The 54,067-nt window shown below is 38.1% G+C and carries 56 protein-coding genes and 2 rRNA genes; 2 read left to right on the top strand and 56 right to left on the bottom strand.

Features of this window, described 5'->3' with window-relative positions; translation table 11 throughout:
• The 46 genes from ACRX5O_RS22745 to metG all read right to left on the bottom strand — a co-directional run.
• A 16S ribosomal RNA gene (locus ACRX5O_RS22745) occupies positions 1-171 on the bottom strand; the annotation flags it as partial.
• Between the two features lie 308 nt (positions 172-479).
• The gene (gene lysS, locus ACRX5O_RS22740) at positions 480-1,973 is read right to left on the bottom strand and encodes a lysine--tRNA ligase (RefSeq protein ID WP_433908035.1); all 1,494 of its coding nucleotides are present in this window, start codon (positions 1,971-1,973) and stop codon (positions 480-482) included.
• A 202-nt stretch (positions 1,974-2,175) separates the two neighbouring features.
• Entirely contained in the window at positions 2,176-3,177 is a 1,002-nt protein-coding gene (gene dusB, locus ACRX5O_RS22735; protein ID WP_433908034.1) for a tRNA dihydrouridine synthase DusB, read from the bottom strand.
• Between the two features lie 27 nt (positions 3,178-3,204).
• Positions 3,205-3,420, bottom strand: coding sequence for a helix-turn-helix domain-containing protein (locus tag ACRX5O_RS22730; protein WP_119706238.1), 216 nt, complete (start codon positions 3,418-3,420; stop codon positions 3,205-3,207).
• Positions 3,372-3,899 carry a 2-amino-4-hydroxy-6-hydroxymethyldihydropteridine diphosphokinase gene (gene folK / locus ACRX5O_RS22725; RefSeq protein ID WP_433908033.1) on the bottom strand — a complete coding sequence of 176 codons (528 nt, stop codon included), beginning with the start codon at positions 3,897-3,899 and terminating at the stop codon, positions 3,372-3,374. The genes ACRX5O_RS22730 and folK overlap by 49 nt, the downstream gene beginning before the upstream one ends.
• The gene (folB, locus tag ACRX5O_RS22720) at positions 3,896-4,261 is read right to left on the bottom strand and encodes a dihydroneopterin aldolase (RefSeq protein ID WP_433908032.1); all 366 of its coding nucleotides are present in this window, start codon (positions 4,259-4,261) and stop codon (positions 3,896-3,898) included. The genes folK and folB overlap by 4 nt, the downstream gene beginning before the upstream one ends.
• Positions 4,254-5,027: a dihydropteroate synthase gene (folP, locus tag ACRX5O_RS22715; protein WP_433908037.1), complete on the bottom strand. Its 774-nt coding sequence runs from the start codon at positions 5,025-5,027 to the stop codon at positions 4,254-4,256. The genes folB and folP overlap by 8 nt, the downstream gene beginning before the upstream one ends.
• A 47-nt stretch (positions 5,028-5,074) precedes the next feature.
• Positions 5,075-5,956, bottom strand: coding sequence for an aminodeoxychorismate lyase (pabC, locus tag ACRX5O_RS22710; RefSeq protein ID WP_433908031.1), 882 nt, complete (start codon positions 5,954-5,956; stop codon positions 5,075-5,077).
• Positions 5,956-6,555 (bottom strand): aminodeoxychorismate/anthranilate synthase component II, encoded by a 600-nt coding sequence (gene pabA, locus ACRX5O_RS22705; protein WP_433908030.1) that lies wholly within the window; start codon positions 6,553-6,555, stop codon positions 5,956-5,958. Before pabA ends, pabC begins: the two co-directional genes overlap by 1 nt.
• Positions 6,552-7,952, bottom strand: a complete 1,401-nt coding sequence (locus tag ACRX5O_RS22700; RefSeq protein ID WP_433908029.1) for an anthranilate synthase component I family protein — start codon at positions 7,950-7,952, stop codon at positions 6,552-6,554. Before ACRX5O_RS22700 ends, pabA begins: the two co-directional genes overlap by 4 nt.
• A gap of 103 nt (positions 7,953-8,055) precedes the next feature.
• Entirely contained in the window at positions 8,056-8,982 is a 927-nt protein-coding gene (gene cysK / locus ACRX5O_RS22695) for a cysteine synthase A (RefSeq protein ID WP_119706232.1), read from the bottom strand.
• Between the two features lie 131 nt (positions 8,983-9,113).
• Positions 9,114-9,986, bottom strand: coding sequence for a peptidyl-prolyl cis-trans isomerase (locus ACRX5O_RS22690; RefSeq protein WP_433908028.1), 873 nt, complete (start codon positions 9,984-9,986; stop codon positions 9,114-9,116).
• A gap of 18 nt (positions 9,987-10,004) precedes the next feature.
• Positions 10,005-10,886 carry an Hsp33 family molecular chaperone HslO gene (gene hslO, locus ACRX5O_RS22685; protein WP_433908027.1) on the bottom strand — a complete coding sequence of 294 codons (882 nt, stop codon included), beginning with the start codon at positions 10,884-10,886 and terminating at the stop codon, positions 10,005-10,007.
• Positions 10,887-10,921: 35 nt separating this feature from the next.
• A complete protein-coding gene (locus ACRX5O_RS22680; RefSeq protein ID WP_433908026.1) occupies positions 10,922-11,698 on the bottom strand; it encodes a type III pantothenate kinase in 777 nt (258 codons plus the stop codon).
• A gap of 122 nt (positions 11,699-11,820) precedes the next feature.
• Positions 11,821-13,800 carry an ATP-dependent zinc metalloprotease FtsH gene (ftsH, locus tag ACRX5O_RS22675; RefSeq protein WP_433908025.1) on the bottom strand — a complete coding sequence of 660 codons (1,980 nt, stop codon included), beginning with the start codon at positions 13,798-13,800 and terminating at the stop codon, positions 11,821-11,823.
• A 116-nt stretch (positions 13,801-13,916) separates the two neighbouring features.
• Positions 13,917-14,468, bottom strand: a complete 552-nt coding sequence (gene hpt, locus ACRX5O_RS22670; protein WP_066059203.1) for a hypoxanthine phosphoribosyltransferase — start codon at positions 14,466-14,468, stop codon at positions 13,917-13,919.
• Positions 14,469-14,492: 24 nt separating this feature from the next.
• The gene (tilS, locus tag ACRX5O_RS22665) at positions 14,493-15,887 is read right to left on the bottom strand and encodes a tRNA lysidine(34) synthetase TilS (protein ID WP_433908024.1); all 1,395 of its coding nucleotides are present in this window, start codon (positions 15,885-15,887) and stop codon (positions 14,493-14,495) included.
• 88 nt (positions 15,888-15,975) lie between these two features.
• Complete coding sequence (prkT, locus tag ACRX5O_RS22660; RefSeq protein ID WP_433908023.1) at positions 15,976-16,995, bottom strand: serine/threonine protein kinase PrkT; 1,020 nt, start codon at positions 16,993-16,995, stop codon at positions 15,976-15,978.
• On the bottom strand, positions 16,964-17,764 hold the full coding sequence (locus tag ACRX5O_RS22655; RefSeq protein ID WP_391560488.1) for a vWA domain-containing protein: 801 nt from the start codon (positions 17,762-17,764) through the stop codon (positions 16,964-16,966). Before ACRX5O_RS22655 ends, prkT begins: the two co-directional genes overlap by 32 nt.
• Before the next feature lie 27 nt (positions 17,765-17,791).
• Entirely contained in the window at positions 17,792-20,266 is a 2,475-nt protein-coding gene (gene spoIIE, locus ACRX5O_RS22650) for a stage II sporulation protein E (RefSeq protein ID WP_433908022.1), read from the bottom strand.
• A 336-nt stretch (positions 20,267-20,602) separates the two neighbouring features.
• Positions 20,603-21,091, bottom strand: coding sequence for a S1 domain-containing RNA-binding protein (locus ACRX5O_RS22645; protein ID WP_119706222.1), 489 nt, complete (start codon positions 21,089-21,091; stop codon positions 20,603-20,605).
• A 95-nt stretch (positions 21,092-21,186) separates the two neighbouring features.
• The gene (locus tag ACRX5O_RS22640; protein ID WP_433908021.1) at positions 21,187-21,576 is read right to left on the bottom strand and encodes an FtsB family cell division protein; all 390 of its coding nucleotides are present in this window, start codon (positions 21,574-21,576) and stop codon (positions 21,187-21,189) included.
• Positions 21,577-21,591: 15 nt separating this feature from the next.
• Positions 21,592-22,224, bottom strand: coding sequence for a spore cortex biosynthesis protein YabQ (yabQ, locus tag ACRX5O_RS22635; protein WP_433908020.1), 633 nt, complete (start codon positions 22,222-22,224; stop codon positions 21,592-21,594).
• The gene (yabP, locus tag ACRX5O_RS22630; RefSeq protein WP_433908019.1) at positions 22,221-22,526 is read right to left on the bottom strand and encodes a sporulation protein YabP; all 306 of its coding nucleotides are present in this window, start codon (positions 22,524-22,526) and stop codon (positions 22,221-22,223) included. Before yabP ends, yabQ begins: the two co-directional genes overlap by 4 nt.
• 105 nt (positions 22,527-22,631) lie before the next feature.
• Positions 22,632-22,901 carry an RNA-binding S4 domain-containing protein gene (locus ACRX5O_RS22625; RefSeq protein ID WP_119706218.1) on the bottom strand — a complete coding sequence of 90 codons (270 nt, stop codon included), beginning with the start codon at positions 22,899-22,901 and terminating at the stop codon, positions 22,632-22,634.
• 13 nt (positions 22,902-22,914) lie between these two features.
• Entirely contained in the window at positions 22,915-24,384 is a 1,470-nt protein-coding gene (gene yabN, locus ACRX5O_RS22620) for a bifunctional methyltransferase/pyrophosphohydrolase YabN (protein ID WP_433908018.1), read from the bottom strand.
• Positions 24,384-25,994, bottom strand: a complete 1,611-nt coding sequence (locus ACRX5O_RS22615) for a putative polysaccharide biosynthesis protein (RefSeq protein ID WP_433908017.1) — start codon at positions 25,992-25,994, stop codon at positions 24,384-24,386. The genes yabN and ACRX5O_RS22615 overlap by 1 nt, the downstream gene beginning before the upstream one ends.
• 248 nt (positions 25,995-26,242) lie before the next feature.
• A complete protein-coding gene (gene spoVT / locus ACRX5O_RS22610; protein ID WP_160548451.1) occupies positions 26,243-26,779 on the bottom strand; it encodes a stage V sporulation protein T in 537 nt (178 codons plus the stop codon).
• Between the two features lie 233 nt (positions 26,780-27,012).
• A complete protein-coding gene (mfd, locus tag ACRX5O_RS22605; protein WP_433908016.1) occupies positions 27,013-30,552 on the bottom strand; it encodes a transcription-repair coupling factor in 3,540 nt (1,179 codons plus the stop codon).
• A 78-nt stretch (positions 30,553-30,630) separates the two neighbouring features.
• Positions 30,631-30,861, bottom strand: coding sequence for an anti-sigma-F factor Fin (gene fin, locus ACRX5O_RS22600; RefSeq protein WP_433908015.1), 231 nt, complete (start codon positions 30,859-30,861; stop codon positions 30,631-30,633).
• Positions 30,862-30,993: 132 nt separating this feature from the next.
• Positions 30,994-31,554 (bottom strand): aminoacyl-tRNA hydrolase, encoded by a 561-nt coding sequence (pth, locus tag ACRX5O_RS22595; protein WP_433908014.1) that lies wholly within the window; start codon positions 31,552-31,554, stop codon positions 30,994-30,996.
• Between the two features lie 81 nt (positions 31,555-31,635).
• Complete coding sequence (locus tag ACRX5O_RS22590) at positions 31,636-32,268, bottom strand: 50S ribosomal protein L25/general stress protein Ctc (RefSeq protein WP_433908013.1); 633 nt, start codon at positions 32,266-32,268, stop codon at positions 31,636-31,638.
• Between the two features lie 131 nt (positions 32,269-32,399).
• Positions 32,400-33,359 carry a ribose-phosphate diphosphokinase gene (locus ACRX5O_RS22585; protein WP_433908012.1) on the bottom strand — a complete coding sequence of 320 codons (960 nt, stop codon included), beginning with the start codon at positions 33,357-33,359 and terminating at the stop codon, positions 32,400-32,402.
• Positions 33,360-33,376: 17 nt separating this feature from the next.
• Positions 33,377-34,753, bottom strand: coding sequence for a bifunctional UDP-N-acetylglucosamine diphosphorylase/glucosamine-1-phosphate N-acetyltransferase GlmU (glmU, locus tag ACRX5O_RS22580; protein ID WP_433908011.1), 1,377 nt, complete (start codon positions 34,751-34,753; stop codon positions 33,377-33,379).
• Between the two features lie 213 nt (positions 34,754-34,966).
• The gene (gene spoVG, locus ACRX5O_RS22575; protein ID WP_003347151.1) at positions 34,967-35,257 is read right to left on the bottom strand and encodes a septation regulator SpoVG; all 291 of its coding nucleotides are present in this window, start codon (positions 35,255-35,257) and stop codon (positions 34,967-34,969) included.
• Between the two features lie 149 nt (positions 35,258-35,406).
• A complete protein-coding gene (gene ridA / locus ACRX5O_RS22570; protein WP_433908010.1) occupies positions 35,407-35,781 on the bottom strand; it encodes a 2-iminobutanoate/2-iminopropanoate deaminase in 375 nt (124 codons plus the stop codon).
• Positions 35,778-36,614 carry a pur operon repressor gene (gene purR / locus ACRX5O_RS22565; RefSeq protein ID WP_433908009.1) on the bottom strand — a complete coding sequence of 279 codons (837 nt, stop codon included), beginning with the start codon at positions 36,612-36,614 and terminating at the stop codon, positions 35,778-35,780. The genes ridA and purR overlap by 4 nt, the downstream gene beginning before the upstream one ends.
• A gap of 55 nt (positions 36,615-36,669) precedes the next feature.
• Positions 36,670-37,539: a 4-(cytidine 5'-diphospho)-2-C-methyl-D-erythritol kinase gene (ispE, locus tag ACRX5O_RS22560; RefSeq protein WP_433908008.1), complete on the bottom strand. Its 870-nt coding sequence runs from the start codon at positions 37,537-37,539 to the stop codon at positions 36,670-36,672.
• A gap of 176 nt (positions 37,540-37,715) precedes the next feature.
• Positions 37,716-37,892: a small, acid-soluble spore protein, alpha/beta type gene (locus ACRX5O_RS22555; protein WP_119706206.1), complete on the bottom strand. Its 177-nt coding sequence runs from the start codon at positions 37,890-37,892 to the stop codon at positions 37,716-37,718.
• Between the two features lie 179 nt (positions 37,893-38,071).
• Positions 38,072-38,335 (bottom strand): biofilm formation stimulator Veg, encoded by a 264-nt coding sequence (gene veg / locus ACRX5O_RS22550; RefSeq protein WP_433908007.1) that lies wholly within the window; start codon positions 38,333-38,335, stop codon positions 38,072-38,074.
• Positions 38,336-38,545: 210 nt separating this feature from the next.
• Positions 38,546-39,424, bottom strand: a complete 879-nt coding sequence (gene yabG / locus ACRX5O_RS22545) for a sporulation peptidase YabG (protein WP_433908006.1) — start codon at positions 39,422-39,424, stop codon at positions 38,546-38,548.
• A 265-nt stretch (positions 39,425-39,689) separates the two neighbouring features.
• On the bottom strand, positions 39,690-40,568 hold the full coding sequence (gene rsmA, locus ACRX5O_RS22540) for a 16S rRNA (adenine(1518)-N(6)/adenine(1519)-N(6))-dimethyltransferase RsmA (protein ID WP_433908005.1): 879 nt from the start codon (positions 40,566-40,568) through the stop codon (positions 39,690-39,692).
• A complete protein-coding gene (rnmV, locus tag ACRX5O_RS22535; protein ID WP_119706202.1) occupies positions 40,561-41,121 on the bottom strand; it encodes a ribonuclease M5 in 561 nt (186 codons plus the stop codon). Before rnmV ends, rsmA begins: the two co-directional genes overlap by 8 nt.
• Positions 41,122-41,299: 178 nt before the next feature.
• A complete protein-coding gene (locus tag ACRX5O_RS22530; RefSeq protein WP_433908036.1) occupies positions 41,300-42,484 on the bottom strand; it encodes a resuscitation-promoting factor in 1,185 nt (394 codons plus the stop codon).
• A 240-nt stretch (positions 42,485-42,724) separates the two neighbouring features.
• Positions 42,725-43,492 carry a TatD family hydrolase gene (locus tag ACRX5O_RS22525; RefSeq protein ID WP_433908004.1) on the bottom strand — a complete coding sequence of 256 codons (768 nt, stop codon included), beginning with the start codon at positions 43,490-43,492 and terminating at the stop codon, positions 42,725-42,727.
• Between the two features lie 183 nt (positions 43,493-43,675).
• Positions 43,676-45,634 (bottom strand): methionine--tRNA ligase, encoded by a 1,959-nt coding sequence (metG, locus tag ACRX5O_RS22520; RefSeq protein ID WP_433908003.1) that lies wholly within the window; start codon positions 45,632-45,634, stop codon positions 43,676-43,678.
• A gap of 461 nt (positions 45,635-46,095) precedes the next feature.
• On the opposite strand from metG, the gene abrB reads away from it, so the two are divergent.
• A complete protein-coding gene (gene abrB, locus ACRX5O_RS22515; RefSeq protein WP_066059282.1) occupies positions 46,096-46,380 on the top strand; it encodes a transition state genes transcriptional regulator AbrB in 285 nt (94 codons plus the stop codon).
• Between the two features lie 38 nt (positions 46,381-46,418).
• Here the strand turns inward: abrB and rsmI are convergent, their stop codons facing one another.
• From rsmI to ACRX5O_RS22470, 9 genes are all read right to left on the bottom strand, one after another.
• The gene (rsmI, locus tag ACRX5O_RS22510) at positions 46,419-47,294 is read right to left on the bottom strand and encodes a 16S rRNA (cytidine(1402)-2'-O)-methyltransferase (protein ID WP_433908002.1); all 876 of its coding nucleotides are present in this window, start codon (positions 47,292-47,294) and stop codon (positions 46,419-46,421) included.
• Positions 47,272-48,057, bottom strand: a complete 786-nt coding sequence (locus ACRX5O_RS22505; protein WP_433908001.1) for a tRNA1(Val) (adenine(37)-N6)-methyltransferase — start codon at positions 48,055-48,057, stop codon at positions 47,272-47,274. The genes rsmI and ACRX5O_RS22505 overlap by 23 nt, the downstream gene beginning before the upstream one ends.
• Before the next feature lie 70 nt (positions 48,058-48,127).
• The gene (gene yabA, locus ACRX5O_RS22500; RefSeq protein ID WP_433908000.1) at positions 48,128-48,505 is read right to left on the bottom strand and encodes a DNA replication initiation control protein YabA; all 378 of its coding nucleotides are present in this window, start codon (positions 48,503-48,505) and stop codon (positions 48,128-48,130) included.
• A 31-nt stretch (positions 48,506-48,536) separates the two neighbouring features.
• Positions 48,537-49,346: a PSP1 domain-containing protein gene (locus ACRX5O_RS22495; protein WP_119706196.1), complete on the bottom strand. Its 810-nt coding sequence runs from the start codon at positions 49,344-49,346 to the stop codon at positions 48,537-48,539.
• A complete protein-coding gene (gene holB / locus ACRX5O_RS22490; protein ID WP_433907999.1) occupies positions 49,339-50,346 on the bottom strand; it encodes a DNA polymerase III subunit delta' in 1,008 nt (335 codons plus the stop codon). Before holB ends, ACRX5O_RS22495 begins: the two co-directional genes overlap by 8 nt.
• 12 nt (positions 50,347-50,358) lie before the next feature.
• Positions 50,359-50,799, bottom strand: coding sequence for a YaaR family protein (locus ACRX5O_RS22485; protein ID WP_433907998.1), 441 nt, complete (start codon positions 50,797-50,799; stop codon positions 50,359-50,361).
• Positions 50,800-50,813: 14 nt separating this feature from the next.
• Positions 50,814-51,143: a cyclic di-AMP receptor DarA gene (darA, locus tag ACRX5O_RS22480; protein ID WP_119706193.1), complete on the bottom strand. Its 330-nt coding sequence runs from the start codon at positions 51,141-51,143 to the stop codon at positions 50,814-50,816.
• A 231-nt stretch (positions 51,144-51,374) separates the two neighbouring features.
• The gene (gene tmk / locus ACRX5O_RS22475) at positions 51,375-52,010 is read right to left on the bottom strand and encodes a dTMP kinase (RefSeq protein ID WP_433907997.1); all 636 of its coding nucleotides are present in this window, start codon (positions 52,008-52,010) and stop codon (positions 51,375-51,377) included.
• 27 nt (positions 52,011-52,037) lie between these two features.
• A complete protein-coding gene (locus ACRX5O_RS22470) occupies positions 52,038-53,468 on the bottom strand; it encodes an aminotransferase class I/II-fold pyridoxal phosphate-dependent enzyme (RefSeq protein WP_433907996.1) in 1,431 nt (476 codons plus the stop codon).
• 198 nt (positions 53,469-53,666) lie between these two features.
• On the opposite strand from ACRX5O_RS22470, the gene ACRX5O_RS22465 reads away from it, so the two are divergent.
• Positions 53,667-53,891, top strand: coding sequence for a sigma factor G inhibitor Gin (locus tag ACRX5O_RS22465; RefSeq protein ID WP_433907995.1), 225 nt, complete (start codon positions 53,667-53,669; stop codon positions 53,889-53,891).
• Positions 53,892-53,990: 99 nt separating this feature from the next.
• On the opposite strand, the gene rrf is transcribed toward ACRX5O_RS22465, so the two are convergent.
• Positions 53,991-54,067, bottom strand: a 5S ribosomal RNA gene (gene rrf, locus ACRX5O_RS22460); the annotation flags it as partial.

Genomic DNA, 54,067 nt, shown 5'->3' with positions numbered 1-54,067 from the left:
TATTAGCCCCGGTTTCCCGGAGTTATCCCAGTCTCATAGGCAGGTTGCCCACGTGTTACTCACCCGTCCGCCGCTAACCTTTGGGAGCAAGCTCCCAAAGGTCCGCTCGACTTGCATGTATTAGGCACGCCGCCAGCGTTCGTCCTGAGCCAGGATCAAACTCTCCAATAAAGAGTAAGATTAGCTCTTAAAGTTAAAACGTTGGCTAGTGTATATTTCAACACTATCATTTTTGTTGACGTATGATTTGTTTAGTTTTCAAAGAACAATTTATTAGCTTGTCGCTCTTGGGCGACTTTTTAATATTACCAGAAGCAACTACGAGAGTCAACAACTTTTTTAAATTATTTTCTCAGAAGGTTAACTTCTTTTGCGGCAACAGATAATAATATATCACCATATCGAATCGAATGCAACATGTTTTTTATAAAAAAATAGCGTACAAGAATAATTCATAATCTTGTACGCTACATAGGTAGTTAACGATGTCTCATTGCTGGGAATAACAATACATCTCTAATAGAAGGTGCATTTGTTAGAAGCATAACAAGTCTGTCAATTCCGATTCCTAAACCACCTGTAGGAGGCATACCATACTCAAGAGCTTCAATAAAGTCATCATCCATCATATGAGCTTCATCATTTCCTTCTTCTCTTTCTTTTAATTGTGCTTCAAAACGTTCACGCTGATCAATCGGATCGTTCAGTTCAGTGAAAGCATTCGCGTGCTCACGAGCCACAATGAATAATTCAAAACGATCTGTGAAGCGAGGGTCTTGATCATTTTTCTTAGCAAGAGGAGAAATTTCAACCGGATGACCAAATATAAATGTCGGTTGAATTAACTTTTCTTCTACTTTTTGCTCGAAGAACTCGTTAACAATATGGCCATAAAGCATGGTATCTTTAATTTCTACTCCATGTTCCTTCGCTAAGGATCTTGCTTCTTCTACACTCATTTCCTTCCAGAAATCAGCACCTGTATATTCCTTAATCGCGTCTACCATATGAAGTCTCTTCCACTCTGGCTTAAGGTTTACTTCATATTCACCGTATTGAATAGTAGTTGTCCCTAATACTTCTTGAGCAATATGAGCAATTAGGTTTTCTGTAAGGCTCATAATATCTTGATAATCAGCATAAGCCTCATACAGTTCAATCATTGTAAATTCAGGATTGTGACGAGTAGATACACCTTCATTACGGAACACACGTCCAATTTCATAAACTTTTTCTAAGCCACCGACAATCAGGCGCTTTAAATGAAGTTCGATTGCTATACGCATATATAATTCCATATCTAATGCATTATGGTGTGTAATGAACGGACGAGCAGATGCCCCACCTGCGATAGCATGCATCATAGGCGTTTCTACTTCAAGGTACCCCTTAGAATCAAGGTATCTTCTCATTGATTGAATGATCAAACTACGAGTAATGAATGTGTGTCTGCTTTCTTGACTCATAATAAGGTCAACATATCGTTGGCGATAGCGCTGTTCAACGTCCTTCAGACCGTGGAATTTATCAGGAAGTGGTCGTAATGACTTTGTTAAAAGCTGAAAGTCTTCTACCTTTACAGAAAGCTCTCCTACTTGTGTCTTAAACAATGTACCAGTTACACCAACAATATCTCCTAAATCAGCAATATTAAAGATTTCATATTGCTCTTCACCCACAGCATCTTGACGAACATATATTTGCAGTTGTCCCTTTAGATCTTGGATATGTGCAAAGCCAGCTTTACCTTTTCCACGCTTTGTCATGATACGTCCAGCAATCGTTATTGCAATATTTTTATTTGCCAGCTCTTCTTTTTCCATTTCTCCGTACTGACTAATAAACTCTTGGGAGAAGCCAGAACGTTCAAATCTCTTTCCGAATGGATCGAGACCTTTTTCTTGAAGAGATGCTAGCTTTTCTCTTCTGACTTGCAATTGGTCATTAAGTTCCTCATGACTCATTTTTATCAACTCCATTTTCCTTCTTGTATCTATCAAACATCAATTGCTTGAATTTATGTAATAACACCATCTTATAAGCATACTATATTATTTTACACAAAGTGAGAAAAACAGACATTAAAAAAGTAAAATAAAATAAAAACTGCCAGCATCAACTGGCAGTTTGCATAATCAAACGTATTATATTGAATGTTCACTTAGAAGTCAAACCTTAACCTACTTGAGATTCCATCGCTTCTTTTTCTTCTGCTTCTACAACTAAAGCCGTTAATAAAGTAACGAGGTCCGCACGTGTATTACACTCATTTATCCCATTACGCACCTTCGCATTTCCTTTAATGCCTTTTAAATACCAAGCTGCATGCTTACGCATTTCACGGACAGCTACATTTTCCCCTTTAAGAGCGATCAGACGATCTAGGTGAAGAATGCACACATCAATTTTTTCACGAACGGTTGGCTCACCCATGAGCTCCCCTGATTCAAGGTATTTAACCGTACGGTAGATCATCCAAGGGTTCCCTAGAGCTGCACGACCGATCATTACTCCATCACAGCCGGTTTCTTCTAGCATACGCTTTGCATCTTGAGGCGTCGTTACATCCCCATTACCGATTAAAGGAATGCCGATTGATTGCTTAACTTCACGAATAATATCCCAGTTTGCTTTTCCTTCGTACATTTGGACACGAGTACGACCATGTAAAGAAACTGCCTTACCACCAGCTCGTTCAACGGCCTGGGCATTCTTAACAGCATAAATATGATCTTCATCCCAGCCCATACGCATTTTTACTGTAACCGGCTTTTTCACAACATCCGTAACCGCAGAAACCATCTCATAAATTTTATTAGGATCTAAAAGCCACTTTGCTCCTGCATCACATTTTGTGATTTTTGGAACCGGACATCCCATATTAATATCAATAATATCTGCATTAGTGTTTTCATCAACGAATTTAGCAGCTTGGACTAATGTCTCTTTCTCACCGCCAAAGATTTGCAAGCTCAATGGCTTCTCTCTCTCATCGATGTAAAGCATATTCATTGTTTTTTCGTTTTTCAAAATAATTCCTTTATCACTAACCATCTCCGCACAAACTAGACCTGCACCAAACTCTTTAACCGTTAAACGGAAAGCAGCGTTACATATTCCGGCCATTGGAGCTAACACTACTTGATTTTTCATTTCAATATCACCAATTTTAAGCATGTTACCCCTCCAACTTAAATAATATATTTATTCATCCACCTCTTGTGGCATTAAATCCTTTATAGAAACTTTCAGTGCTTGAGCCGCTGTTTCCACTAAATGATCTGAAGGCATTCGATTTCCTCGTTCTATTTCGCCCAACACTGAAACAGAAACACCGATTTCCTTAGCAAACCCTTCTTGTGTATAACCCTTTAGTTTTCGAAAAGCGCGAATACGTCTTCCCCATTTTTCTGCTTCCATATTCGTACCCCTTCTTTTTCAGCGTTCATATTAAAATAGTCCTCTATCGACTTCTCCTGATTAGGTATCATGATCGAAGAATCTATCTCAAGTAATGGCGCAAGAACAAAGGCGCGTTCCTGCATTCTTGGATGTGGAACAATAAGGTTCTCTGCTTCAATATTTTCTTGATTGTAGAGCAAAATGTCAAGGTCTATTATTCTTGGACCCCATTTAAATTCCCTTTTTCTCCCTAAATCCTTTTCAATACGAAGGCATATTTCTAATAATTCATACGGTGTAAGTGTTGTTCTAATCAAGATTACCATATTTAAAAAGTCATCTTGTTCCGTATATCCAACCGGAACCGTATCATAAATAGAGGAGCATTTTACCAAATGAATTTCGTTCTCCTCTTTTAAATAATGGATTGCATCTACTAGGTTTTTATATCGGTCTCCCATATTTGTACCTAAGGCAATATAGGCCAAGTTATTCAATTTGATCTACTCCTCATTATTTCAACTGCGACTGATTCGTAATGTCCTTGAATCGGTGGATCAGGCTTGATTACCTTTACCGTTACAGCATGGGCTTTAGAATATTCTCTTAAAACGCGTGAAGCAATTTCCTCAGCAACTGATTCTACTAGCTTAAATGGTTCACCTTCCACAATGTCTTTACACAGTTGGTAGAGCTCACCATAGTTAATAGATTCATTCAAGTTATCGCTTTGGCCCGCCTTCTTCAAATCCACTTCAACAACAAGATCAACCATAAATCTCTGTCCTAATCGATTCTCTTCTGGGAATACACCATGAAAACCATAAAATTGCATACGGTTAACGTAAATTTTATCCATCATATTCTCCTTTTCCTATCATCGCATCCATCATTTTTGCCATTCGACTAATTTCCTTCACATCGTGAACTCTAACGATTTGGCATCCCTGTTGAATACCGTAACATACAGTTGCTCCGGTTCCTTCCATTCGTTCATGTACAGGTAAGTCTAATACAGCACCTATCATTGATTTACGAGAGGTTCCGAGAAGAACGGGGTAACCGATAGCCACAAGCTTATGTAGATGTCTCATCATTTCCAAGTTTAACTTTACATTCTTTGCAAAACCAATGCCGGGATCTAATATAATTTGTTCATCACTCACACCAGCTTCCTTCACTAGTGTTATGCTTTCATATAAATCATTCATAACATCCCTGAAGAAAGACTGATAGTTCCGATCCTCCCGGTTATGCATTAGAATAATTGGTGCCTTTGTTTCAGCCGCTACCTGTTTCATATTCACGTCAGCCTTAGCACCCCATACATCATTAATAATATGAGCTCCAGCAGCCAGTGCCTCTCGAGCAACATCTGCTTTGTATGTATCGATGGATATAGGAACATCAACCGCTTTTGATATAGCTTTTATAACAGGAACCACACGTTCAATTTCTTCTTCTGCAGGTATAAATCTCGCCCCAGGCCTTGTGGACTCCCCACCGATATCAATAATATCTGCTCCTTCTTCCACCATCTCAATCGCTCGTTTGACCGCTTCATCAGTTCTATTAAAGCTTCCACCATCTGAAAATGAATCAGGGGTAGCATTTAAGATTCCCATGATGATTGTTTTCTTCTCAAAGTCTAATGTATATGGTCCGGCAGTAATCAATTGATTCGCCTCCTTTGTTGATTTATTTCCCTTCTACTCCAAAGACTATTTGAATACAAACGATACTCTTTATGCAACTTTTGAAAAAACTCACCGTTTACACCTGGAAAAACAAGTGAATCTACTTTCGAAATTGCGACAATCTCTTGAATCGAGTTTGTAACAAATATCTCAGTAGCAGTATTAAGTACATCTGGTTTATAGAAACCTTCCTTAACCCGGAATCCCCTTTTACCAGCAAGTTCTATTACAAATGATCGGGTGATTCCATTTAATATTCCTGTACCAACGTCAGGGGTATACAATTGGTTATCTATTACCCAGAAAATATTTGAGACGATTCCTTCTGCGATAGATCCATCCTTTGTTAGAAAGATCCCTTCCACATCTGTCCGACTTCCTATTTCTTTTTTTGCCAATAGATTATTCATATAGTGATGAGACTTCAAACGCAAGGGACCTTCCGGAGTATTTCGACTGACCTTCAGAAACTGAGCTTCCTTCTCTGTTGGTCCACCGGCTTCAGGAAGAGGCTTTACAAACATCATTACATTGGCATGTTCATACGGCTCTACTGGTAAACCAACCGCTCCGACACCTGCTGATACGTTTAGTCGTATATAAGCATTGGCCAACTTGTTTTTTTCCAATAGAAGCTTGAGGGTTTGAATCACTTCGTCTTTATTTAGGCTCTTTTGAATTCCAATCATCGCTAAACTGCTATTTAGCCGCTCAAGATGATCTACTAATAAAAAGGGATGACCTTCATAGACACGAAATGTTTCAAATAATCCCATTCCATAAAGGAAACCATGGTCAAAGGGGGAGATTCTCGCCTCCTCCTCCTTGATCATTTCTCCGTTCATATACAAATACATCATAATCCCTCATTCTTTGGAGACAGTTCCATTTTGTAAAACGAAACAAAATTCTGAAGCAATTGTTTCCCTGCGGTAGTCATAATGGACTCTGGATGGAATTGAACCCCTTCTATCGGAAGCTCCTTATGCCTAATCGCCATGATTTCTCCTTCTTTTGTCCAAGCAGATATTTCAAAGCATTCTGGTAGCGTTTCTCTCTTTACAATTAAGGAATGGTATCTTGTTGCAGGAAATGGGTTTGGTAACCCTTCAAAGATTGTTTTTCCGTCATGATACATTAGAGAGGTCTTGCCATGCATTAACCGCTCTGCTTGCACGACATCTCCCCCGAATACTTGAGCGATCGACTGATGACCAAGGCATACACCAAAAATAGGAATCTTCCCTGCAAATTCCTCAATCGCCCTTAATGATATCCCTGCTTCATTTGGGCTACACGGGCCAGGTGAAACCATAAGAAAGTTTGGACCTAACTCTTGAATGTCTTGAATACTTATGGCGTCATTTCGCTTAACTTCCAAAGTCTCACCAAGTTCACCTAAGTACTGAACAAGATTAAAAGTAAATGAGTCATAATTATCTATCATTAAAATCAATGGAATTCACCTTTTTCCGCCAGTTCTTTTGCTCTCCATAGAGCCATTGCCTTTTTCAAAGATTCTTTATATTCATGCTTAGGATTGGAATCAATAACAATTCCTGCTCCCGCTTGAACAAAAGCTTGTCCGTCTTTTACTAACATTGTTCGAATGACAATATTAATTTCCATGTCATCATTAAAACCAATCCAACCCATGGAACCTGTGTAAATTCCGCGCTGAACCGGCTCGAGCTCTTCAATAATTTCCATTGTCCGAACCTTAGGAGCTCCTGTAATTGTACCACCCGGAAAGGCAGCATCAATCAAATCAAAGGATGTTTGATCTGGTCGTATGACTCCTCTAACATTCGAGACAATATGCATAACATGCGAATATCTTTCAATTACCATAAATTCGTTTACTTCAACCGTTCCGTACTCACAAACTCTTCCTAAATCATTTCGTTCTAAATCAACGAGCATCACATGCTCTGCTCTCTCTTTTTCATTTTCAATGAGTTCCTTAGCAAGTCTGAGATCTTCTTCTTCATTCTCTCCTCGAGAACGGGTCCCAGCAATTGGCCTTGTACTAACCTCTTTTCCATGCTTTTTAACAAGGAGCTCGGGAGACCCACCTACAATCTGAAACTCAGGGGTATGTAAATAACTCATATACGGTGACGGATTCAATTGTCTGAGCTGATCGTATACATTCACCGCTGGAATAGATATCGCTTTTGCTTGGCGGACAGATAAATTCACTTGAAAGATGTCACCTTGTGAAATGTATTCCTGAATTCTTTCTACCGCTTTCATAAACTGTTCATCGCTCATGGATACTTGAAGTTCATCATTATCAGGGATGATTCTTTCTTGTTCGAACTTCATTAGTGGGTCTGTCCACTTTGACTCCCACTCATTGAGAGCATCCGTATTTTCATATCCCTTTTCTTGAATCTGCAAGAGCCAGAGTGTTTCATCTTCATGATCAAATACAAACCATTCATTAAAGAGGAAAAAATAAACCTCCGGCATTTCCAAATCATCCGATGAAAATTTAGGGAGTTTCTCTATATAGCGCGCATAATCATAGCTAATATAACCAATAAGGCCTCCTTGAAAATCCGGAAGTCCTTCCTGACGCTCAAACTTATATTGAGCAAGATATTCTTTCATTAAATGAAGAGGATTCCCTTGTTGTTCCTGCTTGTTTCCTTTTTCAACAATTGTTAGTTTGTTATTTTTCCCTATAAAGATTATTTCTGGCCCAAAAGCAGCAATATTGTATCGTCCACCCCGGCCACTTTCTAACAACACATGGTGTTTATATGGATGTGAAAGTTCTCTGTATTTCTGGTAAAACCTTTCTTTATCAAAAGGTATCTGTTTGCTATTTACTGTTAATATTTTCAAAAAGGTTCTCCCCTTTAAAAAGTGAAAATAAAAGTTCCATTTTCTTATTTTACTATGTGCATAAATAAAAACAACAGCCCTAGGGACTGTTGCTTAGATTTGATTAATCTTCGAATTGATATAATGGAGTACTTAGGTAACGTTCTCCATTACTTGGAATAATTGCCAGTACTTTCTTACCTGCTCCAAGCTCTTTTGCTACCTTCAATGCAGCACATATAGCTGCCCCAGAAGAGATTCCTCCAAGAATTCCTTCTTCCTTCGCTGCACGACGTGCATATTCGAAAGCTTGGTCATTAGAGATTTGAATAACTTCGTCGTAGACCTTTGTATCTAGAATATCAGGAACAAAACCTGCACCGATTCCTTGAATTTTGTGTGGACCTGGCTTACCACCAGACAATACAGGTGAATCAACCGGTTCAACCGCATAAATTTTAACATTGTCAAAATTTTGCTTAAGAACTTGACCAGCACCTGTAATCGTTCCACCTGTTCCGATCCCTGCAACGAATGCATCAAGACCTTCACTCATTTGCTCAACAATTTCCTTACCTGTCGTTCTTCTGTGAACTTCAGGGTTAGATACGTTTTTAAATTGTTGGGGCATAAAGTAGCCATTTTCTTTTGCAAGTTCTTCCGCTTTACGAATAGCTCCGCCCATTCCTTCTGGACCAGGTGTTAAAACAAGCTCTGCTCCGTATGCACGAAGTAGGTTACGTCTTTCCATACTCATCGTTTCAGGCATAACTAGAATAGCTCTGTACCCTTTTGCCGCAGCAACCATAGCAAGACCAATTCCCGTGTTACCACTTGTTGGCTCAACAATCGTATCTCCAGCTTTAAGTTCTCCACTCTCTTCAGCTGACTCAATCATTGCAAGAGCAATACGGTCTTTTACTGAGCTCCCTGGATTCATATATTCAAGCTTTAAATATACATCTGCGCTACCTTCTTCTACAAGGCGATTAAGCTTTACAATCGGCGTTTGTCCGACTAGTTCTGAAATAGAGTTTGCTACACGTACCATCAACAACCACTCCTTATTCCGACTAATTTTATTGGTTTAATTTAATTTATATCATAAATTTGCCAAGTGTCAATCTTTTTACACAAAACTCTACTGATATTTCAAGTAAAAAATCGTTCTAATGAACTATCCTAGTTCTGTTCGTAAAACCAATCAACCTTGGCCTCCTCCCAAAAGTCACGCGCCGTTGCGGTTACATCCATTTGTTCTAAGGCTATTTGTCTTCGAATGCTGTCTTTCACATCCTTATACTCGAACGTTCTTCCTTTTATTTGATCGTGGAGCATAACAATGGAAAAACCATTATCCGTTTGTATCGGACCTGTCCACTCGTTTTCCTTCAACTTCTTGACAGCTGCTAAGTAGTCGCGGGCATACTGATCCATTTCTTCACTAACATAACCAATATCGCCCCCTTGATTTGCACTAAATTCATCAATGGAGCGTTCCATTGCTAAAGCCTCAAAACTTGTACCCTGTTCAAGTTCCTCTATTGCCTTTTTTGCTTCTTCTTCCGTCTCTACAATGATATGAGAAAGGTGGTAAGCGGTCGGAATTTCGTACAGGCTAGAATTTTCCTCATAAAACTTTTTTAGATCCTCTTCTTCCACTACCACATCTTTTGTCAGAAGCTCATCAAGCATGATACTATATTGAATTTGCTGTCTCCACTTTTCTTCATCTATGTTCTCATTAGATCCTGAACCGTACATGGTTTTCACTAGGAGAAGCTCTCTATCTACTGCTTTTTTTGAAATTGAGATATCATATTTATTAGCTAATTGAGCGATTGCTTTTTGATCAATCATCTCACTTAATACATCGCGGCCATAACGCTCTTCCATTTCCCCAAGCCATTCCTGTCTAGTTATTGTCTCATTCCCTATCGTTGCCACTACCTCTTTACTACCGCCGTTATCCCGTGATAAGAAAAAAATAATGGTTGCACAATTAAGCAAGAGAAGGCCGACAACTAAAGACTTTAAATACCTTTTATCCACCATTTCTCCCCCAGGTTTTTATTAAGATTTCGCCTGTTCCTTTAAGCTCTCTAATTCTTCTTTCGTAAATTGATATTTTTCATTACAGAAGTGGCATTGTGCTTCAGCTTGACCATCTGTGACAATCATATCTTCTATTTCCTCTTTACCTAAAGAGATGATTCCATTAGAGAATTTCTCCTTTGAACATGTACATGAGAAAGTAACAGGTAATGTTTCGAGGATTTTTACGTTTTCTTTACCTAGTAGCTCATTTAATATTTGTTCAGGAGTGAGGCCCTTTTCAATCATCTTAGAGATGGGTTCAATGGTTTTTAAGCGATTTTCTATATCCGTAATGGTTTTATCTTCGGCTCCTGGCATCAACTGAATAATAAATCCACCTGCAGCGAGAATACTATTATCTGGATTTACTAAGACACCCACTCCCACAGATGAAGGAACTTGTTCTGAAGTGACAAAGTAATAAGTAAAGTCCTCACCCAGTTCTCCTGAGATAAGAGGCACTTGACCTGTAAAGTTCTCACGTAGCCCAATATCTTTAACAACCGATAAAAAACCATCTGTTCCAACTGCTCTTCGAACATCCAGCTTTCCATGTTCATTCAAATCAAAATGAGTTTGAGGATTGGTTACATATCCGCGGACTTCCCCTTTTGCATTTGTATCAATTAAAATTGGACCAAGTGGACCCCCACCATTTATCCTGATAGTGATTTTTTCTTCACCTTTTAACATAGCCCCCATCATAACACCAGCAGTCATAGATCTTCCTAAGGCAGCTGATGCAGTCGGCCATGTATAATGACGTCTTTGTGCCTCTCCTACTGTTTCTGTACTCCTAGTCGCGTAGGCACGAACTTGCCCATCATAGGCAAGAGCTTTTATTAAATAGTCACTCATTTGTTTACCCCTTTCAGTCATACAAAGCTGTTATCTTACTTTATCGTTTCCAAATTTCTTTTATAAATTATCTGAAGGCCCTTTAATGTTAAAAATGGATCAACAATGTCAATAATATTAGATTCTTGTGCAATAAGGTTTGATAATCCCCCTGTAGCAATAACAGTAGGCTTTTCTTTACTTTGATCCTTCATGCGTTTGACAATTCCTTCAACCTGGCCTACATAGCCATAAAGAATCCCCGCTTGCATGGCAGCAACCGTATTCTTCCCCACAACCCCTTCTGGACGAGCAATTTCTATCCTCGGCAGCTTAGCAGCCCTAGTGTATAGAGCTTCTGTTGAAATATTAATACCAGGAGCAATGGCTCCTCCCATGTATTGCTTATGTTCATCTATGTAACAATAAGTTGTTGCCGTACCAAAATCAACGATGATCAACGGACTTCCATACTCATGGATAGCAGCTACAGCATTAACAATTCGGTCTGCTCCGACTTCTCTTGGGTTTTCATACTTTATATTTAACCCGGTTTTGATTCCTGGCCCTACAACTAAGGGCTTTATATGGAAATACTTCTGGCACATACGCTCTAAAGAGAACATGATGGGCGGTACAACGGAAGAGATAATGATTCCGTCTATATCGGAAAAAGAAAGATTGGCATGAGTAAACAGATTCTTAATAATCATTCCAAATTCATCTTCTGTTTTTGAACGGTTTGTTTCTATTCTCCAATGATGTTTTAATTCCTCACGATCATATACACCTAACACAATATTGGTATTACCCACGTCAAATACAAATATCAAACGTCTCACCACTTTATTAAAATTTCTTAACCTTTAGTTTCATTCTGCCAACATCATACCATAACTATCCAACGCAAGCATAGAAAAGAGGCACTCAGTAAAAGAGTACCTCTTAAGATTTATTATTCTTTTTTACTTCTTAAATCAGGTAGTGTACTTTCATTTGAAGATGGCTCATCTAATGACGATTCTTCTTCCTTCTTACCACCGATGTTCACTTTCACATCATCTACCACTGATGTTGTAGGATTTGTAGTTACACCTTCATCACTAGATGGTCGATCAGGAAGTGTTCCTTTTTCAACTAGGTGCTTAATTTGCTCAGCATCTAGAGTTTCTACTTCAAGAAGTGTATTTGCTATCAAATCAAGTTTATCTCGATTTTCAGTAAGAACCTTTTTCGCTTTAGCGTAACACTCTTTAATAATGGTTTGGATCTCTAAATCGATTTCATACGCAATCTTATCTGAATAGTTTTGTTCATTATGAATGTCTCGCCCTAAGAACACTTGACCACCAGAAGTTTGACCAAATTGTAATGGACCTAACTTATCACTCATTCCGAATTCCGTAACCATTCGGCGAGCAATGCCTGTTGCACGTTGGAAGTCATTATGTGCTCCTGTACTCACTTCACCGAAGACGATTTCCTCAGCAACACGTCCTCCAAGTAAGCCAACAATTTTATCAAGCAACTCAGGTTTTGTCATGAAGTAACGATCTTCTTTTGGAAGCATTACCGCATAACCACCTGCTTGCCCACGAGGGACAATCGTTACCTTATGCACCATTTCTGCTTCCTCTAACACCACACCAATAACTGTATGGCCTGCTTCATGGAAAGCAACAATATTGCGTTCTTTCTTAGATATGACGCGGCTCTTTTTCGCAGGTCCCGCAATGACACGGTCTGTCGCTTCATCAATATCTGTCATATCAACTTTTTTCTTACTTCGTCGAGCTGCAACTAATGCTGCTTCATTCAATAAGTTTTCAAGATCTGCTCCAGAAAACCCTGGAGTACGAGCTGCAATAGCTTTTAAGTTTACTGATTCATCAAGCGGTTTGTTTCGTGCATGTACTTTTAATACCGCTTCACGGCCTTTAACATCCGGACGATCAACAGTAATTTGACGGTCAAAACGTCCAGGACGAAGCAAGGCAGGGTCTAGAATATCCGGACGGTTTGTTGCAGCAACAATAATGATTCCTTCGTTCGCACCGAACCCATCCATCTCTACAAGCAATTGATTTAGCGTTTGTTCACGCTCATCGTGTCCACCGCCAAGACCGGCACCACGCTGACGTCCAACTGCATCAATTTCGTCAATAAAGATAATACAAGGTGCATTCTTCTTTGCATTTTCGAATAAGTCACGTACACGCGATGCCCCTACCCCAACAAACATCTCAACAAAGTCAGATCCACTGATTGAGAAGAACGGTACACCAGCTTCACCAGCGGCCGCACGGGCTAATAGTGTTTTACCGGTACCTGGAGGTCCTACCAAAAGTACCCCTTTTGGTATACGCGCACCTAATTCTGCAAATTTACGAGGATCCTTTAAAAATTCAACGACTTCAACGAGCTCTTGCTTCTCTTCATCAGCACCAGCTACATCTTTGAAACGAACCTTCTTCTTGTCGTCATTGTAAAGCTTCGCCTTGCTCTTTCCAAAATTCATGACACGGCTTCCACCGCCTTGTGCCTGATTCAAAAGGAAGAAGAACAAAATAAAGATAATGACAAACGGAATAATAGAAGTAAAGAAAGTTACCCAACCACTTGTTTCCTTCGCAGGAAGCACATCCACAGTAGGGTCTGCCTGCTCAATCTTTTGTAATAGACTTTCACTGTTCCATACGTAAGTAATAAATGATTTTCCTTCTTCAGCACCTTCAAGTGTCCCACGAACTTCATAAACTCCTCTTTCTGGCTGTACTGAGATGGATTCCACCTGCTTAGCCTCAAGATGATCTACGAATTTACTATAAGATATATTTTCGGTTGGTTCATTATTACCATTAAAAAAGCTAACCACACCAATAATCACTAGAAAAATTAATAAATAAAAGATGGTATTACGAAAAATCCGATTCATCCCTTACCTCCTCCCACGGGTAAACAAACTATAGTAAATAGTAACATAGAAAATTGTTCCAGTATATGAATATGCCTATGTAATATGCATACTATACTAATTCTTTTGTCGTACGCTTACTCGTTATTTGTTGTGTAAACTTCCGGCTTCAATACCCCAATATAAGGTAAATTACGGTATTTCTCTGCATAATCGAGACCATAACCTACAACAAACTCATCAGGAACGATAAATCCAACATAATCTGCCGCTATATCAGCCTTACGACCAGTTGGTTTATCTAATAAAGTGACAATATTAATTGACTTTGCTTTGCGGTAACGGAAAAGCTCAACAAGATAGCTAAGTGTTAACCCACTATCAATGATGTCTTCGATTATTAATATATCTCTACCCTCTACTGAAGTATCTAAATCCTTCAAAATTTTCACTTCACCAGAAGAGACTGTTGAATTTCCGTAACTTGACACATCCATAAAATCCATTTCAAGGTATGTATCCATTCGTTTTAAAAGATCTGCCATAAAAGGCATCGCACCCTTAAGTACGCCTATTGCTAAAGGAAACTTATCACTATAATCTTGTGATAGTTTTGCCCCCAACTCCTTGATTTTCTCCTGAATTTCTTCTTCAGAAAATAAAACTTTTTCAATGTCATTTTTCATCATGATTTGCTTGTGCCCCCTAGAAGATCATTGCTTGTTATATTGTAAAAGTATGTATTTCTTTTCATCAGCTTGAACGAAAAAAGATGTATCTGATTTCTTTATTCCGGGAATCCAAATGATATGATCATTTGAGTCTGTAACAATAGGCCACCTATTTCTCTCAATAATGGGTAGCTTCAGATCAATAAAAATATCTTTAATCTTTTTTGTTCCTTTCATCCCTTTCACTCTCATTCGGTCTCCCTCTCTCCTTGTTCTGACCTTCAGCGGAAGATTACTGTAGGTTAAAGGAAGTAGAAGCTGATTAATGTTAGTATATTCTATTTCTTTATCAACATATTCCCAAGTAATGAAATCCCCTGTTGGTAATAATGTTTTTCCAACCGTTAATTCAATCTCAAAGGATACATCCTTTGGTAGGGAATGTTGAAATTGCAATTGCAACTCTCCATACGAACGATTTACCTTTAATTTTTCAGGTAAATCAATCACACCGGAGGGCTGAGGATTGTTGATAAGAGAAAAGATCTGTTCAATATGAACAGCAGAAAGGGAAGCTGGTTGATGCTTATAAAGATAGTTTAATATTAGTTTAATCACTCTTCTTTGTAAAGGCATTGGCATTGAGCATAGTGTTTGAATGTCAACAACAATTTTTTCGTCACTTTGAAATTTCATGACCTTTGTTAATTGCTGGTTTGCCAGGTCCTCCAAAAATCGTTCTGTTTCTTCCATTTCCTCACTAAACCTTTGAAAATGCTCATGTACCCTAGGGTTCTCAGCTTTCAAAAAAGGCAGGATGGTGTGGCGAAATCGATTTCTACTATATTTGTCACTGTCATTACTAGGGTCTCTTCTTGGATCTAGCATATTCCTTTGGCAGTATTCTTCTATTTCTTGTTTAGAGACGCAAAGAAAAGGTCTTAGAAGTGTCCCTCTATCAAATGGTCTTGAAAAAGGGATACCGACTCTAGCTTTTCCTGAACTTCCTCTTGTTAACCTCATAATAACCGTTTCCATTTGGTCATCCCCGTGATGTCCGAGCATCAAATAGCGAAGGTTTTCCCTTCTCATCGTTTCTTGAAAAAAAGAGTATCTGCATTCTCTAGCAGCTACCTGGGAGCTTAACCCTGTTTCTTCTATGTACAATGGTACATTTATAGAACGAACAGTTATAGGAATGTTCCTTTCTTCACAAAAGGACTGAACAAACCTTGCTTCACGCTCGGACTCACCTCCTCTAAACATATGATCGACATGTGCAACAAAAAGTTTTAGTTGGTACCGCTCCTTACGTCTCCATAGGAAATGTAGAAGTGCGAGGGAATCTGGGCCTCCCGATACACCTACTAAAATGCTAGCTCCCTTTAAGTTTATTTGTTTTCGAGTTAGAAAAGCTTCTACTTTTTGTTCAAGCATGAGATTCTTCCTTACTTCATTGTCTTATCATTAGCTTACCATGTTCTATACATTCCTTCAAAAACTAAGGGATTTATTTATCATTTTTTTATAACTGTCCATATATATAAAGGAAATAAAGAAAGGACAATGTCGTTACAATAAGCATTGTTTCTAGCGCATGCCTTTTCTTTTTCCTTTTTACAACAGTTTGACGACTTTGACCAGTTCGATTTTGCACCTGACTTCTTTGCTGCTGCACAGCTGGTTTGGAGCGTTGCTTTTGTGATTGTACATTTGAAGCCTTCGATGTATTGGGCTGAGCAGGAGCATGATTGCCTTCAATCAATGCTTTTCTCATGTCCATAGCTGTTTGGTATTTCCCTTTTAGTGCATGAATAATCACTTGCTCAAATTTTAGTAATTCAGACTTTTGTCTAATCATCATCTGTAGCTGATTAAGACCACCTGAAGTTTTCTGGAACCGTTTGGGGTAAGCTGTATTAATCATAATCATGGCAACTGCAAACAAATCGTAAGCTGGATCTGCTTTCCTTGAACCAAGTCCCCAATAGCCCCTATCATAAAACTCAGTGAATTCCTTGATTGCTCTACCTTGAATGGTTGTACCTCCAACATCAATACAACGAATTTTCGATGGTGGTCCTGTAACGATTAAATTTTCTGGCTTTAAGTCACCAAAAGTCCACCCACTGATATGCAATAAATGGAGATCGGAGAGTAACTGTAGCACGAGAACTTCAATCCATACTGACCCCTTTTGTTGTATAAACGTTAAAAAATCTGGTCCTTTAATATATTCCATTGCATAAAAGGATACCTTTCCTGATGGCCTTATCCAATCATCCACATCAACCAAAGAAGGCCCTAGGGTTGACCCTTGGACCTTCGCAAAGGATTTGAGGACATTGACCTCAGAAGTAATCGACATGCCATTATGACTCAACTTTAATGCTACATACTGATTTAAGTACTGAGCAAGATAAACAATTCCATTTGCTCCGTACCCAAGTTCCTTGACAATTACATATCTATTCTTATGCCATTTCCCTTCAACAATTGTTCCTGCTGCTATATTAGACAGATTCTTCAAAGTATTGTTCATCATCACGAGAAAGTAGGCTCCTTAACGAACGTTTTTTCTTAAAGGATGACAGTGCTTCACGAAGCGCTGGACCAGTAGGGGTAATTCCTCCTGTTGTAAGTTTTGAGAAAATACTAGTTAATGATTCTAACCTCGGGGTCCAGTCTAGCAATTTTTCGACATCATTCTTTTTCCCGGGAAATACAAAAACGGAAAAATGATTGTCACCTGACCTAGCATTAAGGCTTAACGATAGGTCTAATAAAGCCTCTTTAACAGTTGGAAGCTTATGTTTCATACTTGCGCTTGTGTCGACAAGAATCAACACTTCTAGCTCCACCTTTTCTCCAAGCTCATCGACAACCTCCATTACTTCGCCTCGTTTTTCAGGAGGTAAGTCCTCTACAGTCTGTGAACCACCTAGGATTTGCTGTAGTTCCTTGTTCACCACTCCTTGAAGTGTTTGTGTCATTGCCTTTCTTGTAACCATTTGTACGGTTTGAGAAAGCTGCTGTGCATAGACTACTTGGCTTACTCCCCCACCAGATAATGCGATATTCTCAATTTCTCTTAATCCTTGATCATCAATAACATCCTGTTCCATCACTCCTATAACATTCACAGTGATCCCTTGTTCTTTTGCTAGAGCTGAAACAGCAATTGGGTCCTCTCCTTGGTTTGAGCATCCATCTGTTATCAAAAGAATTTGTTTTAATGTGCCAGCTTTCATTCGATTCCCCTCCACGTCTAAATGTTGATAACATTTTCGACTAGTTGGAGAGGAAATATACATATATTTTCTCTTTACTGTATAAAATAACTAGTTTGCTTTTTGTCGATATTTATTAATCGGTATAGAAGACCACTTCGGAGTATTATGTTTAATCTTTGAAACAACGACTGTCATATCATCCTCAATATACCCTGAACGAGAACGAATCACCTCTTCCATAATTAAATCCGCCACCTCTTGTGGATCATCTGTTACTAACTCTCCGATTTTTCGTTTCATCCATAGTTCGTAGTTCTCTACATGCTTAGGCCCTTCAAACACTCCATCACTCATCATGATAAGGAGATCACCAGCCTTTAACTGTTCACTTACCACATCCACATCAAACTCCTGAATAATCCCCATCGGAAGATTACTGGCTTGGACTTTAATAACCGCATTACCTCTCTTAATAAAACTTGGTGTTGAACCAATTTTCAAGAATCTTACTGCGGCATTTTGAAGATCAATCATTGCTAAATCTAAGGTAGAGAAAATTTCATCCGTTGTACGCAGAGATAAGACGGAATTGACTGACTTAATGGCCACCTTCTCCTCTATCCCTGATTGTAGAATTTTCTGTAGAAGTTGAAGAGTTTCCTGGCTTTCGATATGGGCTCTTTGCCCATTTCCCATTCCATCGCTAATGGCAACAGCATGCTTACCACCACCAAGCTCAATAGTTGAATAACTATCACCTGATACAAAGCCCCCATCTTTTGCCGCATGGGCAACCCCTGTGTCAATTGTAAAAGCCTTCGCCGAACGGAACGTTACATGACAATAGCCATTTGGATAGGAAGCACACTCTTCTGCATTTACAACGATGTTTTCCCCTAATATGTCTGAAAGCATAGGTGCTATGAGCTTTTCACACTCTCCATGTCCATTGCAATATGGAATGGTTATATCTATATCCACATTTCCTTGTTCAAGGCTGTAGATCTCCACATGTTCAATATGAACACCATACTCTCGTAATGCTTCAAGAATAAGCTCTTCTTGCTTATAATGATTATCTCTTTCCCTTTGAATTTCCTTTGCAAAGTTCCCCATTACTGTTGAAACACCCAGAAGTTGGTCAGCTACAAGCCTTCTACTTTCCTGCACTTGTTTCTTCAGCTTTTGATTCGCTTGATAGAAGGTTAGCTCCTGTTGAATCGCATCAACTACCTTTTTGGACTTTGTGCAATGTTTCTCCCAGTCTCGTGAAAGCTTCAATGGCACAACACCAGAGTTTTGATCCATTTCATCCATAATATCCTTCATATATTCATAAGTTGTATTAAAGTTTCTGGACCAGCAATTTTCCTTTTTAAAGCAAGTTTGACAGGTCTTTTCTGTTACGTTTCCAAGGAAAAAGTCAAGTTCTCTATCTTTGTCTATTTCTCCACTTTCATCTAATGATGAAAAACTGTCTGACAGAGCTTGAAAGACAGAAGAGAATTGTTCCACTCTTTGTGCAGTTACATCCCTCATTTTTCTCATATACTGCTGTTGCTCAGCAGAATACTCAGGTGTTCCAGGGATATGCTTGGCTAGTTTAGATGTTAGTGCTTGAGGCGTCAGGAAAAACAATAGAATCGCAGCAGATGTTTCTAAGACGGTTTTGTAAAGAGAGCCACCACCCTCTCCGTACATACCAATCAATAAAGTTGCTATTAATAGCCCAACGGCTACCCCTACTTTTTTCCCTTCTTTTAAAAGCCCTCCTAACAGCCCCGAAAAGGCTAGTAAACTCATATGATAGAAACTAGTAATGTTTGCCAGACTGAATATTAATCCCGTCACAACTCCGACAGTAGAACCTACGGTTGCCCCTGCAACAAAGGAGAATACCAATACTAAATACCTTGACATAATATGTTCAATAGATAAATCATACAATGACCAACCAATGGTTCCTGTCATAATAGATGCCAGCATAATAATAAGACAAACGATTTCTTCGGTTTTTAAAGTTTGTCTTCTTTTACTTATTGAAAGAAGAGGGATACTCTGAAGGAAAATTAGGGTGAGTATGAAGCCAAGGCTGGCCTCAACCCCTGCCATCATTCCATCGTAAAGTGATACATTGCCTGTTGTTAGATAGCTTTTTCCAATCTCACCAATACCCAAAGTGAAGAATACATAAAAGGGGATTGCACGAACTTCTGTTTTTAGCCATCTTTTTGTTAGTCGAAAGGCAAATAAAAAGAGAAAAGCTGTGCAAAATGCAAATGCGGAATTCACAATTGAAAGGGTTGCTGCACCAGCTACTAGTCCGATTAAAGCAAGAGGAGCTTTGTCCTTTTTCACGAAATAGACAGCCGCAAAAAAAGGAAGGGCAAAAGGCGTTAGTTTAGACAATATAAGGGCTCGTCCAAGCAAAAATCCGATGAGTAGTAGAAGAATTCCTTTCTTTACGAAAAACGTCTCTAATTTTGCTTGTAGCTTGTCCAACATATTTCCGAACTCGATCTTATGTTTATTAAAATTAACTTCACCGACAGGATCAATAATATTCCTTTCTACCTTTTCCATAATTTTTACACCCCATTTTTGTTTCGTTGCAAGCATTATAAAAAACATAAGTTCAAAATTTTGTCATAATTACTCAACATATTCCAATTTTTCTTCGACGTAATTCTTGGATTAATTCAAAACTTATTCAATAACGTGACAAGATTCTATAAATTTCATCGCATTCGGAACTATATTCATAACTTCGGAAGCAAAAACCCCTTCCAAAAAGAAAGGGGTTTTTGTAGAAATTAAAGGAATAAAAATAGTCATTTTTATAGAAAATGATGAAATCCATACAAAAAGGCAAGCCATTTTTCGGCTTGCCTTCATATTTATTAATGTATAAGCAGCAAGTTACCCTCTTCTAGCTCCTCTTCCACCGCGCTTAGATTCTGTATTACGCTTAAGAGAAGACAGTCGATCTTCACTATCTTTTAAGAAACGAGCCATTTTAGACTCAAAGTTCTCTTTAGCAGGCATTCTATCATTTGCTTTCCCTTGACGCGGACGTCCTGCTCCTCTTGAATCATTTCCGCCACCACGATATGGTGGTCTTTCCGATCTTTCTGGACGAGAGCTACGTTCAGGTCTCTCAGGTCTCTCAGGTCGATCTACAGCTTTTTTAATTGATAAACCGATCTTTCCATCTTTCTCAACATTGATAACTTTTACTTCAACTTGGTCACCAACTTTTAGATGGTCGTTAATGTCTTTAACATAATTATCTGCAACTTCACTAATGTGAACAAGACCTGTTGATCCTTCCGGTAGCTCTACAAAAGCTCCAAAATTAGTAATGCCTGTTACCTTTCCTTGTAACTTGCTGCCTACTTCGATTGACATAAAAAGAATGTTCCTCCTTAAGAATATAAAAAATCATACTTTATATATATTATACAGAAAGGAAAAAAAGCGTGTCAATAAGCCGAGTTACCGGTTCATTTTTCCTTGTCATTTTTTTCCTCTGGGAGGTTGAAAATTATCTCGTTACTATTGGAAAGAAAGAAATCCTTTCTTGCTAATTTAGCGATATATTCTTCATCATTTAGCTTAATGATTTCCTCTTTAAGGATGGTTTCATCCTTTTTTAAGGCGACTAGTTCCTGGTCCGCCTTTTGCTTTTCTTCCTTCATTGCCTCTAGAGTCGCGGATTGCCTTAGGAGTGTAGATACAATAAAGTATGCTGCTAATCCTACGATTACAATAAAAGCGGTTAGCCTTCTCATAAGCAGAGTTCTTTTTCTTGCATTTTGAATCACTGCCATTTCCTGATGCTCCACGTATTGTGACGGTATTTTTGTTACATTGCGTTTTCTGACAACACTCACCTCGGCGTTCCCTCCTTACTCTTTGTCCTTTCTCCATCTAGAAAGAACGTTATTAATGGTATTCTTTATTCCCTGATAATATCCTGCTAACTTATTATATAACTTCTCGACGGTTTTTTTAATATGTTTCGGCAATAAATTCCAAAATAATATCAAGAGCCATTTGACAGGGGTAAATATAATCTTAATTATCGTCCAAATGACCTGGATTGTCCACTTTACAAGCACGAAAAGTCCCTTTCCTATAATCGTAACTAGACTTACACAACCTAGCAAGAGAGAGACAATTGGCCTATAAATAAGCATAAGAAATATTTTAACAGCGTACCGATAAATAGAGATTATCATGGTTATGATAATCTCTAAAACTCTTGCGTACCCACGCTTTAAGAGACTTTGGTAAGCAGCAAACCCACAGAGAATGGCCAAGAAAATATAAAACCTTAATTCACCTTGGTTAATAACAAATAAAACGTAGAAAAAAATCAATCCCTGTAGAATCCAAAAAAATATGTCGTTTAAAAATACAAGCCAAGACTTTCTTTTTGATCGAAATAAGAAACGATTATACGTATCAATTGCAGCACCTAGATAGCTTCCCATGGCGGCCATGGAAATCATTGTTAAAAATTGAGTGGTAAGCGTCATCGGAATAGCTTGCTAAAGAAACCTTTAGCCTTCTCCCCATGCTGATCATCTAAATACACAAGATCAAAAACTTTTCCTTTAATTGATACAATCCCTTTATCAACATCTAGGTTTTTCATCTGCAGATTCTGACCCTTAATAGCAAGAAAGCCCATTACGGTTTCAAGCAGAAACTCTTCATTATCAAAACTTTCAACTTGTTTCACACCTGTGATGTCTAAAAGTCTACGCCCCCTCATGATGACATCATGATCTGGTAACGTAGATCCCTTTGAAGTATTTGTGTCATAGTATTGGCTCATTCTCTCATCCCTCACAATCACTTTGTACAACCTTTTGTACATATGTATGAAGGGGATGATTCAATTAGAACAGAAACATAAGTATACGATTCCTCTTCTGGCTAGCTATTCAACGGCTTCTTCAACCTTCTCTTCCTTAACAAGACTATACATATCTGCCGCTTCCTCTTTTCGAGAAGTTTCTTGAAGCTTTTCAATTTTTACCGTTACGATTTTTTGTCCAAATCGGACAGCCAGCTCATCTCCCACTTTTACGGTTGAGCTCGCTTTTGCCTGTTGGCCATTTATCGTAATTCTCCCTTGGTCACTAACCTCTTTCGCAAGTGTTCTTCTCTTAATTAGACGTGAGACTTTTAAAAATTTATCTAATCTCATATAAAACTCCTCCTCATCGTTCTTCTTTTTTTGCCTCATTCCAGAACTGATCAAGCTCTTCTAACGTAAATGCATCAAAGCTTTTCCCACTAGCAAGTACCTTAGCCTCTATAAAGGCAAAGCGCCGCAAGAATTTTTGATTTGTTTGAAATAAAGCCTCTTCAGGCTGAATTTGTAAGAACCGAGCAATATTGACCAGAGCGAACAAGATATCTCCCAATTCCTTCTGTAAGTCCTCTGTATGCGTCTCCTTGGCGAGTTCTTCCTCAAACTCTATTAGTTCCTCTTTTACCTTTTCCCATGCTTGTAATACATTTTCCCAATCAAAGCCAACTTTTGCCGCCTTTTTTTGCAGTTCATAAGCACGTATTAAGTTAGGTAAATGTGTACCTACACCATCAAGAATAGAAACTTTTTGTTCCCCTTTTTCTTCCACTTTAATCTCTTGCCAATTTTTCAACACATCTTCAGCCGTTTCAGCGGTAACATTACCAAATACATGCGGATGCCTCCTAACCATCTTAGCCGATATCCCCTCAATTACTTCATCAATAGAGAAATATCCTTCATCCTCTCCAATTTGAGCATGTAGCAACACTTGAAGTAGTACGTCTCCTAGTTCTTCAATCATGTGGTCAATATCTTCTTCATCTATTGCTTCAATTAACTCATACGACTCTTCAATAAGATACTTTTTTAAGGATTGGTGTGTTTGCTTTTTGTCCCAAGGACAGCCATTTGGTCCACGAAGTTCAGCAATAATATTTCGAAGCTTAGAAAACTCTTTATAAGATAACTCTTCTTTTTGAACAGGTGGTACATATACTGAGGTTAAATTATTTAATGTCACTTCACGGTCAAGTTCATGCAACGGAACCTTTTTGACCAATTCTTTGGATGTACCTGCTGCTGTTACAATGACCACATCATAGTCAAAAGGGTATTTTTCCATTAGTGTTAGTTTCACTTCTGAGGCAATAAAAGTGTCATATACCTGCCCAATAATCAGATGCTGACTCATATGAATATCATCACGTTTCAGATTTGTCCCATCTAATAGTTGGAATCCCTCAATTGGGTCGATTTTTACTGCCTGAAACAAGGGATCTAAAAAACTTTGACCTCCTATAACCTCAATCTCTACCTGTAGCTCATTTGATCTTTCTAACAGGATTTGAACCGTACGTTCGGCAACCAATGGGTGTCCAGGAACAGCATACACTAGTGACCCCACATTGGCTTTTGAGATAAGATCATCACATATAGATTCATATACCTCATTAAATGTATCTTTTGCTTCGTATATATGATCATATGAAGTAAACTGAAAATCTTCCTCTCTAACTAACTCGTCCACTACAGGATGTTCTTTCGTTCGAAGATACACTCTCTCACTTTGTTTTAAAATTTTATATATGCCAAGTGGCAGCTGATCCATATCACCTGCACCAAGACCAACGATTTGGATTTTATTCAAATTCATCAACTCCTATTTTTTTTCGGGAGTAATTGTATTAGTTTGCTTCCAAGAGGCAATAAACTCAATTCACTCTCTTTAAATGTATATAATCTTAATATAACAATTAAGTAGCTTAGTCCACCTAATATGACACCAACCATCGCTTCTAAACCAGCCTCAAATCGACTCGGTTCATTCAGGAAATGATCAATAAGCCAGTGGTACCCTTTTAATACCAAAAACATGATTAAAGCAGCCGCTGCAACCTTTATCAACTCTTTCCCTTTTATAATCTCTCCCTTTACCCTTGTTAGTAGAACAATAAACAAAAGGATGCTGATGATAACAAGTGATAAGACGGAAGCAAAGACCGCACCATAAGCTCCAAATAGGGGCACGAAATACATATTAAATAAGTATTTTAACAAACATCCAAGAACAATCGTTATCGCAGGAAATACGATTTGCCCGAGTCCTTGAAGTACAGCACATAAGGTGATAATAAGTGAACTTAAAAGAATGATGATGCTTTGCATAGCAAGAATGGATGACCCTTCGCTATTTTGAAATAAAAAGATATTGGTTGGCTCAATAATGGAAAGAAGCCCAATACTTGCTCCTAATCCAACCATTATACTAATAAGCAAAGACAAACGAATTCTATCATGTAGCACCGAAATATTCTTTTTCACTTTTTCACTAGAGATGATTGGTACAAGCGATAAGGACATCGATGTAGCCACTACCGTTCCAAGTTGAATAAGAGGAACTCCTCGATCATATATTCCCTTAACTTCCTTTGCAGCATGTTCGTTTGTCATCATTTTTAATAATAATGAATACAGGTTTAGAGAATCTGCCAGTTGAATAAATAAGAGAAGCATACTACTTACACTAATAGCAAATCCTTGAATGCAAAGTAATTTTATTATTCCCTTTGCTTCAGACCATGATGGAATGGATGTCTTTTGGAAAAACACTGGGAGATACTTTTGCCTTTTTTTAAAATAGAAAAGTAATACGGAAACGGCGACTAGTCCTCCGACAATGGAACCGAACATTGCTCCTGCTCCTACTGTATAAAGGTCTTCGTTCCTCAAGTAGAAGGCAACCATTAAAATGGTGCTGACTCGTATAAATTGTTCACTTACTTGTGATATTGCCGTTGGCTTCATATCACCACTTCCCTGGAAAACCCCTCTCAAAATGGATAGAACTGGGAATAAAAGAAAGATAAAAGAAATTGCCTTTAAAAGAAGTGCAATATGTGGGTCCTGCATAAAAGAGGCTATATAAGGAGCACCGTAAAATAAAGCTACAAATAGGATGACTCCAATCAAAGATAAAAGAAAAGAGGAGGTTACAATTAGCTTCTTTGCTCCTTGAACGTCTTTTACGCTCATTTTTTCGATATAAAGTTTAGATATAATAACAGGAAAACCGTATGTACATAACACCAATGCCATTCCGTAGAAGGGATAGGCTTGTTGATAGATATAAAATCCAACATCCCCAACTAGGTTTTGGAAGGGAATTCGATAAAACGCACTTAGCACTTTAATAATAAGTGCAGAAACAGTAAGAAGTAAGGTTCCCTTTAGTATGGTATGTGACTCTCTATGGGGTTTAATCACCCTCACCCCCAATTTATGTAATTCGGAGTTATTATAGCACATCGGAGACATGCATACATGATAAGACGGAAAAAGAGGTAGCTGATTGCTACCTCTTCTTGTTTGAAGCAAAAAGTTCTTCCGCTTTTCTTTGTCCAGCTACAGCGCCTAGCCCCTCGAGGTCATAAGCCAAATCCCTCCAGAAGGCTGGCCTTCCTGCGTGATTCGTCTTATGCTTGTCGGGGCTGAGCAAGGCACTTCCGCTTTTCTTAAGACTCCATTTGTCTTGCAAGGAATCCAGCGGCTGTTTCTACAGCTTTACGCTCTACTTCACCGATAGTGGATTCTTTCGAGAAGATGATGACAGCACCGATAGGGTCTCCGTTTGCAATAATTGGACCCACGGTGTATGAAGAAATGGTTTCTTCAATTCCATCGATTAATGCGACTTCACCCTGTTGTGTAATAATGACCGACGTTCTGTCTTCCATTGTTTTTTCAACAAGATCACTAATATTCTTATTTAAATAGTCCTTCTTTGAGCTACCCGCAACAGCTATGTAAGCATCTCTGTCACAAATTAAGATTGGATTTCCTAGGCTATCGTATAGAGCCTCTGCATATTCCTTTGCAAAGTCACTTAACTCGCTGATTGGAGAATACTTCTTTAAGATCACCTCTCCATCGCGGTCAACGAAAATCTCTAACGGGTCTCCCTCACGAATTCGAAGAGTTCTGCGGATTTCCTTAGGAATGACGACACGACCCAAATCATCGATTCGACGAACAATACCAGTTGCTTTCATCCAACGTTGCCTCACTTTCATCTGATGATTTAAACGTTTGGCATCCATCTCTCTACGTTGTGAAATGATTGCCATTGTTTGAACTTAGTATCTTTCATATGGAAAGTTCTATACACTTACATAGTTTTTTCTCTAAAATGTTAAAATTGACAACAATGGATAAATAAACCAATTTACTTTTACATACCCCTTACCATTCCAATTAAACATTTTACTATGCTAGTATCTATCTCTTAAGAGACAATACTTCCTAGATCCTTCCTTGCATTATGAAGACCTTTCATCATCTTGAAAGCAGCGTCTAGCCACTGATTTAACCCAACTCCCTTAATATGAAGAACCATCTTTAATTTACTACCGTCCATTCCAAGTCCAACCATACGGCCAAACTGACTGCTCACCTCAAATATTTTTTGACCATCTATTTGAGAACTATCCTCTTCAGAGACAATGATGTTAATTTCATTTTTACTTTGCTTAATTATCTCTACACCAGCCATTCTTGCATATACCTTTAATTCGGATAATTGGAACAAGTAAGCAACTTCATCAGGGAATTCACCGAACCGATCAATCATCTCCTCTTGAAGCTCTTGTACATCTTCAAGAGTTAATAGTCCACGGAACCGTTTATACATTTCAATTTTTTGATTTCCATCACGAATGTAGGTGTCTGGTATATATGCATCTACTTCCACATCGATTTCAACAGGCTTAATAACAACCTCTTTATCAATACCTACTTTTCTTTCCTCTAATGCTTCCTTAAGCATTTGAGAGTATAGATCAAATCCGACAGAATCAATAAATCCATGCTGCTCTGCACCTAATAGATTTCCAGCTCCACGAATAGATAAGTCACGCATTGCAATTTTGAAACCAGACCCAAGCTCCGTAAATTCTTTAATGGCCTGAAGTCTTTTTTCTGCAACTTCTGTTAATACCTTATCTTTTCTATAGGTAAAGTACGCGTATGCCACTCGATTCGATCGTCCAACACGTCCTCTTAACTGATACAACTGAGAAAGTCCCATACGATCAGCATCGAATACAATCAATGTATTTACATTAGGAATATCTACACCCGTTTCAATGATGGTCGTACTAACAAGTACATCCGATTCTCCTTCTAAAAACCCAAGCATAACAGACTCAAGCTCATTCTCCGTCATTTTCCCATGTGCGTACGTCACACGTGCATCCGGAACAAGCGCGCTGATTTCTTCTGCTTTTCTTTCAATATCCTCCACACGATTGTAAAGGAAATAGACTTGCCCACCGCGTGCTAACTCCCTTTCAATCGCTTCTTTTACCAATCCACCGTTATACTCCATCACATAGGTCTGAACCGGGAAACGGTTCTCTGGGGGAGTCTCAATTACCGATAGATCCCTTACTCCGAGCATCGACATATGAAGAGTTCTCGGTATTGGAGTAGCCGTTAACGTGAGCACATCGACATTTGTTTTTAACTGCTTAATCTTTTCCTTATGTGTTACTCCAAAACGCTGTTCTTCATCAATAATCAACAGTCCTAAATCGCGATACGTAATGTCTTTAGAAAGAATTCGATGAGTTCCTACCACCACATCTACCGTACCTGTCTTTAGACCATTAATGGTCTCATTCTGCTGCTTTCTGCTTCTAAAACGACTTAATAGACCAATATTGATTGGATAATCTTGAAAACGCTCCCTCATGGTCTCATAGTGCTGCTGAGCTAAGATCGTAGTTGGGACGAGCAAAGCAACCTGCTTACCATCTGCAATTGCTTTAAATGCAGCACGAATGGCAACCTCTGTTTTTCCGTAACCCACATCCCCACACAGCAGTCGATCCATCGGACGTTCTCTTTCCATATCTTTTTTAATTTCCTGGATAGAACGCAATTGATCCTCTGTCTCTTGATATGGAAATGCTGATTCAAACTCTCTCTGCATATCTCCATCAGGACTGAAGGCATAGCCGACAGAAGCTTCTCTTTCTGCATAAAGCTTAATAAGATCATCAGCAATATCTTGAACAGATGACTGAACCTTCGTTTTAACACGTTTCCAGTCATTCCCACCAAGCTTATATATTTTCGGCTCCTTGCCTTCAGATCCCACATATTTTTGAACCAAATCAATTTGCTCTACAGGAACATATAACTTATCGGTTCCTTGATAGCGAATGTGTAAATAATCCTTATGCACTCCGTTTATGACGAGCGTTTCTATACCAAGATACTTCCCTATCCCATGATTCACGTGAACGACATAGTCGCCCACTTTTAATTCTGAGTAACTCTTTATTCTCTCAGCATTTGATAACTTTTGTCTTCTTGTTGTTTTCTTCGAACGTTTATTAAAAAGTTCTTCCTCTGTTATAACAACAATTTTCTGTATAGGTAACTCGAAGCCTGTTTGTAACCCACCTTGCATGATTTGGACTTTTCCTTTTAAAATATCCTGCTTTCGGCCCGCAACAACTGCTTCAATTTCATAGTCTTCTAATACTCTTTCTAGTTTCTTACTTTTCTCACTATCTTCTCCTAAAAAAATGACGGAGTACTTCCCTTTTTTCCAACGCTCAATTTCCCCTTTTAACACATTCATCTGTCCATGGAAATTCTGCATTTGCTTACAAGTGACATTAATAATGTTTTGAGGATTCGTATTGGGAACATGCCTTAGGAAAAGTGACATATATACAATTGATTTTTTAGATTTTTGTAGCATTCCATTCAGATGGTGAGACACAGGAATATCATGAACAATCTTTCCTTCCCCTAGAAGGCTTGTATACCATTCTGCTTCCTCTTTATCCAAAGAATCGCTCATTTCCTGAACTCTACTAATTTCATCTACAAAAATAAGACCGTTTTTCGGCAAATAGTCTAATAGACTGTTAGACTTTTCATAGGCGAATGATAAATACTTAAATAACTGCTCTGGTCTTTGACCATTCTTTAGTTGTTCAATTTCGTAGCTTATATTCTGAGACAGTAAGGTTTTTACTTTCTCATCCTTCAACTTTTTCAAACTCTTTGCTAGATGCTCTTCAAGCCGTTGAGCAATTATTGGAAAATGGGAATCATCTAGTGGAGATTCCGTTGCTGGTCCAATAAAAACAGTAGACAACTTATCCTTTGAGCGTTGATCTTCCAACGAAAACGTGCGAATAGAATCCACTTCTGTATCAAAAAACTCTACCCGTATCGGGTCCGCTTCCGTAAGCGGATAAATATCTAAAATTCCCCCACGTACACTAAACTCACCAGGTGCTGCAACCATTTCAGACCTTGCATATCCCATTTTCACAAGCTGAAGACTGAGCTCACCTAGCTCAATATCCTGCCCTAGGGAAATCGTATATTGTTTGGATTTCCAAAGCTCTAGTGGCGGAAGATATTTTCTAACTCCAGCAATAGGAGCAATAATAATTCCACCTGCATTGCTGCTTAAATAATTCAAAGCCTCTATTCTCTGGGCCTTTAATTCTGGACTAGCAATACTCATCTCGGCTGCTATTAGTTCATTAGCTGGATATAGGAAGACCTCATCTACCTCAACCAATTGGATTAAATCATCGTATAGCTTTTGAGCTTGTAACAGATTATGAGTAACGATAAGCATTGGCTTTCTCATACGCTCATATATAGAAGCCAAAAATACTGTTCTTGCAGAACCAGATAGCCCCGCAATCAGCTGTTCAGTAATTCCTTCTTCAATTCCAGAAAGGACGGATTTTGTATCATCTAGTTCACTGAAAAGTTGCTTAATTGCTAACATATATACCCTCCTCCCAATACCTACACATGTATGTAATATAAAAACAGAAAAATGCTTTGGATGTTTCTCCAAAGCTTTTTACTGAATTAGATAGTCTTGTCCATGAAAGTCTGGATTTCTTTCTAGCAACTCCTGACAATCCTCACAAATCGATTTAATATGCATATTTCCCTCTGTATCATAACTTACCATATCAAGTCGCTCTTCACCATTCAGCTTGTGAAGCCCTAATCTTTCAGACTCTAAAGTAGTTTGTTCAATGGTGCCCATTGTATGTCCGCAGTGTCGGCAATGGTAATGAATGGCCATGCCTGTCCCTCCTAGTAAACAATTCATTAAGCTTAGTATTGACCTTTTAGGACAGACTTTATTCATTCATTACTTATATACGATATGTAATCCACACAACAATGATAACCGAAGATTCATTTTTTCCTATGATTATTGATTATAACGGTTCATTACCTGCAAGAAAGGGTCCTTTAGCCAATCTATGCATGCTTCCCCGCATTTTTTCACTATAAGGTTAATTGTTTCTTGCTCTTCCTTCGTAAATCTACTAAGGACATAGTCACTAATACTCATCCCATTTGTTGGCCTTCCAACTCCCACACGTATGCGTTTAAACTCTTGTGTTCCTAGATGAGCGATGGAGGACTTTATACCATTATGGCCACCAGCACTGCCTTTCTCTCTTAAACGTAGCTTCCCTACTGGCAAGTCCAGATCATCATATATAACAACGATATCTTCAATAGAAATATTAAAGTAATCCATTAATGGACGGATAGACTCTCCAGATAAATTCATATAAGTTAATGGCTTTAATAGAAATACTTTTTCCCCATTTACATAACCAACACCATAGTTCCCTTTAAATTTCGATTGATCAAGCTTAATATTCCATTCATTGGATAAATGATCAATCACTTCAAACCCTACATTATGCCTTGTTTGATCATACTGTTTTCCAGGGTTGCCTAAACCGATAAATAGTTTCATGTTTCACCTCTTACAACATCAAAAGGGGCTGGCCAAAACAAATATGGTCAGTCCCTGTAATGATTGCTTTGTTATGTTTAATTATTCGACAGCCTCTGTCTCTCTTCCTTCTAAATTTTCAGGAATTCCTGGTTCTTGTTCTTCACCAGTACTAATTTCCTCTTCTTGTCTAGGAGGGAGAATAGACACGATGGTCTCTTCATCTTCATTGTTAATATGGTAAGACGTACGTCCTTGAATATCCGCGATAGACATTGTTTCACCAACTTGTAGATTGCTAACATCTACCTCAATAACTTGAGGAATATCCGCTGGTGTGGCTGTAATGTTTACTTCATGCAAAGGCTGTTGGAGAACTCCACCATCTTTCACACCTGCAGCCTCACCTACAAGTGTAACACGAACATTTACTTGTATTTCTTTTGACATATCCACAGCTAGAAAATCAGCGTGTAGTATTTCCTTCTTTATCGGATCCATTTGATAATCCGATAAAATGACATCATATGTTTCTCCATCTAGATCAAGAGAAATCACACCATTTCTCCCCACTTCTCGAATCGTTTTCAGGAAATCGCTAGCATTTATATATAGTGCTTTGCTATCTACATTAGTGCCATAAACAACTGCTGGCACTTGTCCTTCGTGACGCATAATTGACAAAGTGGATTGACGGAAATCCTCACGTTCCTGTGCATGTAATTGGGTAGTCAAAATCGTTTTCTCCTTCCAATATTAAGGTCTCTTTATAAAAAATGCCCTTAAACAGGAAAGTCTAAACGTAGAAATTTTTAATTTAACCTAAACAGATGAGGCTTGCACAGATAGCAAGCCTCAGAATGTTATTAATCAAACAGAATACTTACAGATTGTTCTTCGTGAACACGGATAATAGCCTCTCCTAAAAGCTCAGCAACGGAAAGTTCCTTGATCTTCTTAGACGCCTTTTTCTCTTCAGATAACGCAATCGAGTTTGTTACAACAAGCTCTTTAATTTTTGAGTTTTCAATTCTTTCAATAGCAGGACCAGATAGTACTGCATGTGTACAGCATGCGTACACTTCAGCCGCACCATTTTCAACAAGTGCATTAGCAGCAAGAGTAATCGTTCCAGCTGTATCAATAATATCGTCAATTAAAATAGCTGTCTTTCCTTCGATATTACCAACAATATTCATTACCTCAGCAACATTTGGTCTAGGTCGACGCTTATCAATAATTGCAATTGGTGCCTTAAGTCTTTCTGCCATTTTACGAGCTCTCGTTACTCCACCATGATCTGGTGAAACAACAACGATGTCACCACTTAGATCTTTCTTGCTAAAGTACTGAGATAGAATTGGTACACCCATAAGGTGATCAATCGGAATATCAAAGAAACCTTGGATTTGTGGTGCATGTAGATCCAATGTAATAACGCGAGTAGCTCCTGCTGTTTCAAGCAAATTAGCTGCAAGTTTAGCTGTAATTGGCTCACGAGCTCTAGCTTTACGGTCTTGACGTGCATACCCGTAATAAGGCATTACGATACCAATTGATTTGGCAGATGCTCTTTTAAGTGCATCAATCATAATCAATAACTCCATCAAATGCTCATTAACCGGTGAGCTAGTGGATTGGATAATAAACACATCACAGCCACGGATACTTTCCTCAATATTAATTTGAATTTCTCCATCGCTAAAACGAGTAACCGAACATTTTCCTAACTCTACACCAATGACCTTTGCAATTTCTTCTGCTAGCGCAGGATTGGAATTAAGAGTAAACACCTTTAAATTTGGATCTAAATACTGATTTGACATGATGGACCTCCGATTGCTTATTTCTTTTTGCTATTTAATTTTGAAACATAATCTTCTTTGTTTACTTGTTTTGCTCTAGCTATAGCAAGTGCTTCTCCTGGGACATCTTTTGTGATGGTTGACCCAGCTGCCACATACGCTCCTTCTCCTACTCTAACTGGAGCTACAAGGTTTGAATTACATCCTATAAATACATTGTCTTCGATTGTTGTTAAGTATTTATTTTTCCCATCATAGTTCACCGTAATCGATCCACAACCAATGTTTACATTGCTACCAACTTCAGCATCTCCAATATAGCTTAGATGGGAAGCCTTACTTCCTTTGCCGAATACAGCTTTCTTGATTTCAACAAAATTACCAATTTTCACATCATCATGAATATTCGATTGAGGTCTTATGTGCGCAAAAGGACCAATGGCAACCTCATTACCAATTTCACTATCGTAAGCTGCTGACTGACGGATAGCCGTTCCTTTACCAATTTTACAATTGTGGATTTCAGTTTGTGGACCAATAATACAATCCTCTCCAATAACTGTTCTTCCTGCTAATATCGTTCCTGGGTAAAGAATGGTATCTTGACCAATTTCTACATCTGGACCAATATATGTACTTGAAGGATCAATTATTGTAACACCGTTACGCATATGCCACTCATTTGTACGCTCTTTAAAGATGCGCTCCGCTTCAGCTAATGCTACTCGGTCATTAACGCCCAATGTTTCTTCAAAATCTTCTGTTTGATAAGCTGTTACTATTTCGCCAGCATTTTTTAGAATTTCAATTACATCTGGTAAATAGTACTCCCCTTGGACATTATCATTTGAAACCTTTGATAAAGCATCAAAGAGGGCTTTATTATCAAAGCAATACGTTCCCGTATTAATCTCTTTTACTAAGCGTTCTTCATTCGTTGCATCTTTATGCTCAACAATTTTTTCAACCGATCCATCTTCATTTCTAATAATACGTCCATAGCCTGTCGGATCATTTGTCCATGCTGTTAAAATCGTTGCTTTAGCAGAAGTCTCTTCATGATGCTTAAACAATGCTTCCATCGTCGTTGCCTTAATTAAAGGAGTGTCGCCACATACGACAATGGTAATGCCTTCTTTATCCTTTAGTATATCCGTTGCTTGCATAACAGCATGTGCTGTTCCAAGCTGTTGCTCTTGAAGCACGTAGCTGCTTTCTTCGCCCAGCTGTGCTTTCACAAGTTCCGCTCCGTGTCCAATAACTGTTACAATGCTGTTTATATTAAGCTTTTTCACATGATCGATTACATGCTGCACCATAGGCTTACCACCAACAGGATGGAGAACTTTGTACAGTTTTGACTTCATCCTAGTTCCTTGACCTGCGGCTAATACTACCGCATACCGATTCGACATTTACAGGCCTCCAATATACCTTTTTATCCATTAAGAATATATCTTAAATACACGTATATTTCAAGAACAGATAAAAAACTGCATGATTTTAACATTAAGAAAGGTTTAACCATATATTTTTATGGGTAATTGTATGTGAGAGAGAAAAAATGGGTTCAGAAGCCATAAAAAAGAGCCTTACCCTTAGGAAGTAGGCCCTTGTTGTTTATTTTTTTAGGAAGCACCGGCTTCTTCAAATTCAACTTCTAATTCACCTAAACGGTGGTATTCAGCTAAAACTGCTTCTTGAATCTTCCCACGTGTACCTGAATTGATCGGATGAGCGATATCGCGGAACTCTCCATCTGGTGTGCGTTTACTAGGCATAGCAACGAATAATCCGTTATTTCCGTCTATCACGCGGATATCGTGAACAACAAACTCATTATCAAGCGTAATGGATGCGATTGCTCTCATACGTCCGTCTGTATTAACGCGGCGTAATCTTACGTCTGTTACTTCCATCCTGTTCACCACCTTTGCACAATTAGATATAATCTACGTTTAAATATTCAACAAATTTTTCATATCTCCTTCCTCTAATTCAATTTTTTTTGAAAAATTAGTCAAAATCGTGAACTTTTTGTAATTTATAAAGAAAAAAAACACTCGTCTTATTTGACGAGTGCAATTACTTCGATTTCTACTAATACATCCTTCGGTAATCTTGCTACTTCCACACAAGAACGAGCTGGTTTATGTACAGAAAAATATTCACCATACACTTCATTTACCGCAGCAAATTCATCCATGTTTTTAATAAATACAGTTGCCTTTACTACTGTTTCTAACGAAGCTCCTGCTTCTTTTAGGACGGCCTTTAAGTTTTTAAATACTTGATGCGTTTGTTCTTTTACGTCTCCTTGAAGTAAATCACCCTCAGCAGTTAAAGGAATCTGACCAGAGCTATAAAACATATTGTTTACAACGATACCTTGAGAATATGGCCCGATAGCTGCAGGTGCTTCATTTGTTTGAACTACTTTCATACTAATTCCTCCTGTTTATGTAAAAAATAATTTCCTTCATTCACTTGAATTTGCTTTTCTTTTACATCTACATCCGAAAGCTTTACTAAGGATAAATAATCATCCACTAGTCTCTCTTCAATTTTTTCCGCTTCCACCAGTACGGCAATTCCAGCTAAATTAGCATTAAACTCATTCAACATACTAATCATTCCGTTAACCGTTCCGCCTGCTTTCATAAAATCATCAACAATTAAAACGTTAGCTCCTTGCTCCATGCTGCGTTTTGACAGAACCATCGTTTGAATTCTCCCTGTTGATCCAGACACGTAGTTAATACTTACGGTTGACCCTTCCGTTACTTTATTATCTCTGCGCACGATAACAACCGGCACATTTAAATGACTTGCTACTGCATAAGCCAAAGGAATGCCCTTCGTTGCAACTGTCATAACAAGATCAATTTTCTCTTCTGTAAAAGCAGAAGCAAGCAAGCGACCAGCCTTTTGAACAATCGCTGGATCTCCTAATATATCTGTCATATAAAGATATCCACCTGGTAACAGCCGATCAGGATCGGCTATTAGGCCGCATAATTCGTTAATAATTGGCCTTGCTTCCTCATTTGATACTTTTACGGTAAACTTCACACCACCAGATGCTCCAGGAACCGTTTTCAGCGTTCCGATTCCTCTTTTCTCAAAAGTCTCTTTTATGATTGCTAAATCTTCACTTATGGATGATTTAGCGGAACCATACCTTTCTGAAAAGAAAGAAAGTGAAACTAATTGCTGGGGGTGCTCAAGCAAATAATTCGTCATATCTACTAACCTTTCGCTTCGACGAAACTTCATAATAGACCTCCCATATCCGAATGTTTTAACGATAATATACCATTAATGTACGGATTTAATCAAGGGTATGGCGTTCTCCTAGCATGCGTACAGCAAAAACCTGGTCACAAAATCCTCTCAGCCCATTATACAATCGGTGCATTCTTGAATCATGGTGAACAAGGGCAAAAACAGTTGGACCACTTCCACTCATCAACACCGCATCTGCACCAAATCGTTGCATTTGATCCTTGATTTGAGCAACCTCTGGATAGAGCTTCAAAGTGACTTCCTCTAACACATTTCCAACATTGTCACAAACACCTTCAAAGCTTCCTTCCTTAATCGCCTCGACCATTGCAGGAAGGTTTGGATGACTTATTCCACTTAATTCAAGCCTTCTATACACATCTGCTGTTGAAACGCCGATAAAGGGCTTTGCTAGAACTACCCAACAAGTAGGAGGTGGAGGAAGTTGTGTAATCTTTTCTCCACGTCCTTTTGCTAACGCTGTTCCACCATAAACACAAAAGGACACATCCGACCCAATCTCAGAACCTAACTCTGCAAGCTCGTCCAACGTTAAGTTCAGTTTCCAAAGCTTGTTTAATCCTCTTAAGGTTGCCGCTGCATCACTGCTTCCACCAGCTAATCCTGCCGCAACAGGTATATTTTTCTCAATAGAAATATGAACTCCAGATTTCACTTGAAATCTTTCTTTCAACAGCTTTGCTGCTTGAAAGGCTAGATTTCTTTGATCGTCTGGAACAAAGCGATTTTGAGAATTGATGCGAATGGTATCCTCTTCTAAAAAGGTTAATTCGACTCGATCAGCAAGGTCTATCGTTGTCATGATCATTTCTACTTCATGAAACCCATCCGATCGTTTATGTAATACATCTAACGATAAATTGATTTTTGCAGGAGCTTTTATTAAAAGCTTCAACATCTCCACCTACTTTAAACATTCTCTCTAGTCCATTTTTGTCCTATTTTACCACAAAACGATAAAAGTAAGACCTCTCCACACAAAAAAGCCGGAGAATCAATTTTCTCCGGCTTCTGTCGCAATGAATTCAAATTGTTAGTTAACTCTCGCATGAAGTAAAAAGGTTGCTGCTTTTAGCGCTTTTCCGTTAACTGCTGTTGCGCTATTTCAATCGCACGCTTGACCATGTTGCCAGCGTCTTTTGCTTTAATGCCGCCCCAACCTTCTTTTTGAACGACATCATAGAACCCTAGCTCCTTCGCTAGTTCCTCTTTAAACCCTTCTGACATCATCCCTCTTCTTCTGCTCACGATTAACATCCCCTTTCTTCATCACGACACTCTTATTATGTTGAAGTGGTTAGAAATTCATTAGCTTTTAGGGAAAAAATTGATTAAATTTACGTATAGTTTTTAAAAGAAAATATAAAATAAAAAACAAATTAAAAAGCAGCAAACCATAGTTCACTGCTTACACGATAAGGACAACCTTAACTTAGTGCCATTTGTCCTGTTGTATCTTCATAGAATGTAATTTGAACCGTCTCTGTTAAAACGTCTGCATAGCTGTATGATACACGTTCGAAAGCATTTTCTTCTTGATCTAACTCAATTACAAACACAGATGGATACGTTTCTGCAAGAATTCCGTATCTTTCAATAGTCTTTCTTCGACCACCATTGGCCTTGAGTAAAAGTCTTTTTCCTAAATTTGAATCAAGAGCTTTTTTAATATCAATCAAAGTTTTTGCCATTCGGTCCACCTCACTATGTAAAGTATAACACATTTACACTGTATAGTCAAACAAAATAATAAATTATAACAGTGTTTAAAAATAAAAGTCAATATTTTTTATTCAGCATTTTCTTCTAATTTTCAACATTTTTAGGATTACCTATTTGTTTTGAAATATGTACCGAATTTTTAAACAAAAAAAAACCGTTCAATTTTGAACGGCATTTTCTCATTCGTGATTACCTTTGTTATAAGGCATACCAGTTCGTAGTACGCCCTTTGTTTCGATTCCTCCGAGTCCTTTTTCTCCCGTTAATGTATTTCTCAATACATCCCATACGTTAATTCTCTCCATAAACGGAGTAAAGGAAATTTTAGCTACAATATAGACAGGATCAAGGGCGTGTATATTAACTCTTGAAGGGGAACTTGCAAAGTTAGCACCTGCTTGAATCAACGATTCAAAATGGGACTGACAGGCTCCTGCAAATATGACCAACTGGTCGAGATGAGGGAACTTCTTTCTAGCCTCTCTTACCGTTTGAACAAAGTGCTTTGAATGCCGATATGCATTGATATCCGTAGGTTTCCCCTTGGACTTTGAATACGCATCATGCCCTGTTATAACAAGGATATCTGGACGATAATAATCAATCAATGACCCTATTTTATTAGGCATTTCTTTTTCATTTACATGTATACCTGTTACAGGTACTCCTATTTTTTCATACAAAGTTAAGCACTTTTGCAAATAGGAAGGATCACCATCAAGATGTAACACTTTTCCTGGCACTTGGAAATAATTAAACGGCTTACTGTAACCTTCAGTTACTTCAAACTCCTGTTTAAACTGCAAAAGGTCCACATCCTGCCGAAAAAGCTGGTAAGATTGTTCCTCGAGTGATTGATACTCCGACGCTACTTTAGATCGGGTATTTTGATCAATCACGACCAAATCTTCATAGGGTGCATCTGCAATTATTCGAATATCCTCCCCATATAATACAGCTAGCTTCTTTCCTTTTTCTTCTCGTATATCTATAACCCGAAAGATAATATCACAATTATACGAAACTCTCCCAACGACATCCAAAAGGTTGATCGTCAATGTAGTCACTCCAATTAGCCCAAAAAACTAGAGCATTCAAATAGAATAATTCTTAATTATCCTATGCACGGAGCTAATAACTCGTGATATATAGAAAAGCGTAAGCGCCTTGTTTAGCCCCGACAAGCATAAGACGAATCGCGCAGGAAGGCCTGCCTTCTGGAGTGATTTGGCTTATGACCTCGAGGGGCTAGGCGCTGGAGCTAGACAGAGTTCAAAATAAATAACGTAATTTCCATAAAAAAAGACCCTCAGGTGGGGTCTTTTAAGCAAAATGGTCGAGCAATGCATCGCTAAGTTGAGCAAACTCAGCAATCGACAATGTCTCCCCTCTTCTAGAGGGCTCAATTTCAGCTTTTTCAAGCGCCTGCAATATCTTGTCCTTTTTTATCTTTCCGTCGGGTAGTTGGCTTGTTAAGTTGTTTAAAATCGTTTTCCGACGCTGAGCGAAGCTTGCTCTTGTTACTTTAAAGAAAAAGTCTTCATTTCGAACTTTTACTATAGGCTCTTCCCTAACGGTTAATCGAATAACTGCCGAATCCACATTTGGTTGAGGCATGAAGACAGTTTTCGGAACAACCATCACCGTCTCCGCTTCCGTATAATATTGGACAGCAATCGAAAGGGATCCATATTCCTTTCCGCCAGGTTTCGCAGCGATACGGTCGGCTACTTCTTTCTGAAGCATACAAACAATTCCTCTAATTGGGAGTTTCTCCTCTAATAACTTCATAATAATCGGAGTGGTTACATAGTATGGTAGATTGGCTACAACCATGATGTCTTCTATGCCTGTGAACTGTTCCCCGATGACTTCTTTTACATTTGCTTTTAATACATCTTCATGAATTATGGTTGTGTTTGAATAGGGAGCTAGCGTCTCTTTTAGAATCGGTAGCAATCGCTGGTCAATCTCAAACGCAACCACCTTTTCACTATTTCTTGCCAATTGCTCTGTTAATGCCCCAATTCCTGGCCCAATTTCAATGGCTCCGGACTTTTCAGTTAAATTAGCATGATCAACAATTCTTTTTAAAATATTGGTATCAATCAAGAAGTTTTGACCTAAGCTTTTTTTGAAAGAAAACCCAAACTTCTTTAGTATTTCCTGTGTCCTTACAGGGGTAGCTATATCTTTATTCATCTGTTTCCTCCTGAAAAATAACGGCTAGTGCTCTTGAGAACTCTGTTTTACTTATTTGAAACATCAGTAAACGCTTATAAAGCTGCTTTCCATTTGTATAGCCAATCGAAAGGAGTTTACCGAGCTTCTCTCGTCTTTCCTTTGCCTTTGGGCCACCGATTAAACCTGCTGTTAGCAAATCCTCTTGAGTAATCTGTACTTCTACTTCTTCCTTCATAAGGTGAGCATGTCGAAGAGCCTTCTGAATCTCTTCCACTGAAGCATGTTCGACACCAACACCCTTCCCTCTTTTATGTAGTGCATTCTCCTTTGGAATAAAGGCATGCTTACAATTTGGTACATGCTCAGCAATCGTTTGCCTTATTTTTTGACCAGGATAGTCTGGATCAGTAAAAACAATTACTCCCCTCGTCTGTTGGGCCCTTCTTATCCTGTTGATTGTATCCTCATTTAACGCAGAACCATTTGTTTCAATTGTATCAGCATCTACAGCCCTTCGAATGGCTGTAGTATCATCTTTACCCTCCACAACGATAATTTCCTGTATCTTCATAAACTCCTCCCATTACACATACCATTAAATAAACAGTCTTTCTGAAAAAAAATTTAAATAATTGAAATAAAAATGAAACATTCTAGAAGCTTAATTCGTCTATATAGTATAAACCAATTGTAATGAAAAACGGACAAAAACACAAAAAAGCAGAGGGCAGCCCCCCTGCATAAACGAATTAGTTAAGAATTTTGATTTTAACGGTTTTACGACCCCAACGATATGCATCTTCTTTCGACGCAAAAAACACATCGATTTTATTTCCTTTAATTGCTGTTCCTTTATCGGAAGCAACTGCATAGCCGTAGCCTTCTACATACACCTTTGTTCCTAGTGGAATAACACTTGGGTCGACAGCAATAACTTTCGCACCTGGATTAGCATGAAGGTTCAATCCCGTTGCCGTAATGCCAGAGCAGCCATTGCAACTTGCGGTATAAGCAGTGGATGTAACAAAAAACTCCTTGCTAACACTGTCACTACCACGTGATACGGTTTGGGTACTAACCTTTGTTCCTACCGCTACAACCTTATCTTGCTTCTCTTTAACCTGTGTTTCTTTTAGAAGCGTTCTAGAGACTTCTTTGCCATTCTCTAAAACAACCTCATACTCCTTTGTCTTCAATCCTTCTTGACCCGGAGTTACTACCTTTTCTGTGCCTTTTGATAGATTACTATCATTCTTTGTAACAACTGCAAAATGAATCGGTTCTTCCACTACATCGGTGACTTTTTCAACCCTAATGATGCTAATAACAGCATCTTTCTGAATAACTGAGTCTTTTTCAGGCTCTACACGGTCTAGTTCTCCTAGAGTGATTTCTTGTTGTAGTAAAAAGTCAGCGACCGTAGTCGAAGTAGTAGTCCATGCTTCTTCTTCTGTACCACCGTTATTTAACTTGAATGGAAACGCAATGTTTACTTCAATGTTCATATCCTTCTTAATTGCAGTGTCTAAATCAGGTGTAACCTTATCGTGCTCAGTAAGTATAATTTCTTGTTCCTTTAAAAACTCTTCTACAGTATCCGCTGTAGACCAAACTGCTTTTTCCTCGGTGTCTTTTACCATTTGGACCTGTTTCGCAGGTTTATAAACAACTTCTAAGTTGTCTTTGACCTTTGTGTTTGCCGAGGGAAACACATAGTCTTCTGAACGAAGAGCAATGTCAAGTTCATCGAAAATACCTTCAATTGTGGCTGCATGTGTCTTGATGATACGTTCTTGGCCGTCTAGTGTCATGGTAACAGTTTCTTTTGTTGTTTCATAAACTGTAAACCCAGTTGCTGTTGTAAAAACTATGAAACTAGCAGAGATAACGGCCCACTTCTTTGTCCTCAAAGACCTGGAAAACAGGTTTTTCATGCTTTGAATCACGATGAAAAACGCCTCCTTTTCTCATGGAGTGATTATATAAAGTATCTTGTTGCCTGTCAACCCTCAGGATTTTCCTCTGAACGTACTCACTATTATGACTAATAGAGTTCAAAAAAGAAAGAGAGAGTTGTCGACACGGTTATCCTATGAGAGAAAGGAGACTTGTAGAACTTTTTAGAAAAAGAAAAGATTTGGACAAGCTTTTATTTTATTCGACAGGTTTCGTTATCAGTTTATGCCGAATAATATTTTTGCGTTTTCTGTTGTTACCTGTGAAACTTCTTCGTAACTTAGTCCCTTTAATTCAGCAATTTGTTCTGCCACTAGCTTCACATAGCTCGGTTCATTTCTTTTTCCTCTATATGGATGTGGAGCAAGATACGGGCAATCTGTTTCAATTAATAGCTTATTTAACGGAATCTCCTGTGCCACTTCTTTCGGCTTTTTTGCATTTTTAAATGTAACCGGTCCACCAAGGGATATATAGAAGTTCATTTCCACACATTCCTTCGCGACCTCCACACTTCCACTAAAACAATGCATAATGCCCCCTACCTCAGCAGCGTTTTCTTCTTTTAATATTGTAACAATATCCGCAGTTGCCTCTCGGTTGTGAATGACAATCGGCAGTCTCAGCTTTTTAGCTAACTGTATTTGTTTTCTAAATACTTCTTGTTGTACGTCTTTTGGTGACTTATCCCAATAATAATCAAGTCCCATTTCTCCGATAGCTACAACTTTAGGATGTTTCGCAAGCTCTTCAATCCACACCAAGTCTTCATCACGCATATCAATCGCATCAACTGGATGCCATCCAATACTTGCATAGATAAAATCATATTCTTCAATTAATTCCATTGCTTTTAAAATGGTTGGTCGATCGAATCCTACAACCACCATGTATTGGACACCTTCCATCCTAGCTCGGTCAATCACTTCATTTAAATCCTCTGAAAATTGTTCTGCGTTTAAATGTACATGTGTATCAAATAACATTTATTTCCTCCAATATTATTTTTCTGTTACATACATATTATTTGTTTCTCAACTATTAAATCTCTTAATTTCATTCACCGATTCGCTTATTTTAACAGAAAGATAAGAAAAACATAGGAATGAGCCATGTGTAATGTTACACGTGAAACATTTCTATGTTTTATCTTAGTAAGACTTTATTCCTTATTTTACTTTCGCTCCTAGCGGAAGAGAGTCACTTACTGTGGCTAACGACATGATTCCATCCTTTTGACCTGCAAGAATCATTCCTTGAGATAATTCACCACGTAATTTTACCGGCTTTAAATTCGTCACACAAATGACTCTTTGTCCAACTAACTCTTCTGGTTTATAAAATTGAGCAATTCCCGAAACCACCTGTCTACGCTCAAACCCGAGATCTAATTGTAGCTTTAACAGCTTATCTGCCTTTTTAATTGGCTCTGCTTCTACTACTTGTGCTACTCGTAAGTCAACCTTCATAAAGTCATCAATCGTGATTTCCTCAACCTCTGGAATTTCTTCTGTTTTGGGTTCTTCTACAGCAGGCTTCACAGTCGATTGCATTTTTTCTTTAATAAAAGACACCTCTTCTTGGATATCGAGTCGTGGGAAAATAGGTTCACCTTTCTCCACCTTTATACCTTCTGGAATCATCCCAAATTTTTCGAGACTTTCCCAGGACTGAAGACTACTATCTACAATAGCAAGCTGTTTAAATATTTCTTTTGGTGTCTTTGTTAGGAATGGCTGAAGCAAAATAGCCACTCGTCGAAGTGTTTCAGCTAAATGAACCATAACACTTGCTAACTCAACTTTTTTCTCCTCGTCTTTTGCTAAAGCCCAAGGTGATGTTTCATCAATAAATTTATTTGTTCGGCTAACTAACTGCCAAAGTGCTGTAAGAGCAACTGAAAACTCCATCTTCTCCATTGCTTCTTCATACTTTTTCACAGTTTCCTCATTTACTTGGAGAAGCTGTCCCTCGAATTCTCCCGTTGAACCTTGATACATCGGAATCGTTCCATCAAAATACTTATTAATCATAGCAACTGTACGATTCAATAGGTTCCCTAAATCATTCGCTAAATCAAAGTTAATTCTTTCAACAAACCCTTCAGGTGTAAAGACTCCATCTGCTCCAAATGGAACTTCTCTTAATAAGTAGTAACGAAGGGAATCAAGTCCATAACGATCAATTAATGTTACTGGATCTACCACATTCCCTTTAGACTTAGACATTTTTCCATCTTTCATGAGGAGCCAACCGTGAGCAAATACTTTTTTAGGGAGTGGAAGGTCTAGTGCCATGAGCATAATTGGCCAATAGATGGTATGGAAACGAACGATCTCCTTCCCAACTAAATGTACGTCCGCTGGCCAATATGTTTCATATTTAGAAGCATCCTCGGTGCCGTAGCCTAAAGCAGTAATATAATTTGACAAAGCGTCAATCCATACATAAATAACATGTTTTGGATTACCTGGTACCTTAACACCCCAATCAAACGTTGTTCTCGATACAGCAAGATCCTCTAATCCTGGCTTAATAAAGTTATTAATCATCTCATTTTTCCGAGACTCAGGTTGGATAAATCCAGGGTTTTCTTCATAGTATTGCAATAAACGATCAGCATACTTACTTACTTTAAAGAAGTAGGATTCTTCTTTCACCTTTTCTACAGGTCTACCACAGTCAGGGCAATTTCCTTCATTTAATTGTCTTTCAGTAAAGAAAGATTCACATGGAGTACAGTACATTCCTTCGTATTGATCAAGATAAATATCACCTTGCTCAAGAAGCTGAGAAAATATTTTCTCAACCACTGTTTTATGTCTGTCTTGTGTCGTCCGAATAAAATCATCATACGAAATGTCAAGCTTCTTCCAGAGTTCCTGAATTCCAGCTACAATATCGTCCACATATTCTTGAGGAGTAATTCCTGTTTCCTCTGCCTTGCGTTGAATTTTCTGACCATGTTCATCCGTACCCGTTAAATACATTACATCAAACCCACGTAACCTCTTATAACGAGCCATCGCATCTCCAGCTACCGTTGTATATGCATGTCCAATATGTAAGTTTCCACTAGGATAATAAATTGGTGTTGTTAAATAAAATGTCTTTCTTTTCTCACCCAAATCACTCACTCCTCATCCGATTATCATTCTGAATCGAGTCACTTCTTATACTCGTCAGCATAACCTCTTATCTCATCAAAATATACCTAATTATGAAGAAATGTGCAATATAATCAACTATATAGCCTTTTCCACTTTCCCCTATCATTTATACATATCTTCAAGTAACAACCCTCTGTTGGTTCATGTCGAATAATGTATTAGATTATGACAATTTGTCGACATACGTTTTTTCATTTTTTTATATAAAAAACATAAAACAGATCCTAACACTCTTCAAAAACGTTGATATACCAACGTTTCCTAACTGCTAATATTTTCTAATTTAATCAGATATAAAGTTATTGACGTTTTTGGGAATGGCTGGTATTATAAAAACATAAAAGAAATTTGTCGAATAATGACGAATAAGAGATAGAAAAAAATAAATAAAATGGAGATTTGAGAGGAGCTAAAAAATTATGAAATCTACTGGTATTGTTCGTAAAGTTGATGAGCTTGGTCGTGTAGTTATTCCTATTGAACTAAGACGTACACTTGGAATTGCAGAAAAGGATGCCTTAGAAATTTACGTTGACGATGAGCGTATCATCCTTAAAAAGTACAAGCCAAACATGACTTGCCAAGTAACTGGTGAAGTTTCTGATGATAATATCACGCTAGCAGGCGGAAAGTTAATTCTTAGCCGTGAAGGTGCAGAACAACTACTTCAAGAAATCCAAAACAACTTTCAAGTATCTAAATAATTCAACAAAAAAGCTTCTCAGATAAAGAGAAGCTTTTTTTATTCTTGAATATGATAAGCCTGATACACTTCACGCTTTTGTAAATTTCGATCCTTTGCAACTTCCTTTATGGCTTCCTTAGATGACTGTCCTTTAACAGTAATATAATGCTCAACATGCTGAGGAATAGATAAACTCTCCCACCAGCTTTCTTCTTCTACTGCTTCTTCCTTGTTTCCTTCTATTATTATACAAAATTCTCCTCGAACTTCTCCTTGAATGGACCATTCCACCAATTCAGAGGCAGTCCCTCTAATGAACTCCTCGAATTTTTTTGTTAATTCTCTGCATAAGGTCATCTGTCGGTTTCCTAAAATCTCCTCGATTTGCTGAAGTGTTTCTCTCAATCGATGTGGTGACTCGTAAAAGATCATTGTTGCTTTTTGATTTTTTAGTAATTCCAGCTCTTTTTTTCTATCCTTTTTCTGTCGTGATAAAAATCCATAAAAATAAAAGGGCTGTGTTTGTATGCCTGATGCTATAAGTGAAGTTAGTGCCGCATTAGCTCCTGGTAAAGGGACAACTGCAATCTTTTCTTGTGTTGCTTCCACTACCAGTTCATAACCAGGGTCAGAAATCGTTGGCATTCCTGCATCACTGACAAGAGCAATCTTTGCTCCTCCCTTTAGCTTTTCGATTAATTTTGCTCCACTTACGAGCCGATTATGTTCATGGTAACTAACAATCGGTGTATCAATTTCAAAGTGATTACATAGCTTCTTTGTATTTCGAGTGTCTTCAGCGGCTATGAAATCTGCTTCTTTCATAATCCGAACGGCCCTAAAACTCATATCCTCTAAATTTCCAATTGGAGTAGGAACTAAATATAGAATCCCTTTATTCTCCTCATTTTCAAAGCTTTTTTGTTCCCACATGTAGACCACCCACTTCCGCTTTTCCTTCATTTTCTCCATACAATATTGCTTTAATTTCCTCGGTATATTCGTTGTTATCATTATAGACAAACATGGGCGGAAGTACTTTTAAATCTGGGCTGCCATCCTTGATTGCCTCTACTAATAATATATTGGCTTCTTTTCCAACCTTTGGATAAACAAATTGTATTCGCTTGGGTTCCAAACGATATTGTCTCATTAAAGTCACGATATCTAACAGCCGTCCTGGGCGATGTACAAATGCGACCTTTCCACCTTGTCGAACAAGCTGACTAGATACGGAAATGGCATCTTCTAAAGTACATAGAATTTCGTGTCTGGCAATCGCTAAATGCTCATTCTCATTTCTCTCTTCTTTCCCATCAGTTAAAAAGTAAGGAGGATTGCATGTAACCGCATCAAACTTCCCATAACCAAGACGTTTTGGCATTTCCTTAATATCTCCATGGATCATTTCAATTTGCTGATCAAGATGATTGTATTGAACACTTCTTACCGCCATATCGTACAGACGTTCCTGTATTTCTACTCCCGTTATTTTCCCCTTTGTTCTTGTGCTTAAAAAAAGGGGAATCACTCCATTTCCACTACACAAATCAATGACATTTCCTTTTTGAATGGGCATATAAGCGAAACGGGCTAATAATACAGCATCTAGAGAGAAAGAAAAAACCGTTGGACTCTGGATAATTCGAAGGTCCTCAGCTAATAAATAATCCAAACGTTCGTCGCCTTTTAACATATAGTGTTGTCCTCCTACCTCAATTCCTTTATTCTCCGAAAAAAAGGCCCCCTTGTCAAAGGAGACCCTCTTATTTTTTATTTAAAAAGGATAAGCAGAACAAACAGTCATCCTTTCTAGGACTTCCAAAGTGAAGATTACAGATATGAAATCCTTCTTGATAAAGGCGAGCAAGGTTGTCATACCCTTCACCTATATCAACAATTTTTTCGTTCTGAGTCTCCTCTGCTTTTTTACCTTTTTTGCTTTTACTCACTTTTGGTTGCTGTTGCCTCTCGATGGATGTTCGATCAAGGTGTTTCCTTAAGTGCTCATTCTCTAGCTTTAAGGAGTTATTTTCTTCAAGCGTTTCGGCTAAATGTTGCTTTAACTCACCTAATTGCTTATATAGATGCCCAATTTGTGCTTCCATATTGCTTACTGAATCAAAAATTTCTTTTTTATTCACGCCTTCCACCTCATTAATCTGTGGATTGAATCTATACAGCGCCTTCCTTTAATATTTCATCGAGAGTATATTCGAGGACACGCTCATGATCAGCCAGTTCAACCTGGAGTACTCTTTCCAGTATATTTAATCCCACTACTCGACCAGGACCTTGTGGTGTGGAGATGACTTGGCCTAGATCAGGTAGTAGCTCTTTTGCTGACTCATATTCATCATTTTCGTATTTTAAACAGCACATAAGACGCCCGCATAACCCTGAAATTTTTGTAGGGTTTAATGAGAGATTTTGATCTTTTGCCATTTTTATAGATACAGGATCAAAATCACCTAGAAAGCTCGAACAGCATAGCATTCTACCACATGGGCCAATACCACCAAGCATTTTCGCTTCATCTCTAACACCAATTTGGCGAAGTTCAATTCTTGTACGGAATATAGCCGCTAAATCTTTTACAAGCTCACGGAAGTCAACCCGGCCATCAGCTGTAAAATAAAAAATCACTTTATTTCGGTCAAATGTATATTCAACATCCACTAGTTTCATATCCAGTTGATGTGTAGATACTTTTTCACAGCAAACATCGTATGCTTCCTTTGCCGCAAAACGATTTTCTTCAACAATTAAACGATCCTTTTGATCCGCAATTCTAAGGACTTTCTTAAGAGGAAGCACAACATCATGCTCATCAACCTGTTTCGGAGCAATAACCACCTTGCCATACTCGACTCCTCTTACTGTTTCAACAATAACAAATTCATCCTTTTGAATTGAGAGATCTCCGGGATCAAAATAATATATTTTACCCGCTTTTTTAAAGCGTACTCCAACTACATTATACAAATGAAGATCCCTCCTGCAATCGTAACACCAGCTCTTCCATTAGGAGCTGGGGATTCATATTGGCTTGCAGCTTTCTTTTTGCCTCCAATATATAAGACAATCCATCTGCAACTTGCCTTCCCGATGCATGAAGAGCATATTGCTGCAGACGAGTCATTTCACTAACATAAACGACTTGGCTTGATTTCTCAAGCTGTAAATATAGTAAATCTTTATATAATAGAAGAAGTAAGTCTAAACCTTGATCAAACTGTTCTTTTTCTTTAAAGTGTAAAAACCATTCCTCTTGAAGCATCACTAAAGCTTCGAGAGGGTTCTTTTTTAGCACTTCATATAATTTTAACACTATTTTTTGAGCTTGTGCAAACCAATCGTTATGACTTAGCTCCAAAGCCTCATCTAAATTATTGGTAAGTTGGGCAATTATAGGAGCTTTTGTCCTTTCTACCCCATGTTCATCCAATTTTTTTATTAATATAGCAGGAGAGAAAGGCTGGAATTTAATGATCTGACAGCGAGACAAAATAGTAGGGAGAATTTGCTGAGCTCCCTCCGTTAATAAAATAGCCGTTGTCTCTGAATGCGGCTCTTCTAAAAACTTTAGTAAACTATTGGCTGCATTCCCTGTCATTCTGTCAGCATGCACAATAATGTACATTTTTTTCTTTGATTCCACACCGGTTTTGGAGAATTCCTCTTGTAAATCTTGAATTTGCTTTTTCTTTATCGAAAGGCCATCTGGCTCTAACAAATGGAGATCAGGGTGATTCCCACTTGTAATCCTTTTACAATTGCTACATGAGTCACATGGGATATAGTTGTCGGTAGGACTAGAGCAGAAAAGGCTTTTAGCTAATAAATAACTAGCTTCTTTTTTTCCGATTCCTCTCATACCTTCGAACAGGTAGGCATGAGCTAACCTATCCTTTTGTATACTGTTTTTTAATAGCTTCCCAACCATCGGCTGCACTTGATCCATCTCATCCCAAGTTTTAAGCATCGTCTCACTCACTTACGTATATAAATTAATTAAAAGACCTTTTATTTCACCAATTTTACCGAGCAAATCAATAGAGTTTCCTTCCTTTTCAAGTACTCCCTCGGTTAATTCCACTAACTTTTCATCAATCGTCTCAACAATTTTCAACGATCTTCCTTGTCCGTACTGATTCCAGCTATGTGACTGCTTTAAATCCATGCCAAAATCAACTGCTTCCTTCACAAACCTTTTGACTAATGTCTTATACTTTGAAAGGTCTTTGAATGTTCTTGACCTCGATAACCTTTCACCCGCACTTTCAATATCCTTTAGGAGATTTTGAAGTTGGCCAATTTGCATTTTTTGATCCTGTTTTTGAACGAGTTCATTAAATTTTAAACTACTGTTCGTTGCTGCCTTTTGTTCGGATCGAATCTTATCTGTATTTAAACGAATATCCTGATTTATCTTCATAGGTGACCTCGCTATTAAAAGTGATGGAACTGCTCAACAGGTAAAACAAAAACTGTAGCTCCTCCTACTTCTACCTCCACCGGAAATGGAACATAGGAATCTGCATTCCCTCCCATTGGAGAAACAGGAGCCACCATCTGGTCTCTTGATTTACAATTATCCTTTATAATCTGCAAGGCTTTCTCTACACGTATATCTTCCGTTCCAATCATAAAGGTAGTATTCCCCGATTTCAAGAATCCTCCTGTAGTAGCAAGTTTTGTTGCACGAAAATTATTATCAACTAAAGCATTGGATAACCGATTACTATCTTGGTCCTGAACGACTGCTAAAATTAATTTCATATCATCCACCCCTTAGCGGTATAATATATTCTGAATTATTACCTTTATTATAACAGGTAATTAGCGTTGTACCATGCTCTAACCTATAAACTAAAATAGGAAATTCAAGGATTGTTTTTACTAAGAAAAGCGCTAGGGCGCTGGAGCTAGACAATTCTCAAAGTCGAAAATCTTATACTTTCTTATCTTTTAAAAAAATAAAGTGCCTTAACTTGTAAGACACTTTCCCTCTTATTGTTTATTTAACACTTTTAATAAGTTATTTAAAGCCTGCTGAAAAACATGTTCTACAGACTGTGATGCATCAATCATTATGATTCTATCCTTAAACCGCTCTAGGAGTAGATGATATCCTTCTCTCACCTTTTCGTGAAAATGAAGTTCTTCCAAATCAAGTCTGTTTACTTCTCTTCCTTTATGCTGACCGATTCGGTCCAAACCAATTTCAGGATCAATATCAAAATAAAAAGTAGTATCTGGCATCTTGCCTTCAATGGCAAAGTGATTAATGCTATACACTTCATCAATCCCCAGTCCTCTTGCATACCCTTGATATGCTAATGAACTGTCAATAAATCGATCACATAAAACAATAGAACCTTCTTGTAGATGCGGCAATACCTTTTCAACTAAATGCTGACGTCTTGCTGCTGCATATAGTAATGCTTCTGTTCTAGCATCCATGGCTGTATTTTCTTTATTCAAAATTACTTCCCGTATTTGTTCAGCAATCGGAATGCCACCTGGTTCCCTTGTTACTATAACCTTCATCCCTCGTTCCATTAGTGCTGTTGCTAGCATTCCAATAATGGTTGTTTTCCCAGCACCTTCTGGACCCTCTATTGTAATAAATAAACCCTTACTCATAATACCCTCCAACTAATTCACTTGTTTCTAATGATGAAATACTTTTAAGTTGTGCTGCTTTATATTTTCTCCGCCTTGAAATCTCGATCCAGCCTCTAATAAGTTGTGAATCTGCTTAATATCTTCACTTTTTATTAATTCCCCCGGTAATAATAACGGAATGCCAGGGGGATAAGGAATAATACTCTCTGCACATACTCGTCCACTTGCCTCTGACAAAGGAATAATTTCTACTTTCTTTTTTTGCTGTTCCTTATAGGTCATTTGTAAAGTTGAAATAGAAGTTCCTTTAATTAACTCCCTGAAGTTTCTTTCAGAGGTTTCTTCTTCCCCAATTCCTTTTTTTATCGCATACCATACTTCCTCTATAGGAAAGAGATGTCCTCTTTTTAAGAGTGGGAAAATAAAAAGTACATTATGCTCATCTGCTAGCTCTGTAAAGATTCCATACTCCTCTAATTTTGACTGCAGGTCAAAACCAGTTAATGCCGTTCTTGATTGTATCGTTATTTTTAAAGGATCTCCTTCACCTTTATACGAGAGTAGCTTAATGGATGGAATCCGATTCAATTTATCTCTAAGCTCAGAAATCATTTGAAGAGTATATTGTAAGTCTTCTTCCTCATATGTTGCAATATACTTTCTAGCAAGGTCAAGAGAAGCCATAATTGGATAAGATGGACTACTAGATTGTAACATACGGAGAAACATCTTTACCCTTTCCAGATCAACCCTTTCACTATTGTAATGCAAGTAGGATCCCATGGTCATCGCTGGCAATGTCTTGTGTGCAGATTGTACGACCACATCAGCACCTAGTTCTGTAGCACTCGTTGGAAGCCCCTTGCTTCTTTTAAAATGTGCCCCATGTGCTTCATCCACTAAAACAATAATGTTACGTTCATGGCAAAAAGTAATAATCTCCTTTAAGTTCGTTACCATTCCATAATAGTTTGGATATGTAACAATTAGTGCTTTAACCTGAGGATAGTCCTTTACTGCTTCTTTAATACTATTTAATGTTATTCCTCCGGCTACTTTCCATTCTTTGTCAAACTCCGGTGCTATAAATATTGGTTTCACCTTAGCCAAGCTCAGTCCGTTCATGATTGATTTATGACAATTCCTTTGAACAAGAACTTCATCCCCTTCACTTACAGCTGAAAGGATCATAGCCAAATTTCCAACAGTTGAACCGTTTATAAGAAAGAAGCTTTTTTTCACCTCATAATAATCAGCTAACAAAGTTTCGGCTTCAAGAATTGCCTCACTAGGAGAATGCAAATCGTCCAAACCTGATAGTTCGGTTACATCCACATTCAAAATGTTTTGGAATAGCGGATGAGCTTCTTTTAAAAATACTTCTCCATTTTTATGCCCTGGAACATGAAAGGAAATCGCTTTTTTATTTTTATGTTTGATTAATGCATCATATAATGGGGTGTGTTTTTGATTCACATGACATCCCTCTAATCTTTTTCGAGTATCATACTTGTTATTTTAACAAACTAGTCCTTTTAATTCTTAATTATTTTTTAAAAGTACCCATGTAGACATACAACGATTTACTTATCATACATAAAATAGTATTCAAGTAATCTATTGAAAAGATTATTCGAAAAATTGTATACAAATGGAGTATCTTGGTAACAATAGGTGTATGGAGGTGGAGTTATTTTGGAACCGATTATAGCTATAAAACAGCTGGGGGAAATTTGTGTTGTTTGTGAGCAATCCAAACCGAAAGGAATACATCTATACACTTCATTTATTTGCGTCGAATGTGAACGAAGTTTAGTGGCTACACCAACAACAGACCCAAAATATAAATATTATATATCAAAACTTAGAAAAATTAATAAGCCTGAAATTTACTCCTAATATATGAACAAGTGGAAAGTACCTTGATAGGTGCATTTTTTATCTAAGTATTCATAAACACAACAAAAAAAGCACCCACTCAGGTGCTTTTTTTCCTTTGCCTAGCGACGTCCTACTCTCACAGAGGGAAACCCTCAACTACCATCGGCGCTGAAAAGCTTAACTTCCGTGTTCGG

The organism is Robertmurraya mesotrionivorans (assembly GCF_050971805.1).
Lineage (GTDB): Bacteria > Bacillota > Bacilli > Bacillales > Cytobacillaceae > Robertmurraya_A.
Note: the sequence above shows the minus strand (reverse complement) of the source record. Positions and strands in the feature narration are given on the sequence as shown.

Coding starts and splice junctions, on each gene's coding strand:
- ACRX5O_RS22730 (WP_119706238.1), bottom strand. CDS start 3,420: ATGGAAGCAGAAAAATGGGGAAGACGTATTCGCGCTTTTCGAAAACTA.
- pabC (WP_433908031.1), bottom strand. CDS start 5,956: ATGTATTTGTATATGAACGGAGAAATGATCAAGGAGGAGGAGGCGAGA.
- ACRX5O_RS22690 (WP_433908028.1), bottom strand. CDS start 9,986: ATGGTGGATAAAAGGTATTTAAAGTCTTTAGTTGTCGGCCTTCTCTTG.
- purR (WP_433908009.1), bottom strand. CDS start 36,614: ATGAAGTTTCGTCGAAGCGAAAGGTTAGTAGATATGACGAATTATTTG.
- abrB (WP_066059282.1), top strand. CDS start 46,096: ATGAAATCTACTGGTATTGTTCGTAAAGTTGATGAGCTTGGTCGTGTA.
- folB (WP_433908032.1), bottom strand. CDS start 4,261: ATGGATAAAATTTACGTTAACCGTATGCAATTTTATGGTTTTCATGGT.
- ACRX5O_RS22655 (WP_391560488.1), bottom strand. CDS start 17,764: ATGTATATTTCCTCTCCAACTAGTCGAAAATGTTATCAACATTTAGAC.
- cysK (WP_119706232.1), bottom strand. CDS start 8,982: ATGGTACGTGTAGCAAACTCTATTTCAGAACTAGTCGGACAAACGCCG.
- ACRX5O_RS22505 (WP_433908001.1), bottom strand. CDS start 48,057: ATGTTAAAAGGCGACGAACGTTTGGATTATTTATTAGCTGAGGACCTT.
- ACRX5O_RS22530 (WP_433908036.1), bottom strand. CDS start 42,484: ATGAAAAACCTGTTTTCCAGGTCTTTGAGGACAAAGAAGTGGGCCGTT.
- ACRX5O_RS22525 (WP_433908004.1), bottom strand. CDS start 43,492: ATGTTATTTGATACACATGTACATTTAAACGCAGAACAATTTTCAGAG.
- hpt (WP_066059203.1), bottom strand. CDS start 14,468: ATGATGAAAAATGACATTGAAAAAGTTTTATTTTCTGAAGAAGAAATT.
- ridA (WP_433908010.1), bottom strand. CDS start 35,781: ATGAAAGTAGTTCAAACAAATGAAGCACCTGCAGCTATCGGGCCATAT.
- hslO (WP_433908027.1), bottom strand. CDS start 10,886: ATGAGTGACTATTTAATAAAAGCTCTTGCCTATGATGGGCAAGTTCGT.
- spoVT (WP_160548451.1), bottom strand. CDS start 26,779: ATGAAAGCAACTGGTATTGTTCGTCGAATCGATGATTTGGGTCGTGTC.
- rnmV (WP_119706202.1), bottom strand. CDS start 41,121: ATGAAGATACAGGAAATTATCGTTGTGGAGGGTAAAGATGATACTACA.
- spoVG (WP_003347151.1), bottom strand. CDS start 35,257: ATGGAAGTAACAGACGTAAGATTACGCCGCGTTAATACAGACGGACGT.
- yabN (WP_433908018.1), bottom strand. CDS start 24,384: ATGAATTTGAATAAAATCCAAATCGTTGGTCTTGGTGCAGGTGATATG.
- fin (WP_433908015.1), bottom strand. CDS start 30,861: ATGGCCATTCATTACCATTGCCGACACTGCGGACATACAATGGGCACC.
- ftsH (WP_433908025.1), bottom strand. CDS start 13,800: ATGAATCGGATTTTTCGTAATACCATCTTTTATTTATTAATTTTTCTA.
- darA (WP_119706193.1), bottom strand. CDS start 51,143: ATGAAATTAATTTTAGCAGTCGTTCAGGACCAAGATAGTAATCGGTTA.
- prkT (WP_433908023.1), bottom strand. CDS start 16,995: ATGATGAACAATACTTTGAAGAATCTGTCTAATATAGCAGCAGGAACA.
- rsmI (WP_433908002.1), bottom strand. CDS start 47,294: ATGTGGGAACAAAAAAGCTTTGAAAATGAGGAGAATAAAGGGATTCTA.
- ACRX5O_RS22585 (WP_433908012.1), bottom strand. CDS start 33,359: ATGTCAAATCAGTATTTAGATCCAAATTTAAAGGTGTTTACTCTTAAT.
- folP (WP_433908037.1), bottom strand. CDS start 5,027: ATGGGAATCTTAAATGCTACCCCTGATTCATTTTCAGATGGTGGAAGC.
- veg (WP_433908007.1), bottom strand. CDS start 38,335: ATGGCAAAAACTTTGATTGATATTAAAAAAGCTCTTGATTCAAATTTA.
- glmU (WP_433908011.1), bottom strand. CDS start 34,753: ATGTCGAATCGGTATGCGGTAGTATTAGCCGCAGGTCAAGGAACTAGG.
- ACRX5O_RS22485 (WP_433907998.1), bottom strand. CDS start 50,799: ATGAAGATAAATCAGGATATTCGTTTAAATACAGATAAGATTCGATCC.
- yabQ (WP_433908020.1), bottom strand. CDS start 22,224: ATGACGCTTACCACTCAATTTTTAACAATGATTTCCATGGCCGCCATG.
- yabP (WP_433908019.1), bottom strand. CDS start 22,526: ATGAGCCAATACTATGACACAAATACTTCAAAGGGATCTACGTTACCA.
- spoIIE (WP_433908022.1), bottom strand. CDS start 20,266: ATGGAAAAGGTAGAAAGGAATATTATTGATCCTGTCGGTGAAGTTAAT.
- ACRX5O_RS22625 (WP_119706218.1), bottom strand. CDS start 22,901: ATGAGATTAGATAAATTTTTAAAAGTCTCACGTCTAATTAAGAGAAGA.
- dusB (WP_433908034.1), bottom strand. CDS start 3,177: ATGCTTAAAATTGGTGATATTGAAATGAAAAATCAAGTAGTGTTAGCT.
- tilS (WP_433908024.1), bottom strand. CDS start 15,887: ATGCTTGAACAAAAAGTAGAAGCTTTTCTAACTCGAAAACAAATAAAC.
- holB (WP_433907999.1), bottom strand. CDS start 50,346: ATGCTTAAAACTTGGGATGAGATGGATCAAGTGCAGCCGATGGTTGGG.
- pth (WP_433908014.1), bottom strand. CDS start 31,554: ATGAAACTATTTATCGGTTTAGGCAACCCTGGAAAACAGTATGATCAA.
- mfd (WP_433908016.1), bottom strand. CDS start 30,552: ATGTTAGCAATTAAGCAACTTTTCAGTGAACTAGATGATACAAAATCC.
- tmk (WP_433907997.1), bottom strand. CDS start 52,010: ATGAGTAAGGGTTTATTTATTACAATAGAGGGTCCAGAAGGTGCTGGG.
- ACRX5O_RS22645 (WP_119706222.1), bottom strand. CDS start 21,091: ATGTCAATCGAAGTAGGCAGCAAGTTACAAGGAAAGGTAACAGGCATT.
- rsmA (WP_433908005.1), bottom strand. CDS start 40,568: ATGAATAAAGATATAGCTACCCCTGTAAGGACACAGGAAATACTAAAG.